Below are 56,890 nucleotides of genomic sequence, written 5' to 3'. Positions count from 1 at the left end.
CGCCTGACGGGCCGGCGCAGATTGGTAGAGCGCTTGCTCCAGCTCATAATCGATGACCTGCGTATTCAGCCTGAAAATATCGTAAAACGGCACCGACAGCTGCTCCGACTGGGCGGCAATCAATTCTCCCGGCTCCTCGGCAATCAACTGGTCCCGCAACGACAGCACCATATATTTGCCGACCTTGTCGCGAAGCAGCAGCGTCAAATGCTGGTTTTTGAAAAACTCGTTCGGCGACAGCGGTTGAGCCAGCTGGTACTCGTAAATATAATCTTCGCCTTCGGGCGTAAAACGTCTGGCCGTTTGCAAAAGGCCTACCGCCTCCAGCTTCGACGTCTGCTCGACAAAAAACTTTCTGCCCCGCTCGCCAGGCTCAAGCTCGAGCGAAAGAAACAGCCTGCGCTGCTGCTCCAGCTCCGAATATCCGGATTTCTCACTGGCCAGCTGCTGGTATAATGTCGTATAAACGCCTACGGCAAAAGCGCCGATCATCGGCTGATAAATGTTGGTGAGCATCCGGTAATCCATTCCGCTAAGCGCGAAATCGCGATAGACGCAAAACCTGTGATGCTCGGTAAAGTGATGCATATTCGTCATTCGCATAATGCACAGACTCCATCCGCTCCAAAGTTTGTCCCTCCATTCTAACATATAAACGGACGGCGTTGGCAATGAAACTTCTGTATGTCTTTCAATACGTAAAAACGGCGCCTCCCGTCAGGGGGCGCCGGTATTTGGTCTTGCACCGGTTGAAAGTTTTTATAAACGCGCACTATAATTGGGCGCTTAAGCCAAAGAGCCGGCCACTTTTTTCACCGCTTTTGCAATGTCGGACATCGCTCGTTCGTCCGCAAGCAGTATATTTTGATGCAGCCAGACGACTTCCTTCTCGCAAAGGCGCTCGCACACCGGACAATCGTTGATGCGCGTTTCGCCCGTCCATTGGCGAATTTTCTCGACAACCGCTTTGTTGGTGTTCAGCGGAATATACCCCGAGCTCGCCGGAATGCCTTCCGCTTGCAGCCTCTTAAGGAACTCGGCCTTCCCGCCCTTCGCCGTAAGCGCCGAATCAAGCTTGAACATGTAAAGATGCCATGCATGCCGAGTGATGCGGGGATCGCGCTTCAGCAATTGAATGCCGCCGATTTCCCCCAGCTGCTCGTTCAATAGCTTGGCGTTGCGCTCGCGCAGCTGCATTTGCTCTTCTACGCGCGTCATTTGCGCAAGCAGTATGGCAGCCTGGAACTCCGTCATCCGCAGGTTCAGGCCGAATCTTTCGTGCTGATACCAGCCGCCTTCCGGAATACGGCCGACGTTGCAGAACGACCATGCTTGTTCCCACAGGTCTCTGTCATTCGTCAAAATAACGCCGCCTTCGCCGGCGTTCACATTTTTGCTCGACTGAAAGCTGAATGTGCCCAAATCGCCGATCGCGCCCACGCCGCGACCTTCCCACTGTGCGCCGACCGCCTGCGCCGAATCCTCGATCAGCTTCAGGTTGTGCTTGCCGGCAATCGCCTTCAGCCTTGTCAGATCCGCCGGCGCTCCGCCGATATGAACGGCTATGATCGCTTTCGTGCGAGGCGTTATCGCCTGCTCGACCTTCTCCGGATCAAGAAGCAGCGTATCTTCCTCCACATCCACGAATACCGGAATGACACCGTAGAGCAAAGCGGCGGTCGCCGTCGCAATGAACGTATACGGCGGAATGATCACCTCATCGCCCTGCTGCACGCCTGCCGCCTGCAAAGCGGCTGTAATCGCGATCGTACCGTTAACGACCGGTACGGCATAAGAAGCGTCCTGCAGCTTCATGAACGCTTTTTCGAACTCGGGCAGCTTAGCTGCATACGCATCGTTCGTCACGGCGCCGGCGCCGCCCCATTTCCCCGAACGAACCGCTTCAATAAGCAGCCGCTCCTCCAGTTCGTCAAAAATCGGCCATGCCGGAAACGGTTCTGTACGCACCGGCGCGCCACCATCGATCGCTAGCTTTTCCATATCCTATATTCCCCTCTCGTTCTCGCTCTTTTCCGAAACGCGCGCCTCTTTCGGCGCGCATGTTGCTCAGTCCCACGCCGGCGTTATACGGGCCATAAGAACGCGTTTGACTGGAAGCTGCTTTCCTAGCCATTATCCTAAACGGAATAAGTGCGGAAGACATGCCAAAATAGAAATGGCATCGGCCATTTTTTAGCATGTTCGCCCAAAAGGTACTGCACGAGTATGAAATACGATTGTATAATAGCAGTAACCATTAACTCGTTTATGCGTTGGGAGGACAGGTCGTGACGATATATCCCGAATATCAGGATTTGCTTACCGCGCTCGATATTAAGAAGGATCAGCTTCCTTTTTACATCGGGATTCATACGATCGAAAAGACGGCGCTGCATCATCACGACTTCGTAGAGCTGTCCTATATATTCGAAGGATCCGGCTTCGAAACGATCAACGGGCGCAGCTACGCGCTGCGGCCGGGCACCGTTTCGTTTCTGCAAACCCATCATATGCACCGGATCGAGTGCGAGCCGGGCAAGACGTTACGCAAGTTTTGCTGTATGTTCGACATCAATATGCTGATCGGATCGCCTTTCGACCACGAATGGTATCGGCCTCTGTTCCGCTCGGGCTCCGAGCTGCAGCCGATCTTCATGTTGTCGGAAGCGGACGCGCGGCGGATGAGCGCCATATGCGAAGATTTACTGACGGAATATGAAAGCGAGGCCAGATTGGGCCGGAACAGCCTGTTATGCGCTAAGCTTGTCGAAGCGCTGCTGTTGTTTGTCAGGAACGGTATAGCCGAGCGCGAGCAAGACGCTAGCGTTAGGAGCGGAACGGAGCCGAACGCGGCCATTTGGCCGATTCTCCAGCACGTGCATACGCACTACACCGGCAAGCTGACACTGGACGACCTGTCCAAAAAATTTCGCCTTAGCGTGCCGCATATAAGCCGCTCGTTTAAAGAGCATATCGGCAAAAGCTTCCTCGATTACGTGCATGAGCTGCGCGTCGAAAGCGCCGCCAGCCTGCTCATCTCGACCGATATGAGCATTACGGACGTAGCCGTCGAAGCCGGCTTCGAATCGTTTCGGACGTTCTCGCGCGTCTTCCGCGAATCAAAGGGAATGACGCCGAGCGAATACCGGACGGCAGCTAAAAATCGAGCCGCTGCGGTTCACTCTTGACACGCGAACAAATGTACGCTATATTATTTACAAATATACAGTTGCGACTGCGGAAGCACCGTTAAGTCAAAGCGTAATTCGCTTTGCTTATCGGTGCTTTTTTGTGTGCATTCGCATCTGACAGGAGGAATGAATGATGGTTACGCTTCGCCACTTATTCGTATTTGTTCTTGCGCTTCTGCTCGCTGCGATTGTCCCGGTTGCAGCATGGGCAGCCACTTACGAGCTCTCTCCGACGATGAAAACCTCCTTCGACAAAATGGCTGCCGACGACGGCAAGCTTAGAGGAAAGCTGACAGAGCAATACGGCGAAATCATTGCGCTGCAGCAGAAAGATATTGATATGGAGGCGGCTATTAAGTCGCTTCACTACCGGAATGAAGAAGCCGAGACGATCATCCGCAAGCAGATCAAATTAATCGATGCGGACAAGCTGGACAAATTGAAGAAAGACGTCGAGCAAACGAAAGCGCGCTATAAGCCGCTGCTTGACTCCTATACGGCCGTCAATAAACAGGTCGCCGCCGCCCGCTCGCTTAAGAACAAAGACTTAAGCGCCATATTCCGCATGCAAGCGGAAAGCATGAAGATAGCGGTTCAGTTGGCGAAGCTGGATATGAAAGGAAAAGAAGCTGCACTCAAAAAAGCGAAGGATGCAGCCTCCTCCGCCCAGAAGAAAATATCCGCCATGCTCGAGGACATCCGTCCGCACGAGACGAAAATAAAAGCGGAGAAAAGCGCTGCGAGCAATGTGAAGAAAAGCGTCGCTTCCGGCTGGAAGTCGTTCACACCTCTCGTTAAAGCCGGATCCGCCAAGCCCGCATCGGATTCGCTGGCTAATCTGGTATCCCAATTCCGGCAAATCGTCAGCCATAAGCAAAATATTTTGAACCTCGAAGGTAAAATCGAAGGCATTCTGACGAAAGCGAAGTCGCAGCTTCCCTCTTCTTGACGGTATGCCATAACAAGCTAAAACCGCCAGAGCTTTGCCCTGACGGTTAAGAATCCTTACGATTATTGAATTCGTTTCGGCTCTTCCTTCTCGTCTTCCTCGACATCCACGATGCCTTTGGTCGAATTTCGGAATTCGCGAAGCGTATCGCCGAACGCCCGCCCCAGCTGCGGCAGCTTGGCCGGACCGAACACGACGAGCGCAATGAGCAGAATAATGACCAGCCCGGAAACGCCAATATTGTTGAACATGTTTCATCCTCCTTTCCGTTAGTGCTTCTCCCGGAGGTTTGGAACGGGAGGCTTAGGTCGGGAAAGCAACGTATGTCTGTCAGCCGCTTTCCCGCTCCTTTGCAGCTATGAAACAGCCTGCCGGAATGCGATTTTTCGGGCGTACCATCCGGATGCGAGCACGCTGAACTCGAATAAAACGATAAGCGGAATCGTCACGGAGAGATGCGAGACGAAATCCGGCGGCGATATGCAGGAGCCGATGACCGCCAGCGCCACATAAGCATATTTTCGCGTTTGACGCAGACGCTGCGGGGTAAGCAGGCCGAGTCTCGTCAAAAACAAAGCGGCAACAGGCATCTCGAAAGCCAGCCCTAGCGGCAGCATCAAATTGAACAAAAAGGAAAAGTATCGGTCGATCCCGTAAGTTTCCACCGCTCCGATGCTTTGATTCATCGTCGTCATGAACCGGATCATCATCGGAAATACGACATAGTAGCTGAACGATATGCCGGCCACGAACAATAGAAACGATGCCGGAACATAAACCAGCGCCCCCTTCGCTTCCGCTTCGGTCAAACCCGGCCTTACGAAAGCCCATACTTGATACAAAATGACCGGCAGCGTAAACAGCAGCGCGAATAAAAAGGCGCAGCGCATATAGACGAACAAACCGTCCGTAAACGCGAATACGTTCCATTCGACCGGATTAGCCAGCGGACGCGACTTCAAATAGCGCAAAATATCGGGAGCCGCGTAAAATCCGAGTATAAGCGCGATCATAAACGCGCCGCCGGCTACGATCAGCCTCTTTCGCAGTTCGGTCAAATGGACGATCACATCGTCCTGAATGTTCATACCAACGATCCCGGCTGCTTCAAATATTTGGCGATGCCTTCCGCCGCGCGGTAAGAGAGCGCCGTCATCGTTCCCGTCGGATTATAGCCGCTATTATGCGGGAAAGCCGATGCGCCTACGACGAATACGTTTTCCGCATCCCACATTTGCAGGAAAGAATTAACCGCGGATGTTTTCGGATCGGCTCCCATTACGACGCCGCCGGTATTATGCGTCGATTGGTAGGGCACGATGTTGTAATTGGTCATCGCTGCGCTCGTTTCCATTTTCGTCGGATTCATTTCTTTCATGATCGCCGCCGTTTTCGTCGCCAGAAACTTGACCATCTCGCGATCCTGATCCTCGAAATCGTATGTAATCCGGATAAGCGGAATTCCGTTTACATCCTTGTACTCCGGATCGAGGTCCATATAGTGGTGGCGCCACGGCATGTTGCTGCCTTGCGCGCCGACCGAAAGCACGCGGTTCCAATACTTGACCGAAGCTTGCTTGAATTCCTTCCCCCAGCTAGGCGTCCCTTGCGGAGTAGGATTCACCGCAATCGGCCGCGTACCGGTTTGCGTATAGCTGATATTCGCGCCGTGAATGAAATTCAGATCCTTGTGGTCGAAATTGTCCGCATTGAAATCGTCGAGACAGCTGCCGAGCGCGCCGGCACCCATGAACGAATTGAATTCCTTATCATCAAAGTAACCTACGGTGCTGCCCCCGAGAATCTGGTAAGCGTAATTTCGTCCGATGACCCCGTTTCCATCCGCGGGATTATACGGCTTGCCCAGCTTGGATGTCAGCAGCAGCCTCACGTTGTTGAATACGTAAGACGCCAATACGACGACGTCGGCGGGCTGCTCGAACTCTTCTCCCGTCATCGTGTTGATATAAACGACACCGCTCGCTTTTTGGCCGTCGTGCAGAACCTTGGTTACGTTCGAGAATGTCCGCAGTTCGAAATTGCCCGTCTTCTCGGCAACCGGCAGCACCGTAACGACAGGATCCGCTTTCGCCCCGTACTCGCAGCCGAAGCGTTCGCAGAAGGAGCAGTACTGACATGCCGCCCGAGATATGCCATCCGGGTTCGTATAATTATCCGACAGATTCGCGGAAGGCATCATATAGGGGTGATAACCCAGCTTCTTGGCCGCCTCTTCGAACATCTTTATCCCCGGAGTCTTCTTCATCGGAGGCGTCGGGAACGGGCTGGACCGTTTGCCGACCATCGGATTCTGCTCAGGCTCCCCGGAAATGCCGGCCATTTTTTCAAATTTGTCGAAATACGGCTCGAGCTCATCGTAAGTGATGCCCCAGTCCTGAATGATCATGCCGTCCGGAATTTTAGTTTTTCCGTAGCGTTCGACCGTCTTTGAGTAAATTTCAAAATCGTAGGGCTGAAAGCGAAACAGCTGACCGTTCCAGTGAACGCCCGCCCCGCCGAGACCGTCTCCGAGCAGGAAGGAACCGTACGTGCGCATAGGCAGGGCCCGAGCTTTCTCGGTATTGCGGAAGGTGACCGTCTCGCGCGAAAGATCCTGCATCAGCTCGTAACGCTGCGCATATCTCAGTTCGTCGTGGACCATGAAGTAGTCTTCGGTTTTGCGGCCCTTCCCGCGTTCCAAGCCGACAACCTTGACGCCCGCTTTCGTAAGCTCGGCGGCCATGATGCCGCCTGCCCACCCCACGCCGACAATGACAACCGGTACTTTGGGTAATTTCGTAGCCACGCTCATGTCTCCTTAATGGTTCATATGGTTATGCAAGCTTGACGGCTCTATACGGAACGGTGCGTCTTGTTCGATAACGTTGTAGTAGCTCATTTGGTCGCCGGGGTAATTTTTCATTTTCCAGCCCATCATATTTTGATTTCCGCCATATAGAGGATCGGCATAGACGCCTTCGATTGTCAGCGAGCGGAACATGCTGAAGAACACCTTGGAGGACAAGCCGTACGATTGCACCTCTTCCCCCTTTTCGAGGACCTTCAGTACTTCATCCTGTTCGGCTTCGCCAAGCTCCTCGAACGATTTCGAGTATTTTTTCTGGCTGTATTCTTTCATCGCCATTAACCCGTTCGTAATCAATTCATGGCGTTTGAAGCTTGATTGATAGCCTTGCGTCGCTTCCGCCTTATAGAAGGGGCCGATCATATAGTCTCTTGCATTCATTCCCCAAGGACCTGCAAGCTGATGATCGATATAAAAGGCGACGCCGAGCTCCTTGGCGCCCGGACCGATATCGTCCTTCGGAAAAATCCGCTCCGCCGCCGCGTCGGCCAAACGAAACTGCTCCTGTGAAAAAAACATAAGCGCCTGGTTATAATTGACGCTTGGCTTCTCATTTTGTGCCGGCGTTTCGGGTTTTGCCTCTTCCTTCTTCTTAAAACCTCCCGTCAGGGCTGTTCCGACGACGCCGCCTACGACGAGTCCGCCGATCGCTAAGCTCGAATTACGCAAAAAATTACGTCTGGAGTCGTCTCTCGGTTGATTGGAATGCTCTTCCGCCATGCTGAAACCTCCATTTTCCTTCTGAATATGGTAAAGGTATCCGTAGTATGAGCAGCAAAATGCTTTTTATTCCACTTTCAGGTTCCCGAATCACAAGAATAAACCAAAAAAGACAAATTCCTCGCCGGCCTGCCGGTTCGAATTTGTCTCTTTGCTCGTTTTAATGCAGGCGCCCCTCGTCCCTGTCCGGCAGCAACGCTCCGGCGTCATTTTCGTTATCGAAGCATACCGCTGCAAATTCAGCACTGTCGTCTTCCCGTACCTTTTCTTTCAATTCTTCAAAGGGCTGCTCATTGGCAAGCTTGTCCGTAATCCAACACTGGATCAACCCGTTCATCCGCGAGGCTGCTTTCGTTGGAATTTGATGCGGCGTCCCCTTCATATAGAGCAGCGTGCTTCTTGGCAGTCCGCGATGGATGATTTCCGCATAACGGCGAAAACGCCGGTCATCTTCTCCGTAAAGCAGCAGCATCGGGTGACGGATTTCATGCAAGCGGGACGTGCAGGAGTATCGCATACTATAGCGGAAATACTGCATGGCATTGACCATATGATCCTGAACGGCGTAATTATACATATTGGCGAAACTAGCCGACCGGTCCGCATTGCCGCGCGCAATTACCCACGAGAGCAGCTTTTTGGCGTCCCATGCCGCAAGCTTCGTTCCCATATAGATACGGCTTTTCAACTGCCAATCGCTAACCTCCGACATCGTGCTGATCAAAATTCCGCCGTAAAACCGGCTGGGATAGCGGAGCATGGCTTCGAGCGCGACCGAGCCTCCCGACGAATAACCGGCGATAAAAGCCTTTTCCACCCCAAGCTCGTCCAGAAGCCGGACCGTATCCTCCGCGATTAGCGGGTATGTGATCGGCGCCTCGGACGGCGCGCTTTTGCCGTGTCCGCGAATATCGAACAGAATGACCTTGAACATGTCCGGCAATTGCTCCTTCTGGTAGGCGAATACCGATTGGCCGAGCAGCGGCGGATGGATAAATACGATCGGAATGCCCGATCCTTTAACATGAACGTGCAGCCGGGTTCCGTTAACGTCTATGATCGACATGTTGGCCCCTCCTTTATCGCGTATCCCCTTCCTGTTAGATTTACCTCTTCCCTGACCGCCCATACCGAACGCGCAAATCCACCGAGTCCGGAAAATGCTGTATCGCGCTCTCTATACATGATTAATGAGAAACCCTTGTTAGGAAAGCCAGTATCGCGCAAGCCTCTTTGATGAAACAAAAAAGAGCCTTCCCGAATCCGGTGAAAGCCCTTAGCGTTTTTAAAACATTTTGAACCCTTTAACCCGCAGCATCCGTATCGTATGCCCGCTAGTGATCGCGCCCCCAAGCCCTGCTATAAGCGGCAAAATGTCGGCAACCGTATACCCTTTCAAGTTCGCCCAGAACGTTTCCCCGCCCCATGACCAGTACACGAGGAAAATAACGAATGCGATATATGCGTAGATCGGGAACCAGGTCGTTTTCATCAGCATGTTGATAATAAAGCCAAGCCCGAAAAACATCGTAAATGCCAAAAAGATCAGCACGACCAATTGCAACAGATCGATAATCACGAACGTACACTCCTTCCTACAGTTATGGTACAAAGCAAGCGGACAAAAGTCAATGCAAGCGGTTGTGTAACTTTTGTGACAAATGCCCTCAGCGTTTGCTCTGGCCGCTCGCTATCAGCTACAATATAAAGCAGCATCCGTCATTCCTAGCGATTGGCGGTAAACGAAAGGGTGTTTCCGATGAGCGAAGCGGTTCAAACGTTAGAGGGCTGGTATTGTCTGCATGATTTCCGTACGATTAACTGGGCCTCCTGGAAATATATCTCCGAGGAAGAGCGCCGTCAAGCGCTGGACGAGCTGCAAACGATGTTTGCGGAGTGGCGGCAGGTAGGCGAGAAAAAGCAAGGCAGCACGGTAACCTACACGATCGTTGGTCAAAAAGCGGATATCGCATTCATGCATTTGCGCGAAACGCTTGAGGAGCTGAACGAACTCGAGACGGCCTTCAACAAATCGCTGTTCGCACAACATACGATTCCTGCATATTCGTACGTTTCGGTCGTTGAGCTTAGCAGCTATATGGCCAAGCCCGGAACGAATCCGATGGAGGATCCGGAAATATTGGCGCGTCTTAAGCCGGCGCTTCCGCAAACGAAGCATATTTGCTTCTACCCGATGAACAAGCGCCGTGAGGGGAACGACAACTGGTACATGCTCAGCATGGAAGAGCGCCGCGGATTTATGCGCAGCCACGGAATGATAGGCCGCAGCTATGCGGGCCGCGTCAAACAAATCATTACCGGCTCGGTAGGGTTAGACGATTGGGAATGGGGCGTTACGCTGTTCGGCGACGATCCGCTTACATTCAAAAAGCTCGTATATGAAATGCGTTTCGACGAAGCAAGCGCAAGGTTTGGCGAGTTCGGCGATTTCTATGTCGGCAACCTCCTCCAAGAGGACAAGCTTCCTGGCTTGCTCAGCATATAAAAAGGAAGAGCGGTTCCCCATCGGGAGCCGCTCTTTATTTGCTTAATCCTCGTCATCCTCATCGACGTGATTCTGTTCTTTGCTTCGCAAATATTCCTCGGTGTCCCGATCCCTCTGCCGTCCCTTTTCCTTCAACCGTTCGATAGCCGGTAAAATAAGCGTGTCGATTTCTTTCTGAACCGTATAAACGAGATCGTAACGATTTTGGGATTCCAGAAAATGGCCGACCTCCATAAGCGCGTTATACCGGTCCAACTCATCGCGCGTTAATAGTCCGCGCACCTGAACGCTGCAGTGCCGCACAAGCTTTCCTCCTGTCGTTCGAAAAGTGGATATCGTCTTATTTCAAAAAATGCCCGGGCGTTCACCCGGGCATTCTCATGTCATACAATATGTTAGAAGCGTCCTTTTTTCAGAACGAGTGGGATGCCGCCGATCGTATATAAGTAACGCATATCGACGAGCTTCTTCATCAAAGCAGCGCTGCCGCCTTTAATTTTGCGGGAGCCGACGATGCCGATCGCCTCTCCCTTGCCGAGGGATGCGACAACGCCTTTGTTCGAAAATTTGAATTCCTTGAGCGGCGCATTGCGGATCGAGGCGACTAAGTTATTGGCGCAAACTTCGCCTTGCTGAGTTGCGATTTGGGCGGTCGGCGGATATGGTCTGCCTTCCGGATTCATCACGATCGAGCAGTCTCCGACGATGTAAATATTGTCGTGGCCTGGCGCGCGCAAATGCTCGTCGACCTTGATCCGGCCCCGCATCGTTTCGAAACCCGCTTCCTCCAGCATGTGATTGCCGCGTATACCGCCGGTCCAAACGACGGTAGACGATTTGATCACTTCGCCTGTAGCAAGCACGACGCCGTCCGGCGTACATTCTTTGATGGCAGTTGCGATCTTGAACGTTACGCCTTTATCAGCGAGAACCTTCATGCCGTACTCCACAAGCTCCGGATCAAAGCCCGGGAGGGCGCTGGGAGCCGCCTCGATGTTATATATTTTGACCAGTCCGGGATCGACGTCGAATTCTTTGCAAAGCTCGGGAATGCGGTCCGCAAGCTCGCCGACGAATTCGATGCCCGTAAAGCCGGCGCCTCCGACGATGAAAGTCAGGTAGTCCGTACGGGAAGGCTCGCGCTTAAACTTGGCGAATTGATACTCTATATGTTCGCGGATGAGACGAACGCTGTTAATGCTTCGAATATTCATGGCGTATTCCCGTAAACCGGGTATGCCGAACGTTTCCGGCTCCCCGCCGAGTCCGACAACCAAATAGTCGTAGGAAAGCGTGCTTTCTTCAAGTACGACTTTACGCTCTTGAGGTTTAATTTGAAGTACGGTGCCTTTAACAAAATCGATTTTGAATTCGTCGATCAGCTTCGAGATGTCTACGCGTGCGTTCTCCGGGTTGTCTGTTCCAGCAGCTGGCATATGCAAATGCGTCGTAATGTAGTGGTAATCATGCTTGTTTACCAAAGTTACATCCGCTTCATTGTAATTTAATTCCTTTTGCAGACGAATTGCGGTTACAATACCGCCATATCCGGCTCCCAGAATAACAATTCTAGGTATACGGCTCATCTCTTATCCCATCCGATTCTGTATTATTTTTTTGTACGGTTCCTTATTGTGAAATTTTACACAATGGCCTTCAAAAAAAGATGGACATTGCGTCTTTAGTATCTGCCATGCGCTGATCGTTTATGAAACGGCATGGTTCGACAAAAAGATTTCATGCTAAGGCTACCTATTCTTTATGAAATGATATAAAAATTCATGTCAAATAGCAAGACGTATTTTTGGCTAAAAACCGAATATTATCGCACAATAAAGGTAGATAACGTATGATAACCCCCGAATGCTTACGATATTGTTCACAAATGTTGGTTTTGCTGTCTTGTGATCATCAAAATTTCAATTTTATGCAAGGATAAACGGCTTCGCCGTCCTGAACGCTTTCGAAGAAAGCGGCTTCGTAAGCATAAGCTAAGCACAGGCGCGTTTACCGGGAAATCGAACAATCAGCGGAGGATTTACTTTCTGCCCTGAAATAACGATATTTCATTCATCAGTGGTGCCGCGCAGCGGCATGGAAGTTCTGAGATTTCTAGAATAAACGCCATTCCGCCTCTTGATGTCCTGTGTTTACTTTTGAAATGTAAGCCATTGAAAGGTGTAACATATTATTCTTATATGTTTGAAAAAACGGCTTTCATCCGGGCAAAATTGCGCTTATAATTGATAACGATTGTCATTACGAACCGGAGGTGTCTTATCAGGTGTCAGAACAGCAGCAGCAAGAATTCGTAGACGTAATCATCATTGGGGGCGGTCCCGCTGGAATGTTTGCCGCTTTCTATGGCGGAATGCGCCAAGCGAGCGTGAAAATAATCGAAAGCATGCCCCAGCTGGGCGGGCAGCTTGCCGCGCTTTATCCTGAAAAATTCATTTACGACGTAGCCGGCTTCCCCAAGGTACGGGCGCAAGAATTGGTGGATAGCTTAAGCGAGCAAATGAAGCATTTCCCCATCGAGACTTGTCTTGAAGAGAAAGTCGTACAGGTGCTCAAGAAGGAAGAACGCCACTTCATCGTCACGACGGATAAAGGGGTTCACCATTCCCGCGCCATCATTATTACGGCAGGCGTCGGCGCCTTCGAGCCGCGGCGGCTGGAGCTTCCGGAAGCCGCTCGATTCGAGAAGAAAAACCTGCATTACTTCGTCAATGACTTAAACGCTTTCCGCGGCCAGAAGGTGCTGATCAGCGGGGGCGGAGACTCCGCCGTCGACTGGGCGCTCATGCTCGAACCGATCGCGGAAGAGGTCACGCTCATTCATCGCCGCGATAAGTTCCGCGCGCACGAACACAGTGTAGAGAATCTGATGAAATCGAAGGTGAAGGTTGTCACTCCTAAAGAAATTACGGAGCTTCACGGAGCGGACCGCATCGAGAAAGCAACGCTCAAAGACTGCAAATCGGGCGAAGAAACCATCCATGACGTCGATGCGGTAATCGTAAACTTCGGCTTCGTTTCTTCCCTCGGTCCGATTGCGGAGTGGGGACTTGAAATCGATAACGGCTCCATCATCGTCGACTCCCGTATGGAAACGAGCATTCCCGGCGTATTTGCCGCAGGCGATATAACGACATACCCCGGAAAACTTAAACTGATTGCCGTCGGCTTCGGCGAAGCTCCTACCGCCATCAACAACGCGAAAGTTTACATCGATCCGAACGCCAAGCTTTCTCCTGGACACAGCAGCAATATGAAGTTTTAAATTCCCCCCTTACTCACAACAAAGTCAGAATAATCGGCTGTACAGACGAATAACGTAACCGGCCCCTATTGATTAAGGAATAAACTAATACGCAACAAGGGTATTCTATTCCCAAACGATAACCTGGGAGGAATACCCTTGTCTTATTATTGTCCGGTATGCAATGGGCTGCAGAACGCCGCCGTCCGATGTCCGAAATGTGCGGGGCCGGCCGAGGATTGCGGACGATTCAACGATTTTCTAGGACCTTATGCGCCTTATCGCGCGATTGACGACATGAACTTGAGCAATGGCTTCTACGACAGGGCCAACCATGTTTGCGTGCATGTTATGCACTGTTTGGCATGCGAGCATCAATTTCAAACCTTTATTCACGAATGGTCGCAAGCATGACGCTCCCCAAACCTTTACTGAGCTTGCGGGTAGTAAGGAACATGCAGGTTTCTTCTTCTGATTTCCTTGAGCAGTAGGTTGATGAAATCCTGATCCAGCTTCAAATCCACCGCCCGTAAGTACGAGTCCATAAGCAGTTCGTTGCTGAGCAATTTCATCCCAATCACCCTTTACATCATTTTACAAATTATCATAGCATGTCCCAAAAAAGAGAACAAGCGTTCGAATTATCCACATCTCCTTGTGTATATCCTGTGTACAGACTGTGTACAATCGTCAAATTTCGCTTGTTTTCGCGTGTTGATTATGTGGGTAAGGTTATTCACAAAGGTCTTTTTACGGAATTGATGTCGAAAAATATTTTCGGATTTCTCCGATTTATTCCTGTTCTTCCTCCTCGGAAACCTCCCATTCGATCCGAATCTGCGAATTTGCCCAGCTGCTTACGTTCACTTGTATCGCAGCTTCGATTTCTTCCTCCGTTAACCCTTCCAGTTTATATTCATCGATCTCAATGACCCCGTTAATTTGCGCTTCTTCTCCAACCTTCAACGTCACGTTTACCTTCAAAAGTCTCACCCTTCTCCAGCTTATTTTCACGCCTCCTTATCCACAACACATTTTTCATAGCCGTGGATAGAATGGGGATAGTCCTGCGAAATTGCCTCTATATCAACTGTTAACATTGTTCACAAGCTTATACACAGCCATGGGGATAACGACGCTAACGGCAGGGCGGCTGCTGTTAGGTGCGCGATTATAAAGGTCTCTTTTCTTCACAGAGAAGGTCGGATGAATCCGAGCAACGTCGAATAACCCCGCATTAAAACGCACGTATTCCGCTTTCCGAAAAGTCCCGAAAAAAAACAACAGCCTCTCCCCTAACGGATTTCGCAAGGAAATCGTCGGGAAGAGGCTGATTCCTGATGGAGGATCGGTCGGTTATAAAGTTACTCGTCGCATTTCTCCGGCGTGCCTTCGTAGCCTGCAGGCTTAAACGAAGATCCGCAGCCGCAGGAAGCTACCGCGTTAGGATTATTAATCGTAAAGCCCCCGCCCATGCCGGAGTCCTTGTAGTCGATCTCCACGCCGTACAAATATTTGGCGCTTTCCTCGTCAACGACGATTCTGAGACCGTTCTGCTCAAGCCATTTATCGTCAGCCTTCTCTTCGTCGTCAAAGCCCATTCCGTATGAAAAACCGCTGCATCCGCCCGCTTTGACTCCCACTCGCAAGAACAAGTTCGGCGTCTCTTCGGCGGCCAGCATTTCTTTAAGTTTCTCGGCAGCTGTTTCGCTGATTGTAATCATAAAATATCTCCCTCCTCATGCTTCCACGGTTCGAAGGATTGATTCGGACCTCTGCTTCAAGTATACCCCTAAAAAGGCGAGCTAACAAGAGGAGCTGGACGCAGGAAAAAGGTTCAAACCTCGTAACATTGCATGCCGAAACAAGGCCTTCCGAAAAACAAAAGAGGCTTCTGTCGGCATATCGTTTTACTAGCGTATTTTGCGCCAGAAACGGAAGCCGCCTCCGGCAGCTCCTCTCCCTCATAAAGGGAAAGAGATTCTGATGCGCAAGCAAAAATAAGCACCGTCTCTAGACGGGCTTATATTTATGTAGGTTCTATTGTTGGTGTCTGCGGCGTTTCTCCAAAGCATAATGCTGGATCAAGAGCTCGTCCAATTGCTGGCTGCACTTCATAACTTCCGGATGAAGCAGGCCATGCGAGCCTCCAAGCGTATTCATACGCTGCCGCACTTGTTCGATTTCGCTGCTGATATCTTCGGTGTGATTGAGCACCATCATCGTTTTCACCGCATTCTCACCTTTATGTCAAACTACATTTTCCGGTATCTTGCTGAACATCCGTTTATCGTCCGCGTAACCTGATTTCATTCTCAGACTAAGGGAATTTATTAACGACAACACCAAGCACCGTGAGATAGTATACCTTATTTTCAAGAAAATAGGAAACACTATTTCAGCAAAAACAGCCAAATATCGCGTTACATTTTGTATCATTACATTTTCACAAATTTGTCGAACTTTACACAGTCCGCTGTCACACTTTTGTCACCTGTATTGCCCCTGCCGGATTGGAGGTTTATAATGTGGGAAGCAAGGATAAACGGCTACGTCTCCCTTTAAGGATATATAGGTTTAACGGGAAGTCGAACAATCAGCTGAGGAGATGCTTTGAAGAAACCGGTACGCCTTGGTTTCATAAAGCTCGTTTTATAAACAACTGGAGGGATGAATATGAATATAGCTATTCGCACGCCGGACAAGCAAATGGCCGAAATTGCCGAGAAAGTGAAAAACGGCGTAAGGCTGACCAAGCAGGACGGCTTATTTTTGTATGAATCCGACGACCTGCTGACGATCGGACAATTGGCGAACGAAGCAAATCTTCGCAAGAACGGCAATAAGGTTTATTTTATCGAGAACATGAGCTTGTATTTCACCAACGTTTGCGAAGCGCACTGCGCCTTCTGCAACTTCCGTAAGGATCAAGGCGACGAGGGCGCCTATACCCTTAGCGGCGATGAAATGGTCGAATACGTCTCCAAGCACTATCATCCTGGCGTGCGCGAATTTCACATCGTTGGCGGGCATAACCAGCATGTGCCTTTCCAATATTATGTCGACTCGATCAAGGCGCTCAAGAAAAGCTTCCCGTCCGTTACGATCAAAGCCTACACGGCTGCCGAAATCGAATTTTACTCCCGCCTGAGCGGCCTTTCGATCCGCGAGGTGCTCCAAACGCTTATCGATGCCGGACTCGAATCGTTAACCGGGGGCGGCGCAGAAATTTTATCCGACCGGTACCGCGACAAAATGCATGTCGACAAAGCCTCGGCATCGCAATATTTGGAGGTGCACCGGACGGCGCACGAGCTCGGGCTTCGCACGCATACGACGATGCTGTACGGCTCGCCGGTCGAAACGCTCGAGGAGCGGATTCAGCATATGATGTATTTGCGCGAGCTGCAGGACGAAACGAACGGCTTCCTCGTGTTCATCCCGCTGGCGCTTCAGCCGATCAATCCGAACGCCGGAATCAAGCGCAGAAACTCCGCCTTCGACGATCTGAAGACGATCGCGATCAGCCGGCTTATGCTGGACAATTTCCAGCACATCAAAGCTTACTTTATTAATATCGGTACGCAGCTTACGCAAATAGCGCTCACTTTCGGCGCGTCCGATGCGCACGGCACGATTATTAAGGAGCGAATCAGCCATGCGGCCGGCGCATTGACCCCTGCCGGTTTGACCCGTGACGAGCTCATCTGGCTGATCAAGGGCGCAGGCCGCATTCCGGTCGAACGCGATACGTTCTACAACGAAGTAAAAGTTTACGAGTAATTGAGGCATACTAAAGACATGAAATTTTAGATACCAGTGAGGTTCGAGAACATGGACTGGATTCTTGCATTGTTCATGGTTTGGGGGTCGCTGAACGCAGCCGCCGATGAACAAGCCCGTCTGGATGCCATACAGCGTGAAGCGGTCGCGTCAGCCGAGGCCGCTTTGTTTCAGGAGCAGGCGGAAGCCGTCCTGAAGGAAGAGGTTGCGCTTTTGCCGAATGCGACATATCCCGGCGACGCCGTACTTATCCGCTCCAAAACAAAGGGCGAATTCGTCTGGCAAAACAAGACGATTTCCCTGCAGCCATACGCGAACGGCTTCTACGCCATGCTGCCGGTTGCGATCGACGCGAAGCCCGGAACGTATACGATCTTAGGCCAAACGCTGAAGATTAAGGCGAAAACCTTCGATGTCGATCGTCTGACGGTAACGAAAGAGCAGGAGCAAATGCGTCAGGATACGCAGCGAATCGCGAAGGATCAGGCGAAAATCGATTTGGCCAGAAGCAAGTCGGAGCCGACGTTTCTTTACAAAGAGCCCTTCGTCATCCCGGTTAAAGGCCGTCTGACGACCCCGTACGGCTACACCCGTTACGTGAACGGCAAGTTTAGCGGCACGCATGCCGCGCTCGATCTGGCGGCGCCTACAGGCACGCCGATCAAAGCGGCGAACGCCGGCAAAGTCGTCCTTGCGGACGAGCTGTATTTAACCGGCAATTCGATATATATCGATCACGGCATGAATTTATTTTCGCAGTACGCGCATTTATCCAAGCTGCTTGTGAAAACCGGCGACGAAGTCAAGGCCGGCGACATAATCGGCGAAGTAGGCTCTACGGGCTTCTCGACCGGACCTCATTTGCATTTTACGTTCTGGGTCGGGAACAATCCGGTCAACCCGAACTTGTTTTTCGATACGGTACCGTTCCGCTGGAAAGGGGAATGACCGCTCCCGGCGAACGGATATAAATAGCTGTAAATATAAGTACAGAGAGGGTTTCGCGCACCATGAAAAAGCTTGTCATTCTCGGCGGTGGGTACGGGGGTCTTACCATCGCGCATTCACTTCTTGAAAAGGATACCCCGGACGACATTTCGATCACGCTGGTCGACAGGATGCCTTACCAAGGCCTCAAAACCGAATATTATGCCCTTGCCGCCGGTACCGTTTCGGATATCGCCGTTCGCGTTTCTTTTCCTTCCGACCCGCGAATCGCATTGAAGTACGGAGAAGTAACCGAAGTCAGCTTGGAGCAAAAAGAGGTTAATTTCGAAAATGGGGAGACCTTGGCATACGACTGGCTGATTATCGCGCTCGGTTGCGTCGATAAATACCATAACATTCCCGGGGCCGAAGCTTATTCCAACAGTATTCAAACGTTATCCGACACCCGCATTACGTATCAACGCATTAACGATGTAGCGCCCTACGGACAAGTTTCCATTATCGGCGGCGGGCTGAGCGGCGTCGAAATCGCTGCGGAGCTGCGCGAAAGCCGTCCGGATCTGAACATTCGCACGTTGGACCGCGGACCGAGCGTATTGTCGGCATTCCCTGCCAAAGCCCAAAAGTACGTTCGCGAATGGTTCCAGGAGCATGATATCGAAATGATTACGCAAGCGGGAATTACGCATCTCGAGAAAGGCGTAATCTACAACCGAGGAGACGAAGTCTTGTCGGATGTAGTCGTCTGGACCGCAGGCATTCAGCCGAGTCCGATCGTACAGAAGCTGAACGTCGAGAAGGATCCGCAAGGACGCGTCATCCTTGACGCCTATCACCAAATTCCGACAAATCCGGGCGTGTTCGTGGTCGGTGACTGCGCAAGTCTCCCCTTCTCGCCAAGCGCGCAGGCTGCGGAGGGACAAGGCAAGCAGGTAGCGGAAGTGCTGAAGGCGATTTGGAAAGGAGAAACCCCCAAGCTCGGATTAATTAAGCTTAAAGGGGTTCTTGGCTCGCTCGGAAAAAAATGCGGTTTCGGCTTAATGGGGAAATCGACGGTTATGACAGGAAAAGTGCCTCGTGCGATCAAAAGCGGCGTACTCTGGATGTCGAAAAATCATTTCGGCTGAATATCATTCTCCAAGGAGATCGAACATCGCTTCGATCTCTTTGACTTTCGCCAATATTTGTTCATAAAGCTCATCGGCTGTGGCCGCCGCGACGGTTTCTCCGTTTACAAGCGCATACGGAAATAAATAGCATTCTCCGCAGTTGCCGAGACAGCCGTATTCGATGACATCGTAATCGGGATTGGCTTCGAGCTTTTTCATAACCTCTTCGGTTCCGTGGTGCATATTGTTAACGCAAAATTCGATAATCGGTCTCATGATTCCACCTCTTGCATTGTGTAAGGCCTTCCCGGCTTATATGCATTGCCTTTGAACGATCTATGACGGCCATTTTAATTTCGCCGGTTATGTACTATAATAAAGGAAGAAGGGAGATGAAACAAATGAGTGAACAAACACAAAGCACGATGTATGATGAAGTACTCGAGGTTCTAGATAAATTGCGTCCGTTCTTGCAGCGCGACGGCGGCGACGTTGAGCTTGTCGACGTAGAAGACGGTATCGTCAAGCTGAAGCTGGTTGGCGCTTGCGGCAGCTGCCCGAGCTCCACGATCACGCTGAAAGCCGGCATCGAACGCGCATTGCTGGAAGAAGTCGAAGGCGTTCAAGAGGTCATGCAAGTATTTTAAGCCTGTCGTAAACCTTCAATTCCGTTGCATGACGGAACTGGAGGTTTATTTTTATATAAGAGAAAAGCTGAGACGCCGACACGGCGCTCAGCTTTTTTTGTTCGTGCTTTGAATCGTTCGGATCGGATCGAGCCCGCCCGAAATATCCATAATATTGCCGGTGATGAAATCGGATTGCGGCAAACAGAGAAATGCGATCACGCGCGCGATGTCCTCCCCCGTTCCAGGGCGGCCGCGCGGCGACTCTTCGTCCGTTATATGCTCGACGTCGCGAATATGCTTTTCTTTGTTCGCTCCGCGAATATCCCCCGGGCAAATCATATTTACAGTCACCCCGTTGCCCGCTTCCTCTACGGCTAACGTTTTGGTAAACGAAACGAGACCTACCTTGGCCGCGGCATAAACCGCGCGATGCGGCCACGCCCGGGCTTCTGCAGCATGTCCGAAGCCGAAATGGATGACTCGTCCCCAGTGCTTGCGGCGCATATACGGCAGAACAAGATGATCCAGCTCAATAACGCCGAGCAGGTTACCGCGCATCAAATAATCGATTTCCTCCGGCTTATAATCGGCGAACAACCGCCGTTCCCGTATGAACGGGCCTGCGTTATTGATCAAAATATCGATGCCGCCGAGGCGCTGCTCCGTTTCCGCCACCAGCTTCCGCATATCCTCTGAACGCGAGACGTCCCCTTGAACGGTTATGCATCGCGCCCCCTTCCGCTCGATGGCTTCCCGAAGCTCCTCCGCTTCGTCGCGGCTATGTACATAGTTGACGACGATATCGCAGCCCTGCTCGGCCAGCGTAAGCGCCGTCATTTTGCCAAGGCCTTTGGCGCTTCCCGTAATAAGCGCAACTTTGCGTTCCATGCCAAACCCCCAGTACGACCGACAGCTTTGTCAGCATATTCGTTTGCTCTTCAGAAAAGTAAAAGTGAGAAGCAGCGTCCGGCAAACCATTTCGTAACATGACGACAAATCGTTCATATTCGCTTTGATGTTCTCAACAGGCGTAAGCCCGTCGTCATCGGAGCTGCCCGCGTTTTTGACATCGTCCGCCATTTCGGCGTTGAGCGAATGAATTTCCATATTTCGTTGGGAACGAAGCTTGCTGAGCGCTTCTTGATGATTGTTTTTCAGCTGATACAGCCTCGTTTCAAGCTCGGGAAGCGTTTTTTTGTCGTGCATTTGGCGCAGAACGGTGAAATAGGAGAAACGCGATTTGACGCGTTCCGTTTTGAGGTCCAACACCTGGTTCATAATATGACCCAGCTTGTCCAAAATCGAGAAAACGCGGATAAATGCATTTTTATAGAAGTACACATGCCTCCGGTAATGATCCCATTCCGAAGCGTTCATTTCCTCCAGATTTCGCTTGCCGCCGATAGCGGCGCCCGATTGCTCGCAGGCGTATTTGCTTTGCTCAAGCTCGTCCAGCGCCCTCTCGAAGCCGTGGATGTGCAGTTCAAGCCTGTCCAGCGAGTAAGGCCGGCTCGTACGCCCCTGATCCTTCTGCTTGCGGATAAAAGCACGGTAAGCTTCGATCGCTTGCATCGTTTCGAGCAGCAGTCCTTCGTCGATCCTTTTCTTCTGGGAAAACATGCTTCTTAGCATTAGCTTCATCCCCTTTGCTGATGATCGGGCGTTGATGAACGGGAGACCGGTATCGCAGCACGTTTCTGATATCTGTCCTTCTGTACGATGTACATCGCCGCCAGAACCCCTGTCCCTCCGATGATCTGATACGCGGAGAGCGATTCGCTGAGCAGCACGTACCCCGAGATTGCGGCCATTACAGGCAGCAGGAAGCCGTATACCGATGCTTTCACCGGACCAAGCTTTCCGAGACTCCAATTATGCGCATAAAAACCGAGCACAGTCCCGAATAAAGCCGTATACGCAAGACTGATCCAACCGGTTCCGGACATCGAGGCCAGCATATCCCCATCCACCTGCATAACGACTGCAGGCAGCAGCGCGACAGCCCCTGCCGTCATTTCTATGGCGACAAGCAACGGCAGCGGGTATTTCTTCACCAAGCGGTTCATACCGATCAAATAAACGGCTCCCAGCACGCTGCGCAGCAAAAGAAGGACGTCGCCGCGCATCGTTTCGGCGGTAAAACGAAGGCCTTCGCTGCCGCCGGCTACGACGACGGCCACGCAGGCTACGGCCAGCGGCAAGCCGATCAGCAGCCGCGGAGTGAGCCTGATTTCGCGCAGCCATAAAGCGAACAGCACGGTAATGACCGGCATAAAACCGCGGCCGAGCACCGCCCCGTTAGCCGCATTCGAATACTGCAGCGCATACGAGAACATTGCTTCCAGTCCGACTGCGGAAAGCACGCCAAGTCCGATAGCGAGCCACAGGTCGCCGCGTTCCATTTTATACGAAACGGACTCCCCGGACAGCCGGCCCTGATTTGCGCGCTTCCTGTAATACAAAGCGTAACCCCAAAGAATCGGTAATATGCTTGCATACCGCAAACCGTTAAAAACCAGCGGATCCCATTCGCGTCCGCCGACCTTCATGGAGATGATATTGATTCCCCAAAGCATGAACGAAGCGACAAGTGCCGCATGAGGTAGCGCAGAATGCTGCTTGTTGTGGGTCATCGCTTATAACCCCGCAAATCTTCGGACCGGCGGCGGGCAACGAGTCTGAACATCTCTTCCTGTGGGATAACTTTCTCCCGGTATACCCGCTTCATTCCGGCGTCGACGGCAAGAGGCGTCGGATAGCCGGCGTGACGGCGGCTGGTGTCCCTTCTCGCATTCAACATATCCGATACCGGATTGCCGCCATTATGGATTTGCCAGTGCATGCCGGTTCTCTCTCCTTATTCGATAAAAGGGGTGGATGTATCGCTCTTTATATTCGCTTTCTGCAGGCCGAATTCCTTGTGACAGGATAAACGGCTTCACTGTCCTACAAAGCCGACAAGCGGGCGCCGCGAAGGGGCGGTTATGCCGCCCGCTTCGTTGTACCCGCTGGAAGAACGATAAAGCCCAAATAACTCAAAATGGAGAACAAGCAAGAAATAATAACCGTATGCAGCAAGCTCGCAAGCAGGTACCAATCGGAACCGAAGGCGAGGGTAACGAATGCTCCGCTGAACACCTGCAGCGTCACTAAATATAACGACCATTTCCCGGAAAGCTTGATCCGTTTCGGCAAATCGCTTTTGGCCGACGCGCGGGCCAATAAAGCGATGACGAGGAATAAGAGAATAGCCCCGACACGATGCATGAATACGATTCCCGTCGCGCCGGACAGCTCGGGGATCACTTCCCCGTTGCATAGCGGCCAGCCCGTGCAGCCCCCGGACGATTCCGTATGCCGGATATATGCGCCCAGATAAACGACGAAATAACAATAGATGAGCGTAAACCACACCAGCTTGCGAAAACCTTTGGTCACGGCTACGTTGCCGGGGTTCCAGACCGAAGGACCCGGACGAACGGCGGAAGGGTTCGCTTTCTCCGCACCGAACTCTTCACGGATTGCAAAATACAGCAGCACCGTAAATGCGAACGCCAGCAGCGATATGCCGAAATGCAGCGCCATAACCATCGAGGATTGCGGCCACATAACCGCCATCGCGCCAAGCGCCGCCTGCACGATCGTAAAGAACAGAACGCCCGAAGCGTGAATTTTGGCATCCATCCGTTTGCTTCGCCGCAAGACGACAATAAATGCCGCGAGTACGATTAAGCCTACGATTCCAGTCACAAACCGGTGGCTGTATTCAATCATCGAATCGATCGTATATGCGGGTACGAATTTGCCGTTGCATAAAGGCCAATCGTCTCCGCATCCCCGCCCCGACTCGGTTTTGGTAACCAATGCGCCCATCAGCAGAACAAGAAACATCCCTACCGAGTTCGCCAAGCACAATCTCTGTATAAACTTGTTGTTCAAGCCCAAGCACCTTCTTTGCTGGTTCGAAGTTAAACGGCCGGTCTCTTAAACCGTGATGTCAGACAGGCAGCTTCATGTCTCATTATAGCGATATTTGCGGGGCGATTCCATTCGCAATTGTGACAATGCTTTGAAATACCCGGAAGCCCGGCCGCATCCTTTGACGCGGCGTCTGCCGATGTCGAATAATCAGCGAAGAATATGCGTTCCGGGACATTGAAAAAACGCGCCCGAAAGGACGCGTTACGGTTGAACGCCCGTCTGTTAGTCAGCGTGCGCTCTGCATGAGTTCCAACAATCCGCGCCGAATGTGCGGCGGCAGTTATCCGATAGCGCCTGCGACCTCAACGGAACGATCGAGGAACTGCTCGATTTCATCACGCGTTTTGCGAAGCTTGCTGACAAAGCGGATAAGCTCTTTCCCTTCGCGAAAAGCGATAAAGCTCGGGATGCCTAAAATATTCAATTGCTCGCATAAATCGGGGAAATCGTCGCGGTCGATTTGAATGAAGGTCAGCCTGTCCGCGTACGCTTGCTCGACATCCGGCATGAACGGATCGATAAAATGGCAATCTTTGCACCAGGTCGTTTTGAAAATGGCGATAGTCGGTTTGGCATTGGCGATATGTTCGTTAAACTCCTGCTCCGTTTTTACTTGGATCATGACGCTGCCTCCTGCACTCGAATTGATTTTCCTCTTTATAGCATGCGGATAAGCGAAAGTCAATCCGCCGCCGGGAGACGTGATTCTACCAAATCCGTCCCGTTTCTAGCAATGGAACGTTTCTCTATTTCGTATCTTCTAATCTCCTGCCTTTTTTTGTGCCGCTAAACTACTAACCAAGCATCGTTCAATCCTCAGCCATAGTATGGAGCATATCAAATGAAAGGGGGATTTTGGATGTCGAGTCCTAGATTTGATGAATTGTCCGACGGCCTCGTATACGAAAGCTGCTGGGACTGCTGTGGCAACTGGGAACGTGAGGGCACAGACGACATAGACTGCAGCAAATCGGAGAAATCGAACAAATCGGATAAATCCTGCCGTTCGGGTCGATCTGACCGTTCCCACCGCTCCCACCGCTCCGGTCGTTCCGGTCGTTCTGGTCGCTCCGGTCGTTCTGGTCGCTCCGGTCGTTCCGGTCGCTCCGGTCGTTCCGGTCGTTCTCACCGTTCACATCGCTCCGGCCGCTCGGGTTCGGGTCGTTCAGGCTCCGGACGTACAGGCCGTTCGGGCTCGGGACGCTCAGGCTCAGGCCGTACAGGGCATTCGGGCTCGGGACGTACAGGTCATTCCGGACGCACCGGACATTCCGGTCGCTCGGGACGCTCCTGTTCCGGCCGTACAGGGCGTTCGGGCTCGGGACGTACAGGTCATTCCGGCCGCACCGGACATTCCGGTCGCTCGGGACGCTCCTGTTCCGGCCGTACAGGGCGTTCGGGCTCGGGACGTACAGGTCATTCCGGCCGCACCGGACATTCCGGTCGCTCGGGACGCTCCTGTTCCGACCGTACAGGTCGTTCGGGCCGTTCCGGGTCCGGACGCTCGCGCCGCTCCGGTTCCGGTCGTTCGGGTTCGGGTCGCAGCTAACCCTTTTCAATTAAATAGGCGAAAAACCTATCGGTTTCCGACTGATAGGTTTTTCCACGACTATTTCCGGAGGCTGGTGCCGCGCTATGAGCTTACCTGTCCGACGTGTCGTCATCTCCGATTCGCAGTGGAAAAGGCTGCAGGAGGACGTATGGAGCGATAATTTCGTGAAAGCCACTTTGATTACCGGGTCCGGCCGACGCGAGGCGATCCGCATTCGGTATCGGGGAAATCATACGCGTAAATACAATAAGAAATCGTATGAAATCGCCCAAGGCTACAAAACGCTCCACCTCAATTCGGAATACGACGATCCATCGATGATTCGTAACGCGCTGTCTTTTACCTTTTTGCGTTGGATCGGGCTCAGTTGTCCGGCTGTCAGGCATATCAGGCTAGAGCTGAACGGACAGGATCTGGGCGTTTATCTGGAAATCGAAGGCGTCAACCGGCGTTTTTTCAACCGCAGAGGAATTCCTTTTTCCCTGCTCGTTTATGCGGTTAGCGACGATGCGAACTTCGGGCTGAACGGCTACGACTCCTCCCGGCGCAAATCGTCGTTGTTCAACGGCTATGAGCATATTATCGGAACGACAACCGAACGCAAGCGGCTTGTCGAATTCATTCGTAATATTAACACGCTGCGCGGACAGCAGCTTGTTAAATATTTAGCCGCCCAGCTTGATGTCGACAATTATTTGAGATGGCTGGCAGGCGCCGTTTTCACAAGCAATTATGACGGTTTCGAGCAAAACTACGCACTCTACAAACATAAAACGAAGCTGAAATACAGAATGCTCCCCTGGGATTATGAAGGAACCTGGGGCCGCAACTGTTACGGCAGAAAAACCGCCAGCGACATGGTGAAAGCTACGGGCTATAACGAGCTTACCCGGATCCTGCTCTCCATCAAACCCTTTCGCGAGAAGTACAAGCAAATTTTGCAGGAAACTTTGCAATCCGCATTTACCGCCTCCAAAATCATGCCCGAAGTATATCGGATGCATCAGGCGATCGCGCCTTACATTCGTGAAGATAAAATGCGAAATTGGTCTTATTCCGTTTTTGAAGACGAACCGGATGTCATCGAAACGTATATTAAAGAAAGAAGATCTTTTCTCAAACAGGCGCTGCAATCCATGTAAGGGGGACGACGATTACAAGATCTTGCATTCGCCTAAAACATGTCGCCGTGCAAAACGGCGATTTTTATTTCATATGTATTTACATATTTTTTCAATTGTGATATCATATAAATATCAAAACAATACTATCATGTGGGAGGTCACAAGATGAACGAGAAAAAAGCTTTAGCCGTCAACGGCTACTTCGCCACCCTGATTCTGGTTATTCTGCTTGCAGGCGGCATATTTCTTCTTGTGCAGGAGCAATTCGTAACCGGCATCATTGCAGAGGCGATCGTGTTGGTGATCATGGCGAGCCTAACGGTCGTACAGCCTAATCAGGCGGTTGCCATTACATTCTTCGGCGACTATAAAGGAACGATCCGCAAAAGCGGACTTTGGCTGACCGTCCCTTTCTCCATTCGTAAAACGGTTTCGCTTCGCGTACGCAACTTCAACAGCGCCAAGCTGAAAGTAAACGATGTCGAAGGCAATCCGATCGAAATCGCCGCGGTCGTCGTATTTAAAGTGGTGGATTCGGCCAAAGCGCTGTTTGACGTCGACAATTACGAGCAATTCGTGGAAATACAAAGCGAAACCGCTCTGCGCCATGTTGCCAGTAAATATCCTTATGACAATTTCGCGGGAGAAGCTTATTCGCTTCGCGGAAATTCCGATGAAGTAGCTGCCGAGCTGAGCCAGGAGCTGCAAACGCGTCTTGCGGTAGCCGGTGTGGAGGTCGTCGAAGCGCGTCTGACCCATCTCGCTTATTCGACGGAGATCGCCAGCGCCATGCTTCAGCGGCAGCAAGCGGCGGCGATATTGTCAGCACGGCAAAAAATCGTGGAAGGCGCTGTCGGCATGGTACAGATGGCGATCGGCCAATTGCAGGAGCAAGGCATCGTGGAGCTGGACGAGGAGCGCAAGGCAGCAATGATCAACAATCTGATGGTGGCGATCGTATCCGACCGTTCCGCCAGCCCCGTCATAAACACCGGGACGCTTTACTAGAGGAAGCGGTGCGTCATGGCTCCTAAAAAAAGCTTTCCGCTCCGCATCGACCCTCAAATATACGAAGCCTTGGAACGCTGGTCGCAGGACGAGTTCCGCAGCGTCAACGCTCATATCGAGTTTTTGCTCCGCGAAACGCTGCGCCGCGCAGGACGATTGCCCGGAGCGGCTCCTCCTCCTCCGGAGGGGTCCGATTCAGACGACAGCTAGCCGGCTTTATTCAGCAAAGCAAAAAGGACAGTTTCATCCGGCCGCCGCTTGGCGGTCCGGAGAAGCTGTCCTTTTTTGACGGTTGTTTTTACCCCCGCAGCCGGATTTTCCTTATTCCTGCTCGATATAGGGCCTCGCTTTAATATTGCCGATGATCGTTCCGCTAATTAAACCGACCACGACGCCGGGAATAATACCGGTCGCAGGGTTCTCGAAGAAAAATCCTGCAGCCGAACCGATCGCTATCCCGATGGCCAGCAAAATACCCAAATACTTATTTCGAATCCGAATATGCTTCGGAATGACATCTTCTCTTCGCACGCTCATGCCTCCCCGTTCGCTATCAAATCCTATTATAGCATAACGGATCGCATGTTACTCCGTTCGCTTCGAGCATCCCGTCATAGCTGTCCGCTCGCCGTTTGACGGGCGCGCTTGGCTTCCCGGCCGAAATAAGACAATGCGTAAACGAGCAGAAACAATACGAGGAACCCTGCAGACAACCGATACATCATGGCGTAGCTCGTTTGCGTCGCCACGATCCCAAGCGTCAAGGAGCCGATAGCGATGCCAAGGTCGGTGGAGTTGTAAAACATCCCGGTAGCCGCGCCGCGTCTTTCCGGTCTAACTCGCTTTACCGTCCAAGCCTGCAGAGAAGGCTGCAAAACACCGTAGCCGATGCCGTAGCAAACTGCGGCTGCAATCATAACGGCAGTCGAAGCGGAATAAGAAAGGAGGACAAGCCCTCCGATAACGAAAAGCGCCCCTGCCGGCATAACGGCTGCCGGACCGCTGCGGTCGAACAATTTTCCCGAGAAAGGACGTACCAGCATAACCGCAAGCGCGTTAAAAAGGAAAAACCAGCCGACGTTCGCAATATGCGTTTCTTTGCCGAACATCGTCAGAAAGCTGATCAAGCCGCCGTACGTTACCGTAAAAAACAAATTCAAAAAACACGGCAGCAAAACCTCTTTGTCTATGAGCTTGTTCCGCCCCTTTGCGTCAGCGGCGCCGTCTGTAGTATCGCCCCTCTCTTCGGCGCGGTGAATGATCGCCTTCGCCCGCTGCAAAGCCGCAGCCTCGCCTCCGAAGGAACGCAGCGACAGCGATAGCGGGATTACGATGGCGACAAGCAGCGTCGAAATCAAGATCAGCCAATCGAAGCCGAAGCTTTGATACACGGCAAGTCCGATAACAGGAGCGAGCGACATCGATAAGCCGCTTGAAAGACCGAAATACCCCATTCCTTCGCCGATCCGCTTCTGCGGGATAATATCCGATGCCAGCGTTCCGACCGCTGTGCTCGTCAAGCCGAAGCCGATGCCGTACAGGATCCGGACCGCCATAATCAGCGCGATCGCTCCAGCCCAATAATAGCTCGCAGTCGCCGCCAAATAGACGATGAGACCGATCATCAGCATCCTTGTTTTGCCGAGACGCAATATCGCATTACCGGCGTAGAAACGCGTCACGATCGCCACAAGCGCAAAAATGCTGATGACCCAGCTGACCGTCACGCTGCTTGCGTCATATTCGGCTGCAATGAACGCGGGTAAAACGGTCGTGATCATTTGCAAGTTCAAAAATAAAAATAAATTCGATAAAGTCACGGTTATAAACGGCTTCGTCCATAACCGGGGCATTGCCTCTGGCTGCTTTTCCATGCTGCACCTCAACTCGTTTAATTTCATCCGGCCCGCCATACACCGCTTCAGGCTTTATGGCGCTCCGCGTTCTCGATCATCTTATACAGCGTTTCGCGGAACAACTCGATCTGCTTCTCCGGAATCCCTTCCGTCACATCGGCTAACGCCTGATGAAAATGAGGCAGCAGCTCGCCCACCACGCCCTTGCCTTTCTCAGTCATATAAATAAGAAACGACCTGCGGTCTTCCGCGTTGGCCGTTTTGCGAATCAAGTCTTTGCGCTCCAGGCAGTCGAGAATCCGTGTAACGGTCGGCTGATCTTTCAAGCTGCGGTTCGCCAGCTCCTTCTGGCTGATGCCTTCCTGCTCGGAAAGGCGCGATAACACGCTCCACTGCTCGGTCGTTATATCGAACGGCTTAAAACGTGTTGCCAGTACATGGCCGATTTTCCGGTAAGTCAAGCTAAACAGCTGCCCTACCGTTTCCTTGGCAAGATCGAATGTCATAGGTTCCGCTCCTCCAAATATACTTGTCATAACAATTATATGTGCGACAAATAAAAAAAACAACCTTTTCGGTTGTAAATTTATACCACAGTCGTCGCAGCATAAAGCATACCCGGCTTCGCCATCCTTTGGGACGCGCGCTTTTAGCCTTTGAAATATAAGCGCTTGATAGGTGAAACCTTATATGAAAAAAACGGACAGAGCAGCTTACGCTCTATCCGTTTCATATATACCCGGCTGCAAGTTATGCTAACACGCCGTTAGTCCTTCTTGATCGTCACTTGACGGGTATCGTTGTTCCAAGCCGTCGTAGCGTCGAACAATCTTGCAAGCCACGCACCCGGTACGTAAGTCGATCCTTCGACAATCTCAGGCGCGACTTCAGGGCTTTGCTGCTCGTTCAGCGTTTGACCGTTTACTTGAACCGATTTGCTGTCGATCGTCAATACGACCTTCTTGCCCGTCATGATATCCGTAATCGTTACTTCACGCGTATCGTTGTTCCACTCCACATCCGCATCCAGCCTTTCGGTTACGAAGCGGACAGGGACCATCGTGTTGCCTTCTTTGATGAAAGGATTGAGCGTATCCGGAACATGCTTTCCGTCATCCGACATCTGCAGGACGATTTCTTTCTTTAATACTTGCAAATCTTTCACAAGCAAGCCGTATAGCTTCGAATCCTCTCCGAGCGTTTTGATGAAATGCGCCATTTTCGTATCTTCCGTTTGCTCCAGAGCGCCCTTGGATACGTCGATAACGTCGGCAGTCACCGGTTTATTGAGGTTCCATTTGTCCATGGTGCCCGTTACCTTCAGTCCTGTAAAACCGTCTTTCTCCAATTCCGGCAAGCTCATCGAAAGCTCGAAATTCGCTTTCCGCTGATACAGGTCGCTGTCTAGGAACAGATCCGACTTCAACGAGAACTTATCGTTCACAAATCCTGTTTCCGCTAGTTTCGTGTCGATGTTCGCTTGCAGATCTTGAAGCATAGGTTTAATAAATTCGACGGCAATTCCGCTGAAGTCAAATCCGCCTTGCGCGCTGCTCTGATTCATGACCATTTTTACGAGCTCGCGAAGTCCTGCTTCGTCTTCAAGAATATTGCCGATAAACTGCTTGATAAGTCCCGCTACTTCCTTGCCTTTAACTTCAAAATGCACCTTGTTCAGACTCACCGCTTCGTTATTGATCGTTTCGGTAGCCTTCTCCACGTTGATTACGGATGGCTCGGGCAAGCTTTTGGCGATGAACGGCATAAGCTTCGAGATCATGACCGACGGATTGCTTCCAAGCGAATCGAGCGGAAGCTCAACCGGAAGCAGCTTGTCAAGCGGAAGCGCTTCTTTCAAATTAAGCACATAAGGCTTGCTTGCACCGTCGAACAGGACGGTCAGCTTATCTTTTCCAACCGTCAGGGACAAAGGAATCGTTACGCCACCGGATAACGCGATTTCCCCTTTTGCCGAAAGCAGCTCCGGAGATTCCGTTTTGATTTCCTTCAGATTGATAGTCACTTTCTTGAGCAATTCTATGTACTTGAGCACTGCCGTATTATCGCTGTCCGGCTTGCCGTTTCCGAGAAGCTCCAGCGTAACGGAAGCGGAGCCTTCCGACGATTTTACGTCAGCACCCGATACTAGCGCCTTCGTAATATCAACGCCGCCTACGGTTTGACAGCCCGCAAGCGCAAGCAGCAGGAAGCTGAGCATGGCGCAAAGCATTCCCATTTTCTTGATTTTCATTCCGATCTCTCCCCAAGTCCCAATTTGGGCAACGACTGATTTGCGACTGCCGAAGACAGCCGCTTTCATACTCGATCGTAACCGCATGACTAATTATACGCGCCAAACGCCCATAGGTTTCTTTTTCCGTCAAAAAGGAAACGATAATTTCGTAAGTCTACAATCCGTCCGATAGAACGGCTCTGCTGTCCTTGAAAATATCCGGAATGATTTCAATAAAGTTGGGGGGTGGGAAGCCGATGCCGAAAGCTGTGCAAACCGACGGGTTCTTCAAGCTTGCAGGTCAGTTCGCGGCTAATGGTTGGAAGCTTCTTCAAGGGAAGCTGCGTGGATATGCGCGCTCGGCTGCCCTGCTCCGCGATTCGCAGCCGCTTCAAATACGCCCCTCCGTTTCGCGAATGCTGCGCGGCCGTCTAGGGGTTATGCTGGATCATACGGCATGTGCGAACGGCAAAGACGGGAGAACGGCGCCGAACGGACCGATCGGCAGTCGTTTCGACGAGGGAACGGAAACGCTCCCGTCGCCGACATATGACGACCGTAAACTGATCGAGACGATCCGTGCGGAAACCGAGCGATGCAACCGCAACAACATAACGCGAACGGAAGCGTATTGGCGTATATACAGCGAACATCCGGAGCTGCATTGGGCGTTCCTCGCCCACATGGTATCCCGCAACGGCGGGTGGGCTATGACCGATCTGCGCGGCGAGCTGTTGGCAAGGATGATTACGCCTGCACAAAGCGAGCGGATGTTCCAATTTTTGGAGCGTGCGAATGCGCTTATTTTCGGCGACGCATATCCGCAGCTCCTGCTTTACGCCGAAGCCAAAAAGCGCGGTACCGGCCTTACCCGGCTGCTGCCGCACTTCCATGTTTCCGCATTTATGACTCCGTTATGGGAGCAATTTCTAAAGGATAGGGATCCGGTACCGCTGACAATCGGACTGATCGTCAATGAGCAGAACTATATCGAAGGACGCGTCGTTCAAAATAAGACATTCCGCGAGGAGCTGCTGAACACGGCCGCATTCCACGCTTATGCATGGCTTCAGCTGACGCAAGTGCTTCTCCCCTACGCTCCGGTCACGGAACCTGCCGCTATGGATACAGGGCGGCATCGCGTATCGGCGGGGAACGGCGGCCGGACGAAGCCGCTGCCAAGGCTTGCCGGGCTCATTCTCGAAAGCTTCGCCAGCCTGGAGGAACGTATCGGCGTCGGCAAAAAGCTTTACGCTTTGCTGTACGGCGTGCCTGCCGTGTTCAAAGGGGTTTTGGCGTTTGCCGAAGCAACGCCTCACACGGGCTCTCGAACCGATTATTGGCCGCATCTGTTTACGGGAACCCGGCACGATTCGTCCAAGCCATACGTTACGAAGCTGAAAGGAAATGCGCTGCTGCCGGGAGAGGAACCGTTTTACAGCCCGAAGCTGACCGAGGCGTGGCCGGATCAAAAAATCGAGGAGCCGCAGCGATACGACTGGTTTTGCGATAAATCGGGACTCGCCTGGTTCGAATCGGTTCGCCCGCCCTTTCCGCTCGATATGACGAACGAGGCTTTCTTCGGCTTGGAAAAGCTGGAGGTCGCCGTTCTCGCGGCGGAGATGTTGGAATGAAAAAGAAGCATTCCAATCCACAGCCAAGGTGGAACGGAATGCTTCTTTGTAAAGGGATTATCCCGAATCCCTTATAAACATGTCACCTTGCGCTTAACCGCACGGCCTTCCGATCGCGCCTTCCGATCATTCTACCAGCCTCGGCGCAACGCATACTATCATCTGCGGACTAACCGCTGCACTTTGCCGATCAGCTTGCGAACCGGGGCCGGGAAGGTTTCGACATCTCCCTTCGTAACGACGCGTGTCGCCATAAGCAGGACCGGATACAGCACGCCGACTATCGCACATACCACGATCGCTTGCAGCAATGCGTCAAGCTTCATGACGCCGAACGGCTGCAGCCATTCTTGGCTGAAGTAAGCCGCTCCCCCTCCCGCTGCAGCGATGATCACGATCGTTACGATCATACCCGGCCAACGGGCGCCCACAACCGAGAAATGCACTTCTCTGCGCAAGTAAGCGATATTTAACATCGACGCCGTAATGAAGCAGAGACCCGTCGCGATGACGAAGCCATATATGCCGAACCACTCGGCGAGAATGACGGATCCGATTATTTTCACGGCGATTCCGGCGAGCACGAAACCGACGAGCGGCTTCATCCTTCCCATCCCCATCAAAATGGCTCCGGACGTCATCATCAAGATCTGGAATAACGTCCCGGCCGTAAGCAGCGCGGTCATTTCCCAGCCCTCATAGGAAGTGAACAACAGCCCGTTGATCGGCGCTGCAGCCAAGCAAATCACAAAAATAACCGGCAGTCCCGTTAATACGGCCAGACGAAGCGCAAGCGAAGCCTTCCGTCCTACCTCCGCCATATCCCGGCTTGCATGCGCCGACGAAATGACCGGCACCAGCGATTGGCTGATCGCCGTGGCAAAGATGACCGGGATACCCGCGAGAGATTGCGCCTGGTAAGCCAGCCAGCTATACTGCTTGGTGGCGAGCTCCAGCCCGACATGCGACTCGACCAAACGAATGGCGAACGAATCGATGAAGTACACGATGGCGACAGCCGACGAAAAAATGACGATCGGAATCGACAAGCGCAGCAACGAAGCATAAATGGCTTTGGTCGACATCGCCGGCTTGGCCGCTCTTCTCACGCTTTCCGAAGCGGCCGCCGTTTCGCGGAAAGCGGCTTTGTCGCTGCGGCGCAGTCTGCGCATGTAGATCATCATGACGGCAAGCGCGCCGACCGCGCCCATCACGCCGCCGAACGAAGCCCCGCCGGCAATCCAGTCCTCGCCCGATCCCAGCCCCAGGAAAATCGCTGCCAGCAATACCGAAGTGCCTACGCGGGCAAACTGTTCCACGATTTGCGAAATACCGCCCGCCATCATCATCTGACGTCCTTGGAAGTAGCCGCGCATCATCGCGATGATCGGGAACAGCAGCAGCGCCGGCGCGATCGCGCGAATCGCCACCGCCGATCCGGGCACCTTCACGTAGTCGGCAAAATACGGCGCCGCAATAAAAAGCGGTACCGTAATGACGAGACCGGCAACGACCGCAAACTTGAGCGACGCCCGGTAAATAAGCTCGGCTTCCTCGCGCCTGCCGAGCGCGATTTTTTCCGAAACGAGCTTGCTCAGCGCGCTCGGAATACCTGCCGTCGCTAACGGCAGCAGCATCAAATACACATTGTTCGCCTGGGCGAACATCGCTGCCCCCGCAGTGCCCAGCAAGTAGGCGAGCGGCACCCGCTGCGCGATGCCGAGCACCCTTGCTACAAGCGCGGCCAATGATAAAATCAGCGTTCCTTTAAGCAATGAATCCTTTGCCAAAACCGTACCTTCTCCCTATGAAAGTGCGTGTTCACGCCGCTACAGCACCCAAATGAAAAATAAGACGATCATAATCAACTGGAGCACAAGCTTGACGATCGTGCTCGAAAACAGCCCGACGATCGAACCCCAGCCGACCTTCAGCGATTTCTCCGCATCCGAGCCTGCGATCAGCTCCCCGAGAAAAGCGCCGAGGAACGGCCCCAGAATCAGTCCCGCAACAGGGATGACGAACGGACCGGCAATGATGCCGATCGTACTGCCGATGACGGAAGCCCGCGAGCCGCCGTATTTTTTGACGCCCCATGCGCCGACCGCATAGTCCGCAATCGTAATGACGGCGACGATCGTCACTTGAATGAACCAGAACCAGAAGCCGAATGGTTCGAAGCCGAGAAACAGCCCATAGACGACAAATCCCAATAGGATCGCCACCGCCCCGGGTAAAATCGGCAGGATGGCGCCCACCATGCCGACGACAAACAAAACAATCGTAATGATCCAGCCAAGTATGGCCAATTCATGATCCCCCTCGATCGCAAAGCGGGAAAGCCTTGACAGAAGGCGCGCGCCGCCTGCATATGAAAGATCGAATCTGTTCCCTTACATTTTCTTACGACTTACACGCGTTCGCCGAAAATATGCTCGCGGATCACCCTTGCGACCGCACTTTCATTGTTCGTTACGGTGACCAGCTTAGCCGCCTTTTTCAGCTCTTCCTGCGCATTGCCCATAGCGATGCCGAGTCCGGCGGCGCGGATCATCGCCATATCGTTCAAGCTGTCGCCCATTGCGATAACCTGCGACATGTCCAGCCCAAGCAGCTTGCACACTTCGTTCAGACCGCTTGCTTTGCTGATTCCTTTGGGATTCAGCTCCAGGTTGCTCGGATGCGAATTTGTAATTTCAAGCACATCCCAGCTTTCCAGCGTCTTGCGGATGGAAGCCAGCTTGTCGGCCTCCTCCGTGTAGAAGCCGAACTTCAGCCATTCGATGCCGGTTATGTCTTCGGTCCATTTTTCCTTGTTGAACACGCCTTCCACCGCATACGCCCAAAACCACGTATCGTATTCGACGGCAAGCTCGTGCATGCTGCGAATCAGTTGGACGTCCATTAGCACGCGCTTCAAGAGGACATGCGGCTCCTTCCATACATCGCTTCCGTTGACCGCGACGATCGGCGACCTCAGCTTGAGCTCTTCCGCGTACGGAAGCGCGCTTTGCACGCCGCGCCCGGTCGAGAACATAACCGTAACGCCTTCATCCAGCGCAGCGTGAATCCATTTGGCATTTTCCTCGGAAATTTTCGAATGCTCGTCTAGCAGCGTACCGTCCATATCAAGCGCAAGCAATTTGTATGTACTCACAAGAAAACCCCTCTCCGGTGTCAAATGTCGTCTTTGAAAAGAAACGGCCGGCGCCCGTTTACAGCGGACCGCCGGTCGTTCGAATGCCGCCCGCGAAGCCTGCCGCCTCGGCAAGCCCAATCTCTATACCGCAGCGAACGTTCTTGCCGGCTGCTCCTGCATATAAGTCGCGTGCCATAATGCGAACACGTACAACACCCACAAGCGGCGGGAATAATCACCTTGTCCGTTCCGGTGCTGCGAAGCCATCCTTTCGATCGCATCCATCTTAATATAGCTGTCGATGCCGCTCGCCTTGATTTGCTCAAGCAGCACCTGTCCTTGGGAGCCCTTCAGCCAATCGCGCATCGGAACGGGAAATCCGAGCTTCGGCCGGTTCAGAATAAAGTCGGGAATGATCCCTTCCATCGCCTTGCGGAACACGTATTTCGTCGTTCCTTCGGCCAGACGGTACTGAACCGGAATCTTGCGGGCAATCTCGAACAACTCCTTGTCCAGGAAAGGCACGCGAAGCTCCAGCGAATGGGCCATCGTCATCTTGTCCGCTTTCATCAAAATATCGCCGGGCAACCACAAGTTCATATCGATATCCTGCATCCGCGACACCGGATCGAGATGCCGCGTCCGCGAATAAAATGCCGCTGCGATTTGCTGCGGATCCCGGTAGCCTCTCAGCTGCTCCGCGCTCATCCGTACGAGCTCCGCCTTCATATCCTCACTGAACACTTTCGCGTTGCCGAGAAACCGCTCCTCGAGCGGCGTCGTGCCGCGCAGCACGTAGTTGCGGCCCGTTACGCCAGCCGGCAGCAGCTTCGTCAGGCTGTGCAGCAGCCGTTTGAGCGGCATCGGCAGCCACGACAGCGGGCGCAGCGCCTGCGGCTCGCGGTAAATGCGGTAGCCGCCGAACAATTCGTCGGCGCCTTCGCCGGACAGAACGACCGTTACATGCTCGCTCGCCAGCTGCGCAACATGGTAAAGCGCAATCGCCGAAGGGTCCGCCACCGGCTCGTCCTGATGCCAAATCGCTTTCGGCACGGCGTCGAAAAAGTCGCGCTGCGTAATCACCTTCTCGTAATGCTCCGTCCCAATAGCGGCAGCCGTCTCGCGGGCGATTACCGTCTCATTGTTCGTGCCGTCAAAGCCTACAGAGAACGTGCGCAGCGATTCAAGCCGCTTGATATGCGCAGCGATCGCCGTCGAGTCGATTCCGCTCGATAGAAAACAGCCCCGTTCCACGTCGCTCACCAGATGGTGCTTGACGGAATCCGTCAAACCCGCGCGGATTTCCTCCACATAATCGGCGAATGGGCGCTGGACCGGCTCGAACATCGGATCCCAATATTTACGGATCGACATGTTGCCGTCCGACTTAATCGTTACGCTGTGGGCGGGCGGAAGCTTCGCGATGCCGCGGAACATCGTAGCCGGCTCCGGCACGTATTGGAATGTCAAGTAGTTTAGCATGCTTTCCGTATCGACTTGCCGGCTGATGCCTTCCGCCTGCAGGATGCTTTTGATTTCCGATCCGAATACGAACCGTTCTCCGTCCCGGTAATAATAAAAAGGCTTAATGCCGAAATGGTCGCGAGCCCCGAACAGCTGCCGCTTGTTCCGGTCCCAAATGACGAAGCCGAACATCCCGCGCATATGGTTGACGCAAGCCTCGCCGTACTCCTCATATAGATGAACGATTACTTCCGTATCGCTATGCGTTCTGAAAATATGCCCTTTCTCCTGCAGCATGCTTCTCAGCGCTTTGTAATTGTATATTTCTCCGTTGAATACGATCCATACCGTCTCGTCTTCATTGCAAAGCGGCTGATGGCCTTCGGCCAAATCGATGATCGAAAGCCTGCGGAAGCCGAGGCCGATCCCGGGATCGGTATAAAAGCCGGCATCGTTCGGCCCCCGATGAAAGATGATGTCTGTCATTTGTTTAAGCTCGGACTCGGAAGGCGTTCTTCCGTCCCTGTACATAATTCCTGCAATCCCGCACATAATGCACAAAATCCTTTCTTTACCGCGGCGATCCGCCGTTCTTATCGAATGCAAACAAACGCGCGCCGCGTCCTGTCGGTAACACTATTTCGTAAGTATACCACACCTTTCCTATGAACAAAAAAAATTTCAGACACGATTACCGGGAGTCCGCACAATCGGCGGGATACGCAAAAAAGTCCGCATCAGGCCGCAGCAACCTTGCTCCGCACCAAAATCGCATGTAAATGAAGCAAAAATAACAATTGTGCATACAGCCGTAAAAAGCTACTGTAATGTATAACGGCAGCCTGTCTTATAGGGAAGCAAACAAAAGCGCTCTACCGCCACGATTCGGGACGAGCGGCCAAAAGCATGAACACAAATCGGGGATGAAGCCGGGCATACCGTTTCACGAAGAAAAATCGGGGAGGCATTCCAATGATAAAAGGGTTGACCTTAGCGGGAGTAGGCAGCATCGGCTCGCTGGAAGATTTCGTCGTAAAGTCTGGGGCAAACGGATTTCAAGCAATCGATACAAGCGGCGGCGCATTGCGGAAGCTGATCGAGGAGCGCGGCGAAGCTGGCGCAAAGTCGTTCCTGAGCGAGAACGGGATACGAATCGGATCGATCGGATTGTCCGTCGAATGGCGCCAGTCCGAAGAAAAGTTTCTTGAAACCCTGACCGGGCTTGCGAGCGATGCGGAAGCTGCAGCCAAATTGGGCTGCAGCTCGTGCTGTACATACATTTTACCTTCAACCGACTTTAAAGCCGCGCACCATATGACAATCACTACCAGAAGGCTTCGCACCTGCGCCCAGATTCTCGGCGCTTACGGGATTCGCCTCGGCCTGGAATTCGTCGGTCCTCATCATTTGCGGACGGCTTGGAAGCATCCGTTCATTTGGACGATGCAGGAAACGCTGGACTGGATCGCGGCCATCGGCGAACCTAACGTCGGCCTGCTGCTGGACGCCTACCACTGGTATACGTCGAACGGGACCGTCGAGGAGCTGCTTGCGCTCAAGCCGGAGCAGATCGTTCACGTGCATATTAATGACGCCAAGCCGGTACCGGTCGAGGAAGCGCTTGACAACGACCGCTTGTATCCCGGAGAAGGCGTAATCGATCTCGCCGCTTTCTTGAAGGCGGTCAGCCGGATCGGCTACAAAGGCGTCGTCGCTCAAGAAATTTTAACACCACAAGCGCCTTCCCAAAGCAGCGAAGAGCTGCTTAAGCGTTCCGCCGACGCTTTCATCAAGGTGTACGCCGCCGCAGGTCTGGAGTAAGCCGGCAGCCCGACTTCTTGATTTATAGGCAAAAACCTCCAATCCATTAAAAGTGGATGGAGGTTTTTTTTCGTGCCGGATTAACCGGCCGCAGCCGCTTCCGCAAGCGCGCTGCGGCGCTGGCGTCTTTTCTTCCAGACGACGCCGTGGCTTGGCGAGAACAGAAATGCGAGTGCAAAGAGTACGCCGGCAACGGTAATCATGCAGCCCGCGATCGAAGCGTCAAGGATTACCGCCGCATAATAACCGGCAGTCGAGCAAATAACGCCGATCGCCATGCTGTAAGCGATCATTCTGCCGAGCTTATCCGTCAGCAGGTATGCGGTCGCCGCAGGGACGACAAGCATGCCTACGACAAGGATAGCGCCGACGCTTTCGAACGATGCGACAGTCGTTATCGATACGAGCCCCATCAGCAAGTAATGGAACAAAATAACCGGTATGCCGAGCGCCGCCGCAAGCGCCGGATCGAATGCGCAAAGCTTAAATTGCTTGTAAAACATCCCGATCAGGCACAAGATGAGCATTAATGTAAGCCCCAGCGCCCATACGGCTTTCGGCCCGACGTTCACGCCGCCGATTTCCAGCGTATCCCAGCCTACATAGGCGATCTCCCCGTACAAAACGCAGTCGAGATCGAGATCCACCTGTCTTGCGAATAAACTGATAAGCACGATGCCGACGGCGAACAAGGACGTAAACACGACGCCGATCGAAGCATCGGACTGCACGCCGCTTTGATGCAGCGTCTGGATGAGGAAGACGGTAACGAGACCGAGAATCGCGGCGCCGAACAGCATCAAGAGCGAATCGCGGGAACCGCTGAGCAAAAATACGATGACGATGCCCGGCAGTACGGAATGGCTGATCGCATCGCCGATCATCGCCATCCGTCTTAAGATAAGGAAGCAGCCCAGAATGCTGCAGGAGCAAGCGACAAGCGCGCCGGTCAGCAAAATCCAAAAGTCGTTCATAGCGCGCCCCCCTCGCTTGCCGTCATCGGCTTTCCTTCGGACCTAATCGCTTTCTTCGCCCTTGCCCGAAGCAGCGCTTTGGCTACCAGCCCCCGCCGCGGCGCGAACAATACCGAAATGCCGAACCATAAAGTAGCCGCAAGCACGCATAGCGGTCCCGTCGGCAAATTGTCGCCAAGCGTACTGATCCATGTTCCGACAAAACCGCTGAGCGCGCCGAACAAACCGGCCAGCGTCACCATGACGCCGAGCTTCTCCGTCCAGTAACGCGCCGATACGGCCGGCGTAATAAGCAGCGCCGCCATCAGGACGACGCCGACGGCTTGAATGCCGACGACGACGGTCACGACGATTAGCAGCATAAGCAGCTGATCGAGCAGCGCAACCGGAAAGCCCATCCCCCGCGCGAATCCGGAGTCGAAGGCGAGCAGCTTGAATTCTTTAAAGAACAAAGCGCACAGGAAAACGAGCACGAACGAAATGACAGCCATCGTCGTCACGTCGGAAGCGATCATCGTAGCGGCCTGCCCGAACAAAAATTTATCCAGCCCGCTCTGATTGCCCGTTTCGCTATGCTGAATTTGCGTCAGCAGCACGATGCCGATCCCGAAAAATACCGAAAGCACGATCGCCAGCGCCGTATCAGCCTTGATCCGCGAATGGCGCGTTACCGCTCCAATGCCCAGCGTCGCCAAGATGCCGGACACCATTGCGCCGATCAGAAACAAAACGATCGATTTCGAGCCGGTAAGCATGAACGCAATACAAATGCCGGGAAGCGCCGCATGAGCGAGCGCATCTCCCATCAGCGCCTGCTTGCGCAGGTAGGCGAAGCTGCCGAGCACACCGCTGCTTAAGCCAAGCAGCACGCAGCCCATGATGATCCACCGCGTATTCGGATCGGCAAACAGTTCCCTCAAGCTTTCCATTGCTGTCACCTCGCTCCTATCCCCGTCTCGTGATCGTTTCTTTCCAGTATCGCGAGACGCCCTCCGTACGTGCGCTGCAAATTCGCAGCTGTAAAAACATCGGCGGTCGGTCCCGCCTGGATCAGCTCGACGTTGAGCAGCACGACCCAGTCGAAATATTCCTTAACGGTGGCCAAATCGTGATGAACGACAAGCACCGTCTTCCCTTGCGCCTTGAGCTCGTTCAGGAGCGCGATAATCGCCTTCTCAGTTGCGGCGTCAACGCCGACGAACGGTTCATCCATAAAATAAAGCTGCGCATCCTGCGCCAGCGCCCTTGCGAGGAATACCCGCTGCTGCTGGCCGCCTGACAGCTGGCTGATTTGCCTGTCCGCATAATCCGCCATCCCTACCTTGGCTAGGCATTCCATGGCGATCCGGCGCTCGTTGGCGCCGGGTCTACGGAACCAGCCAAGATGACCGTATCTTCCCATCATAACTACGTCCAGCGCGTTCGTCGGAAAATCCCAATCGACCGATTCCCGCTGCGGCACGTAGCCGATCAGCTTACGCTGCTCCGCATACGGCCGTCCGTAAATGGCTACTTCGCCGGAAAGCCGCGGCACAAGCCCGAGCGCCGCCTTGATCAAGGTGGATTTGCCGGCGCCGTTCGGACCGATTATGCCGATGAGCTTTCCTTCCGGCACCTCGAGGGCAATGTCGCGCAGCACCGGTTTTTTCTGGTAGGCAACCGATAAACCCGATATGCGAAGCGGTGCGTTTTTCATCGTTCTTCCTCCTTCGTATCCGGCTTTATTTCAAAGCCTTGACGATCGTGTCCACGTTATGGCGTACCATGCCGATATAGGTGCCCTCCGGCGTTCCTTCTTTCCCCATCGCATCCGAGAACAGCTCTCCGCCGATCGTTACGGTATGGCCTTTTTTCTTGGCGCCTTCGATTACCGCATTAATCGCCTTCGGCGATACGCTCGATTCTACGAAAACCGCTTTGATCTTGTTATCCACCAAATAATCGCGCAGTTCGTTCGTGTCCTTCGTTCCCGCCTCGGAAGCGGTGCTGATGCCCTGCAATCCCATTACTTTAAGCACATAGGCGTCTCCAAAATATCCGAACGCATCATGCGCGGTGACAAGCACCCGGCTTTTTTCCGGAATCGTCGCGATTTGCGTCTTCGCATATTCGTGAAGCTCTTCCAGCTTCTTCAGATAAGCGGCCGTGTTGGCGCGATACTTTTCGGCGTTTGCTCCGTCAAACTCGATCAAAGCGTCGCGGACCGTTTCGGTCGCATTCATCCAGTGGCGGACATCGAACCAAATATGCGGGTCATGGCCGGCCGTTCCGTCATTGGCATTGCGCAGCTTATTTTCCGGGATGTTTTTGGATACGGCGATCGTCGGCTTGTTTTTGGCCATTTTCTCGAAAATATCCACCATCTTGCCTTCCAAATGAAGGCCGTTATAGAAGATGATGTCCGCTTGGTCAAGCTTCTTGATATCGCCCTGCGATGCCTTATAGTAATGCGGGTCGACGCCGCTCTTCATCAATCCGACAACTTCGACGCCGTCGCCGCCGACTTCCTTGACGATGTCCGCGATCATGCCGATCGTAGTCGTTACCTTCACTTTGCCCTGCTGACCGCTGAACGCAGGCTCCGCGCTACCGCAAGCCGCGAGCGCCGCAGTCAAGCTAAGAAAAATAATGCCGATCAAAAAACGTTTTACCGATGAGTGCCACTTTCGCTTCATTCGTCCTTCTCTCCTCGTCCTCGTTTTTGCCCTTAAGACCTTTTGTTTTATTAATCAAATATTGTTTCTCTCATGACTATATGTTTATTATATTCAATTAAGTTTACCCAATGCAACATTTATTTCAAAAAAAAGTTCGCAGCCTTGTCGGAAGACTGCGAAACTTGTATGAATCAGCGCGCTGCCTGCTTTCGGAGGCACGGTCGCCATTCGTCTATTATTTGCCTGCAGGCTTGTCGTACAGCCCGATAGCCTGATCGTACGCATCGAAAATATGCCTTGCGATCGGCGCCGCTCCCCATGAGCCGAAGCCGCCTTCCGGAACGACGACCGCTACAGCCAGCTTCGGCTTGTCCGCCGGCGCGTAAGCGATAAAGACCGCGTTGTCGAGCGTTTGACCGGCAACCTGCTGCTGCGATGTTCCTGTTTTCCGAATGACCGAGTAACCGACTCCGTCAAAGCCTTGAATCCCTACGTCCTTCATGCCGTTCTGCAGAACGTTCCAATAAGCATCCGGAATGTTCTCCTGGTTCAGCAGTTCGGGTTCGAACTTGCTCACGATCTCGCCTTCATACGTCGTAATTCTATCTACGAATTGAGGCTTGTACCGTTTGCCGCGATTCGCCAGCATGGATGTGTACTGCGCCAGCTGCAGCGTCGTATAACGGGCCTGCTGCCCGAATGAAGCGTAGATAAGCGCCGACTGCGTACTCTCCTTGACCGCCGAGTTGAAGTAGTAAATATCCCCGTCGTATTCGCCCGGCAGACCGCTGCCCGTCTTGACCCCGAGGCCGAATTTTTTCATGTAGCTGTCCCAAAGCATGATCGCATTGCCGTTGTCCGCTTCCGGATTTTTCTTGTCGAACGGCGGATACTTCGTACTCTTGTACAGCCGGTCGCCGATCATCTCGGCCATAAACGTGTTGGAAGATTTCTCGAGCGCTCTTGCCGGCGTAAGCACCCCGTAATTCGCTTTGTCCGAATTGCTGACAGGCGTTTTGTAGCCTTCGCGGCCGAAATAAAATGTCGTCGGATCGTTATATTTTTCATTCACGCCGATTAGGCCTTCATTCAATCCGAGCAGAACGGTTAACGGCTTGATCGTCGAGCCAAGCGGCACGAGCGAGGTCGGATGCTTGCCGCGCTCTTTGTTGTCGCGAATGTCCGGCAGCCGCTCCATGATCGTCCCGTTCGTGTACCGGTACTGGATTTCCTCGAGCTTTGCCGTGCTGATGCCGCCCGTCCAGTCGTTCGGATCGTAGTCCGGATAGTTCGCCATCGCGATTACGCGGCCCGTATTGACCTCCATCGCCACCGCGTAGCCGCCAACCGCATTTTTGCCCATTGCCGGATAACGCTTGGCTCTCGCTTCAGCGGATTTCATATACTCCAGCTGATTTTTGATCCCGTCTTCCGCCGCTTGCTGGACGCTTTTCTCGATGGTCAGATACAGGTTATGCCCTTTCTCAGGCGGCGTAATCTCGACCTGTCCGATAATTTGCGCCTGCGCGTTGACCGGGTAGCTCTTGGATCCGTTCTTGCCGCGAAGCTCGTCCTGATACAAAAATTCAAGTCCGTCGAAGCCGACATACTCGTCGTTCAAATATTCGCTTTGCTTATCCTTGTAGACGTTCAAATATGACGCCTTCTGGTTGCGTGCAACGTTATAAGGGCGCATATAGCCGACCAGTTGGACGGCAATTCTGTCCTCATCGTAAATACGCGTGCTTTCCTCGGTAATTTCAAGCCCCTTGAGCTCGTCGCGGTGCTCGGCGAAATACGCAAGCTCCGTCGGCGACAGCCGCGATTTGATGCGCCGGGGCAGGAAGGTGTAGCTCGGCTCCTTCGCTTTGTTGCCGTCGATGTCGATGCCGACGTCCATATTTTTGATAATGTCCGCGGCAGGCAGTATAACGTCCCCGTTGTTCAGATCGGTAAAAATTTGCTCCAGCTTTTTGGCCAGTTCGATTTTATCGCTGTTCTTCTGACCCGGCTCCATTCTGTAAAAAAGCGATTGCGCGGATATCGTCGATGCGATCGGCGCCTCATTGAAATCGTAAATATTGCCGCGAATCGGCGATATCGTAATCGTCCGCTTCGTGCTCTGATTTTCCAGCTCGCTTAGCTCCTGCCCCTCGACGAACTGCAGGATGGCAAGCCGGATAATCAACACGGAAAACACCACAAAGGTGGCGAAAAAAAACATGTTGATACGCACCGAAAAATGATTCCTTTTATGCTTATCCTGCCTTTGCGCCTCGCCCAGGCCTTCCGAATGCTTCATCTTGCTTCCCTCTCCTGATTGCTTCCGGCCTGGCAATCGGCAAGCGGTCTATTGCAGCTCCGCAAGCGAATGAATGCCCTCGCCGGTATGATAGTCGTAACGTTTGATTTTGACTGCGTCGATGCCCGCTTGCTGCGGAGCCCAAATATCGTTCTGGTCGTGGTCGCCGACATACAACACGTCCTGCGGCGGCAATCCCGCTTCCGCCAAAGCCAGGCGAAAGATGTCCGGGTTCGGCTTTTCAAGCCCCACCTCCGTGGAAACGATAACGGGATCGAAATAATGGAGAATGCCTTTATGCTCAAGAATGCCTTTGAGCGTCGGCGCAAAATTGGAGATGATGCCGAGCCGCAGCCCCATGCCGCTCAAGCGCTCCAGGTTGCTTTTCACATCGTCGAACAACTGGTATTGCTCCGGCTGCGTAAACTTGTCGTAAAGCCCGTGGCAGCAGCGGTGTATCTCGTCCTCGTCCAATTCCTGCTGCGCGCCGAGCCGATCGAGAATGTAGCTGTACAGCTTCATCCAGAAAGCGCGGTCCGATTCGGGCGTGCAAACCTCGTCCGGATTAAGCTGCTTTCCATAATAGAAAAGGCGGAACGCCTCCGTAAACAAATCTCCGATTTCCTCTTCCCCGCGGTGCAGCTTTCGGCTCGCCAAAAATTGCTGCATAATGACACGCGCCGCCGGAATGGTCATTAACGTGTCGCCCACGTCGAAAAATACGGCTTTATATGCGCTTAACTTGTTATGCATAGAGCACCTCCCGAAATAGCCGGCATGCTGCCGGAAAATAGCGGTAACCAAATGTATGTTGGAGAGGCTATGTTTCATGATAGCATATTTTGCTTCCCGATACGAATCGATGCAAGGATAAACCGCCATACAAGGATAAACGGCTTTGCCGTCGTTCAAGGACAGTCGCGTTTACCGGAAATCCAACAATCAGCGGAGGATATACTTTCTGAGATTTTGAAAAAACCGCCTTGCGGCGGCCCTGTTGTTCGATATGCGTTTGTTCGTTGGCGAGGCAAGGGGTATAGGCTTTAAGCCACTGATAGACTGTCAAGTACGACTCTGTGACTACCTCGTTATTTAACTAAACAATCTTTTTTTGTTGAACTTTGACATTTACCGTTCCTCTAACCGGCATTCATACTCGCTTGCCCCTCCTCGCTCGTCGCTTCTTGCATGCGCAGTCCGATTTTGCCCACTTGGAATCGAGTACGGCCTCCTTTCCCCGCCTGTAGTCCGAAAACGCCTGCTTGCAGCGGGTATTTTAATCGGCACACCGGTAAATCCGTTCTCCAAGCCGGCAAAATCTGACTCCAGCGTAGGGCAAGCTTCGATTCCTTGCTCCATGTGGGCTATTTCGGACTACAGCTTATAGAGGAGCCTTAATTGCAGCGTAGACATAAACGCTTTCGAAGAAAGCGATTTCGTAAGCATAAACTTGGACGTGCGCGTTTACCGTTGAACGATAAGAACTTGATAGGCGAAACATATAAAGTCTTTTATTCAAAAAAAACGCGCCTGTACAGCCAGGCGCGTTCCTCATTAGGCGTCGCGTATATGCGTCGCGTCGAAATTCGGCGGGTTGAACCAATTGCCCCCGCTCGATACCCAAGTGGAATCAAGCGGCAGCCATTCCGCCCGGTCGGCAACATAAACCTCGTTCCAAGCATGCGGGCCGTAGCCGCCTTTGCCGTCGTAGCCGAGTCCTGTCACGACCTTCACGTCAAGCCCGACGGAGCGCGCCATAACGGCATACAGCCTGGAGTAGTCGATGCATACGCCTTTGCGCGTAGCGAACGTATCCTCCGGCGACTGCTCCTTCCAGACCCTTTTTTGCTCGTACAGATTAACCTTGTCCCAATCATATTGAACGCGCGTGCCGATCCATTGGTACAGCGCCTTCGCTTTCTCTTCGTCAGACTTGGACTTGGCCGTGACCTCTTTCGCCGCTAACGCGATATCGTCCGGTATGCGCGCGTCAATCACTTCATATTTGCGCTGCAAAATATTTTGAAATTCATGCTCGACCGCTTTCGTGAACACCGGCAGCTGCTTCGTAATCAAATCGCCGGTGAACGGCTCGATGACCTCCTTCGCCCCCTTCTGGTAAAGCGAAGACTGCTGGATATAGCCGGTAAACGTTGCGTGAGGGAACAATGCCGTGTACATGAACAGCACCGCGACAGCCATAAGCGCCCGTCCGGCGCCGGTTATGGCGCCGATCGCGCCGCCGAAAACGCTGCTCGTCCAAGTGATCCGACCTTCAGGACGGGGACTCGGGTCGGCGTATTTGCCCGCGCGATACAGAATCGTATCGATGACGGCATGAAGCACCGTTTTGAGCACGGCGTAGCCGACCAGCAGCAGGACGCCCGAGCGCATCAAGGAGAAATCGCGGAGCGCCGTTACGATCGTGTAATACATTTGACGCAGCCAGCTGATTTTTTCGTTCGGGATCACGATATTGCGAGACGTCAGCCAATCTCCGAATGCGGGAGACAGCGCGACGGCAAGCTTCCAAGCCAGCACTAGACTGAGGATCGTGACGGCGCCTTCCTGCAGGAGCAGGAAGAGATGCTTGGCCGAGCCCGTCGTTCCGCGCGCCGCCCCTTGTACGACGGATATCGCGATGATGGCTACCAGCAGCACGGTTAATAGATTCAAACTGCTTAGCAATTGTAGAGCCTCGTTCACCCTGCATCTCCCCCTCTCTGACGGCTGCCTGCCTCTGAAAATACGGCAAATGCGGCTCGAACATGCCGAACCGCATTCCGAACGTCCCTATCGTACGCTTCCATGGAACAATGATAGCCGGTTACTTCTTAGGAACGTCCTCCCGACATAAAACGGACATGCCGGACAATCGGCTTATTTCTGCTTCGCTTGATCGATAACCTTTTGCAGCGCTTCGTCGATTTTCAAGTTAAACGTCTGGCCCATAAACGTAATTTTCGCATCGTTCGAGCCGGGCGTCGCATCGATTCGGATGCTTTTGGTCGAGACGGTATACGAGCCGTCGTCGTTCTTCTTATAGGTCGCATCCTTCGCTTCGTTCGTAACGGCCTTCAGCGCCTGATCTTTGATTTCGTTCGTTACCGCGGTGCCGATCGTGTCGGTCACCTCTAACAGCTTATCCTTGTAAGTCGCTCCGTAAACGATGACAACCGCAAGAATCGCCAAAACGAGCACCCATTTAATGACGGTTTTGACAAGCTTCACGATCAGGAACAGAACGACCACGGCGATGACGACGACGAGCCAGCGGTCCTGCAAAAAAGCGGTTAATTGATCCATTCGTTCGACCCCTTCCTCTTTTCTATATGATACTATAGGTAATTGTCATTCTTCATCCCTTTTTTTGCGAAGCTCCTTAAGCTTGCGCTGTATGTCTTCGCTGCGATCCGAGCGGTTGCGGCGAAACGTCCGGCGCAAACGCAAGTAAACGTAAACTGCGGCAAGCGCCAGCACGACGACCGTCAGCATATCCACTCGTATCCCCCCTTCCTGCCGCGTTTCGGGCCGCTAAAATAATAACCGTACTACAAGCCTGACAAGCTGCGTACAAGTAAGAGAAGCAGGGTCTCGGGCTCGGCTGTCCCGAATCGCCCAATACTAGCGGGTGGTGGCAAAATGAAAACGGCAGTATGGCTTTATTTATTCATGTTTGTCGCGTTTTTCGATCTGCATGCGCAATATCCAATGCTGTCTCCGTTCGCTTTGTCGATCGGCGCGGCGCCTTCGTTCATCGGACTGATCATGGGCGTTTATTCGCTCACCCATCTGCCCGGCAATCTGCTTGCAGGCGTCGGGGTCGACCGTTACGGCAGCAAATATTTCATCGTCGGAAGCTTGCTTACCGCGGGTATCGTTCTCGTCCTGCAATCGCAGGTTACCGACCCATGGCAGCTGCTGTGGGTTCGCTCGATCAGCGGCTTCGTGCTCGCCTTTTTGTCGCCCGCATGTTTGGCCATGCTGGCGAAGATCGCCAAGAACCATGTCCAGCAGGGCAAGCTGATGGCCGGCAACGGGTTCGTACATACGCTCGCTTCCGTCGGATCGCCAGCAGCCGGCGCTTTTCTGGTGGCGAAGCTCGGCTTCACGACTTCCTTCCTCGTTCTCGGCTGGGGATTGATCGCTACCGGCATTCTCGCCATATTCGGCGTCCGCGAAACGAAAGAAATGCGGCGTATGCATATCCCTCAAGCTAACGACGCCCATGGGCACGGCGCTTCGCTTTCCATTAAAGGAACCGCACAGACGGAACCGGCAAAAGACGGTAAAATTCCGTGGCTGTTTTTCGGCATACCGCTTGCTTTGTCCTGTTCGCAGGGCATTCTTTTCTTCGAGCTTCCGCTCATGAAAGCCGCCATGGATTCGATCGTCACGTCCGGCCTGCTTTTCTCCATGGTCAGTCTGGGGGCGCTTGCGACGCTCAGCCTGCTTTTTCTGAACCGCATCGCGCCGCTGCCCCGGGTCGTTGCCGGCAGCTTGTCGCTTGCGCTCGTTTTTTTCGGGATGGCCGTCGATTGGCCGTTTCCGCTTGTCGTTTCGCTGTTTATGATCGGCATGGCCAAAGGCGTCATCTACCCGGCAATCGCGACGCTGCTCGCCGGCCATACCTCGCGCACCCGTTACGGACGCGTTTTCTCGCTGCTATCGATCTCCTATTCGATCGGCGCGTTCTTCGGACCGACCGTTGCCGGACAACTTCGCGACGCATGGTCGCCGTATTTTATCGCATTCGTCGTACTGATGCTTGGATTGTCGCTGCTTCCGCTCGACCGGTTTCGGATACTCGGCTCGCCGACCGCCAACTGACGGCTCCGTTCGGGTGACAAACTGCGGATACGCCGAAAGTTCGATGACAACAGGAGCGAAACCCGTTCACCATTGTCCGCACACGCCCTAGTAGGTTGACCACATCAAATTCAGGATACAGACGCAACTGCTGTTTAACTGTGAGCTATTTACGAAAAGCCGCGAAGCTAACCTTAGATCAAACGCGGTCAAAACTACTAGGCTTGCCGGGGACTCTCACTTACTCTGCGTCATCGCCTTGCCCTCCCCGGCAGTGTATGCGGCTTCGGCCATCGCGCATTCCGGACACCGTTTCCGCATGCGGCCGACCGAGCTCCGTCATGCAGCGAAGCTCCGCACAATGGAGAGCTTCGCGGAATGCTGATAGTTGCCCGGAAGGCGTTACCGCTTCGCTTTCTCCTTCGCGAACAGCGCCCAGTCCTCCGCCGTAAAATTGCCCATATGCCAGAGGGCCACTCCTTTTAATCCATAGAACCGCGCCAATTCTAGCTTTGCTTCAATGCTTTTCGTATTCTCATACCACAGCTCGTTGCTGCCGCTATCCGTTGTGTAAGTCGCATGATGCACGAAAAACGGAAGCTGGAATTGCTGCAGGACGCCGTCCATCTTCAGCCTGTTCTCGACTAGCTCGGTGGAAGGCGAAGCCTTCTTGACCTTGCCCTGCGCATCCGTGATCCACTGATTCGCCTGCTTCGAAATGCCAAGCAGCAGCTTCTCCTTAGGTATGCTCCGCAGCGCCTCGTCCAGGCTCTCCCTTACCAGAGGCAGCGGCGCCGAAGGAAGGCCTGTTTCCGCATGCGTGAAGTCATATGCCATCAGCACCGCTTCATCCGCCAGTGCGCCGATCGCCTGCAAATCATATCCCTTGTAATAAAAAATCGGCGGGATTGCAACCGAAAGCGGCTTGCCTCCGATCGCCCCTTTGACACTGCGCAGGAAGGCGGTATACGGCTCTTTATCCGTTTCCGAAAGCAGCCCTTCGAAATCGATGCTCACGCCGCTCATCGGCAGTATCGCAAGCTGCGCCTTCAACGACTCCAAGAAAGACTTTTGCGCGCCGGCATCCTGTAAAAATCGGCTGAGCTTGCCCTCCGCGTTATCGCTGAATACCATCAGCTTGCCCTTCAGGCCGTTCTGGTTCGCCGAATCGGCGACGATACCCCAGTCCTCCGGCAGCTTGTATGTGCCTGCGCCCATTTCGAGCTTGGCGCTGCCTGCGCCCATATAATCGAGACTCGACCATCCGTATGTAATGCCGGACAAGTTTTTCATCTGATCGATATTGCGGTAAGAACTTATGGCGTAGAAGCCGCTAATCTCGAGAACGTTGCTCTCGACCTTCTCCCCGATCGTCCTGCGGATGATCGCCGCCGCCTCCTTGCGGCTTAACGCCGCTTCGGGATGAAGCATATTCCGGTCGTCGCCGTTCATGATTCCGCGGTATGACGCGTAATAGGCATATGGACGATATTCGGGATCGAGCTTCTCGGCATCCAGAAAACCGCGCGCAGCCTCCACAACCTTCCATTTGCTTTCCAGCCAAACGCTGCGCTCCTGCTCGTCTACCGAGTCCAGCAAATAGCGTCCTATCAGCACAGCCACTTCCGCCCGCTTGATTTTCTCCTCCGGCAAGAAGCTGCCGCCGTTCAGCAGAAAAGAAATATATCCTTTAGCCGCCGCATCCCGGATTACCGGATACGACCAGCGGTCTTCCTTCACATCGGCAAAAGCGGCCCCGCCGGCTAACGCACCTGCGCCTGTCTGTCCGGGGAGCGATGTCATGAGCATTTTGACGAACTGCTCGCGGGTAACGGAATCGTCGGGGCGAAAGGAACCGTCCTCATAACCGGATAAAATATCGTACGCCGTCAGCATATATACGTCCTCCTCGGACCAATCGCCCGCCGTTACGTCGCGAAACGGCTTTAGCTGCGATTCGTACGCTTGAGCGCCGGAGGCCGCCGCCATCAACAGAACGGCGCTCAGCGCCAACGTTCGTTTCCAAGTCTTTTTCATGGATGTCTCTCTCCTTCTCCGAATCTATCAATCTATCAATATACGAAATGAGAGATTCGAAGTCAAATCGAAACGAGCAAGATAGACGCCTGCCGGCTTCTTTTCAGACGAACGCTTTTACCGGGACATGAAACAATCAGCGGAGGATATACGCGAGGTTTGACAGCCGATGTGTGACCAAGCACCGAGCACCGAGCACCGAACGCCGGGAGTCGCGCTCGGTTCGGAAAAGTCTGCCATTTGCAAAAAACGGCACCCTCGCGGATGCCATAATAATTTAATATAAAAATCTCGACAATGAGATTTTGCCGCGGAGACCCGCTCGTTTTCTGCCGCCTTCAAAGAAGGCAATCGGGCTGTTGGCCACCTCGAATGCGATCCGGTTACTACCGCTTTTCAAGCTGTTCGTCACATTCCAAGCAAACGGCTCGCACAATCGCGTACCCTGCTCCACTCCATTAATAAACAGCCGCGCCACATCGTTCACTTCCGCCGCTTGAAGCCATATGGAGCCGTTTCCGTCTGCCGCCCTCAACCACTCCTCCTGAAGCGTTACGTCTTTGATGTATGTCATCGTGCCTGCATAATGCGGAAATCCGAGATCGTCCCAGCTGTCAAGCTCGGATATCCTTCCTGTCCGCTGCCCATAAGCGAGCTGTCCGGGAGGAAAGCCGGCATAAGGAAACGTTACTTCAAACTCGCCATACAACCGGAACGGCTCCTTTAGCCGGCCGCCGCTCGAAAAGCGAACCTCGACGATGTTCGTTTGCCTGCCGATTCCTTTGTGCAAAAACGGCGTAATATCCATCTCAAAATTGTTAACGTCGTATCGCCGTACCTTTCGAGCCGGTTGAACAGGCTTTCCGTTGACTACGATTCGGCAGTCCCCTTCCCAGGCAGACAGCTCATAAACCAAATGCGTCGGTCCCGGGGTGCCGCGGGAATAAAACCTGCAGTAGCCGTAGCCCTCCTTTTCAAAGACAGGACCGGGATTTTCAATCATATTCACAGCCGGAGCCGCCGTTATTCCCTCTTCTTCCTGCGGAACCGTTTCCCGGAAGTGCCAATGAGAAAGAATCAGCACATTGTCCGCTTCCGGCTTCAGCTGCCAATCGCGCGTTAAATCGATCGTCGAATCGAGCTCGTCAGGCACTGAATGAAGAGCAGTACCGAGCGGATTTGAACCAACCGAACTCCAGTGCCCGGCAGCGACGAGCAGCTCCAATCGATCCGGATGCACATCGACGAGTATCGAGCCGTTTGGCGGCAGCTTACATGTAAGCACAACATCGGCTGTACCGCATTCATCGCAGGACGGATGCTTCAGTTGCGTCCACTGTGTTTCGTCCAGCGCATTCGTAACCATCATTCGCCGGGTAGAGCCTACTGCACGCGCATGCACATACACCTTTGCCGGTTCCATAAGCGCAGTTCCATCAGGCAGACAGCTCCACAATGTAATGTCTCTGGCAAGCGCTTTATGTAATTCAGCGGCAACTTGCCCGGCAGGTACGACTTTTGACCAAAACACGTCATGACAATCTGCCAAACGCATAGCTTCGTTAAACCTGCTCTCGCCTTCCGACGCGACGATCGTCGGCTGCTCTCCCACGCGCCAAACGGCAATGCCTTGACGAGTCAAAGCTGCGCAAAAACGGGCGGCCCCGCTTTCCATAACGTCGCAATACGGCAGCAGAAGCACATCGTAGTTGTTGCTTACTCCTTGCAGCCTGCCATCCTTTACGCTCATCTCCAGCAGCGTCTGTTCATCAACAAGATCGAAATCCCACTGATTGCTGAGCAGTTCGTGCAGCAAAGCGCCTAGCTTGCGGCGTTGCTCGTCAGCTTCGTCGAAACGGTCGGGAACAAGCGCGCTGAACGCAGCTTGCGGATAATAAACGAGCAGCCGGCAGCGGGGCTCTCCTTCCTTCAACAAAGCGGACATGCGCAATATATAATCTGAGAACTCTCCGAAGTAAGGCCAATGACTGGACTGATAAAAATAGGACGGCGGCGCTTCCTTTTTACGAAGACCGTCGATAGAGTAAAATTGTCCGTGAACGACCACTTCCGTCACGCCCAAAACGAACAGCCAATCCGCCATTTTGATCATCGATTTAAAATCGGTTTCCCAGCCATTCGCGCCAAAAGCTTCAACAAGCGACTCGCGTTTCCCCGTATGACGTGCCGCTGAGCTGGCCATCTTCGGCCCCAGATGCAGAAGCGGATATTCCGCGCTGCCGATTTGTCCCGCGATAAGATCCGTCCCCGGAAGATGGAAGCCCTTCAACAAAGAAAGCAGATGAGGCGTCCATTTCGTCTGACCGACAGGGTCTTCCTCAGGGCTAATATGGCCGGTCATAACAAGACGATTCGCCTCGCACCACTTGACGACCGGTTCGATAAACGACGACTTCAGGAGCTTGCTTAGCGCAAGCCTATAATCATAGCGGACTTGTGCCGTACCATCGTCGATCGTGAGAAAGAGATCAGGAAGCCTTTCCTCAAGCTCATACCCGAACTTCCCATGAAAATACGGGCTCAGAACGGGCGACCATGCCACATCGTGAATAACTTTAAATTCATCCGTAAATATCCCCGGGATAACTCCCCCGAATAAATGCTTGTAACGCTTCGCATATTTTTCATGGGTAAGCGCTATGAAATGGCGAGTCGCATCCGGATTCATCAAATCCGTATACGCCCCCCAGCAGCCTGCCGTCATCTCCCGTTCGACAAAAGCGCATACCGTCCAATCCCCTTCTGGAAGCTCGCAATCAACGCGATAGTGAGGGCGTATCGTACCCGAGCGCCAATGCGGATTGCCCGAATCCTCATACGGCGGATAGTAAATGCCATGATGCACGATGCCCGGCGTCCATTCGCTGCGCATCAGGCCGGTATGTTCGGTCAAATCGAGCCATTCCCTGCTTAGTCCGTTACGCGTATGGCGGATGGCCACCGTCTTCAAGAACCGTCCCGGGGCGAAATCGAGCTTCACTCTTCCGCCCTGGACTTCAAACCGTTCCATCGTCAAATATCGCGCTTTAAACTCCGGCTTGTCGAAGAAAACCTGTCCGCCGGCCGCACCGCTCGGAAACGGCTCCTCGTCGTAAAGCCACGCTTGCAGGCCGATCCGTCCGCAATGCTCCAAAATAACGCTAACTTTCGCAAACCATAATTCAGTAGCATACGGCACATTGAGCCCATCCCGCGGATGAATGAAAATACCCGTGAACCGCTTAGCTTTCATTTCGTCAAGCTGCCATCGCAGCTCGTCGTCTTCAAGATCATGATTCAAAAACCAAAAGGACAGCATGTTTTCTCCCCATTTTCCATATGTAATTTTCCGAGAAAATTGTAATTTGGCATTGCAGCAAGAGCATAGACAGCACGGCCATCTTCCCTTACAGTAAAACCATGCACGTTCGGAGGGCGGGCTTTGTTGTTGGAAATCATAAAGTCTTCTTTTTGTCCCAAAACAACTTACATGAAGAGGTGCAGAATGAATCCACGTGTGTATTTCAACAATACGGATATTTATTTCGATTCCGAAGTCGACATTTATGTGAACCGATTTCATGAAAACTTCGATTCGTTTATGCACACGCACGACTTCCTGGAAATCAACTATATTGCCGAAGGATCGGGTTTTCATTACATCAATGAGGAAGTGCTGCCCGTCGTCAGCGGAGATATATTTATTATTCCGGTAGGAACGGCCCATGTGTATCGTCCGGCATCGACTCATAGCAGCTCATCGCTTATCGTATACAATTGCGTCTTTCCCGCCGATCAATTGTTGACCTGGTGTCAAGCGATTCCTCACCCGTTTGACGGGAATCGTATGTTTGCTCAATCCGCTCAAGATTATTACCGCTATCATGACAGCCAGCACGAAGCAAAAACGGTTTTTGAACAGCTGCATAAAGAATTCCTTCAGCATCGGCTAGGGTACAGAACGCTGCTGATCATGCGGGTAATCGAACTGCTCATCCTCCTGTACCGCTTCGAGAATGACTCTTATGCGCAAGAGCTGCCTCCTGCCGCCCATCGCTTGGATGCCGTCTTTACTTACGTTAAAAAAAATTATCACCTGCCCTTAACGCTGGAACAAATGGCCGCCATGGTCTATTTGAGTCCCAGTCATTTTCATCGATTATTCAAAAAAACGACAAGCCAAACGTTCATCGAATATGTCCAAAATTTGCGCATGGAGGAAAGCTGCAAGCTGCTGCGGACTACTGCCTTAACCATCCAGGACATTGCCAGCAACGTCGGTTACAGCGATATGCAGTTTTTTCTCCGTTTATTTAAAAAAAAGATGGGGGTTACC

56 protein-coding genes and 2 pseudogenes (2 of these 58 only partly in view) are annotated in these 56,890 nt (G+C 52.9%); 16 read left to right on the top strand and 42 right to left on the bottom strand.

Features of this window, described 5'->3' with window-relative positions; translation table 11 throughout:
* Positions 1–603 carry the start of a replication initiation and membrane attachment family protein gene (locus DQG23_RS15460; protein WP_113031761.1) on the bottom strand. 927 nt of this gene lie to the left of the window's left edge, so the window shows 603 of its 1,530 coding nt (coding positions 1–603); the start codon lies at positions 601–603; its stop codon lies off the left edge, out of view.
* A gap of 183 nt (positions 604–786) precedes the next feature.
* The gene (locus tag DQG23_RS15455; protein WP_113031760.1) at positions 787–2,001 is read right to left on the bottom strand and encodes a DegT/DnrJ/EryC1/StrS family aminotransferase; all 1,215 of its coding nucleotides are present in this window, start codon (positions 1,999–2,001) and stop codon (positions 787–789) included.
* Positions 2,002–2,288: 287 nt separating this feature from the next.
* On the opposite strand from DQG23_RS15455, the gene DQG23_RS15450 reads away from it, so the two are divergent.
* Both DQG23_RS15450 and DQG23_RS15445 read left to right on the top strand, forming a co-directional pair.
* A complete protein-coding gene (locus DQG23_RS15450) occupies positions 2,289–3,188 on the top strand; it encodes an AraC family transcriptional regulator (RefSeq protein ID WP_158560543.1) in 900 nt (299 codons plus the stop codon).
* Positions 3,189–3,321: 133 nt separating this feature from the next.
* Positions 3,322–4,140 carry a hypothetical protein gene (locus DQG23_RS15445; protein ID WP_146762315.1) on the top strand — a complete coding sequence of 273 codons (819 nt, stop codon included), beginning with the start codon at positions 3,322–3,324 and terminating at the stop codon, positions 4,138–4,140.
* A 62-nt stretch (positions 4,141–4,202) separates the two neighbouring features.
* Here DQG23_RS15445 and DQG23_RS15440 read toward each other — a convergent pair whose 3' ends face one another.
* The 6 genes from DQG23_RS15440 to DQG23_RS15415 form a co-directional block, all read right to left on the bottom strand.
* A complete protein-coding gene (locus DQG23_RS15440; protein ID WP_113031757.1) occupies positions 4,203–4,391 on the bottom strand; it encodes a twin-arginine translocase TatA/TatE family subunit in 189 nt (62 codons plus the stop codon).
* A gap of 105 nt (positions 4,392–4,496) precedes the next feature.
* Positions 4,497–5,228, bottom strand: coding sequence for a twin-arginine translocase subunit TatC (gene tatC, locus DQG23_RS15435; protein ID WP_113031756.1), 732 nt, complete (start codon positions 5,226–5,228; stop codon positions 4,497–4,499).
* On the bottom strand, positions 5,225–6,946 hold the full coding sequence (locus DQG23_RS15430; protein WP_113031755.1) for a GMC family oxidoreductase: 1,722 nt from the start codon (positions 6,944–6,946) through the stop codon (positions 5,225–5,227). The genes tatC and DQG23_RS15430 overlap by 4 nt, the downstream gene beginning before the upstream one ends.
* Before the next feature lie 12 nt (positions 6,947–6,958).
* Positions 6,959–7,726, bottom strand: coding sequence for a gluconate 2-dehydrogenase subunit 3 family protein (locus DQG23_RS15425; protein WP_113031754.1), 768 nt, complete (start codon positions 7,724–7,726; stop codon positions 6,959–6,961).
* A gap of 160 nt (positions 7,727–7,886) precedes the next feature.
* Positions 7,887–8,792, bottom strand: a complete 906-nt coding sequence (locus tag DQG23_RS15420) for an alpha/beta fold hydrolase (RefSeq protein ID WP_158560542.1) — start codon at positions 8,790–8,792, stop codon at positions 7,887–7,889.
* Positions 8,793–9,011: 219 nt separating this feature from the next.
* Positions 9,012–9,293, bottom strand: coding sequence for a YuiB family protein (locus tag DQG23_RS15415; protein WP_113031918.1), 282 nt, complete (start codon positions 9,291–9,293; stop codon positions 9,012–9,014).
* 192 nt (positions 9,294–9,485) lie between these two features.
* Between DQG23_RS15415 and hemQ the strand changes: the two genes are divergently transcribed.
* Positions 9,486–10,232: a hydrogen peroxide-dependent heme synthase gene (gene hemQ, locus DQG23_RS15410; protein WP_113031752.1), complete on the top strand. Its 747-nt coding sequence runs from the start codon at positions 9,486–9,488 to the stop codon at positions 10,230–10,232.
* 42 nt (positions 10,233–10,274) lie between these two features.
* Here hemQ and DQG23_RS15405 read toward each other — a convergent pair whose 3' ends face one another.
* Both DQG23_RS15405 and DQG23_RS15400 read right to left on the bottom strand, forming a co-directional pair.
* Positions 10,275–10,535 carry a hypothetical protein gene (locus DQG23_RS15405; RefSeq protein ID WP_113031751.1) on the bottom strand — a complete coding sequence of 87 codons (261 nt, stop codon included), beginning with the start codon at positions 10,533–10,535 and terminating at the stop codon, positions 10,275–10,277.
* Positions 10,536–10,627: 92 nt separating this feature from the next.
* Positions 10,628–11,818 (bottom strand): NAD(P)/FAD-dependent oxidoreductase, encoded by a 1,191-nt coding sequence (locus DQG23_RS15400; protein ID WP_113031750.1) that lies wholly within the window; start codon positions 11,816–11,818, stop codon positions 10,628–10,630.
* 698 nt (positions 11,819–12,516) lie between these two features.
* Between DQG23_RS15400 and DQG23_RS15395 the strand changes: the two genes are divergently transcribed.
* Together DQG23_RS15395 and DQG23_RS15390 are read left to right on the top strand one after the other, a co-directional pair.
* Positions 12,517–13,515: an NAD(P)/FAD-dependent oxidoreductase gene (locus DQG23_RS15395; RefSeq protein WP_113031749.1), complete on the top strand. Its 999-nt coding sequence runs from the start codon at positions 12,517–12,519 to the stop codon at positions 13,513–13,515.
* Positions 13,516–13,653: 138 nt separating this feature from the next.
* Complete coding sequence (locus DQG23_RS15390; RefSeq protein ID WP_113031748.1) at positions 13,654–13,908, top strand: hypothetical protein; 255 nt, start codon at positions 13,654–13,656, stop codon at positions 13,906–13,908.
* Positions 13,909–13,922: 14 nt separating this feature from the next.
* On the opposite strand, the gene sda is transcribed toward DQG23_RS15390, so the two are convergent.
* The 5 genes and pseudogenes from sda to DQG23_RS15365 all read right to left on the bottom strand — a co-directional run.
* Positions 13,923–14,066: a sporulation histidine kinase inhibitor Sda gene (gene sda / locus DQG23_RS15385; RefSeq protein ID WP_113031747.1), complete on the bottom strand. Its 144-nt coding sequence runs from the start codon at positions 14,064–14,066 to the stop codon at positions 13,923–13,925.
* A gap of 220 nt (positions 14,067–14,286) precedes the next feature.
* The gene (locus DQG23_RS15380) at positions 14,287–14,478 is read right to left on the bottom strand and encodes a hypothetical protein (protein WP_113031746.1); all 192 of its coding nucleotides are present in this window, start codon (positions 14,476–14,478) and stop codon (positions 14,287–14,289) included.
* Positions 14,479–14,858: 380 nt separating this feature from the next.
* Positions 14,859–15,218 (bottom strand): iron-sulfur cluster insertion protein ErpA, encoded by a 360-nt coding sequence (gene erpA / locus DQG23_RS15370; RefSeq protein ID WP_113031744.1) that lies wholly within the window; start codon positions 15,216–15,218, stop codon positions 14,859–14,861.
* Between the two features lie 305 nt (positions 15,219–15,523).
* Positions 15,524–15,631 (bottom strand): annotated as a pseudogene (locus tag DQG23_RS43765) (hypothetical protein); the annotation flags it as partial.
* A pseudogene (locus tag DQG23_RS15365) lies at positions 15,586–15,714 on the bottom strand (aspartyl-phosphate phosphatase Spo0E family protein); the annotation flags it as partial. The pseudogenes DQG23_RS43765 and DQG23_RS15365, both read right to left, overlap by 46 nt.
* A 456-nt stretch (positions 15,715–16,170) precedes the next feature.
* Between DQG23_RS15365 and mqnE the strand changes: the two are divergent.
* The 3 genes from mqnE (at position 16,171) to DQG23_RS15350 (ending at position 19,352) form a co-directional block, all read left to right on the top strand.
* The gene (mqnE, locus tag DQG23_RS15360) at positions 16,171–17,277 is read left to right on the top strand and encodes an aminofutalosine synthase MqnE (protein ID WP_113031743.1); all 1,107 of its coding nucleotides are present in this window, start codon (positions 16,171–16,173) and stop codon (positions 17,275–17,277) included.
* 51 nt (positions 17,278–17,328) lie between these two features.
* Positions 17,329–18,225 carry a M23 family metallopeptidase gene (locus DQG23_RS15355; protein ID WP_113031742.1) on the top strand — a complete coding sequence of 299 codons (897 nt, stop codon included), beginning with the start codon at positions 17,329–17,331 and terminating at the stop codon, positions 18,223–18,225.
* Between the two features lie 62 nt (positions 18,226–18,287).
* A complete protein-coding gene (locus DQG23_RS15350; RefSeq protein WP_113031741.1) occupies positions 18,288–19,352 on the top strand; it encodes an NAD(P)/FAD-dependent oxidoreductase in 1,065 nt (354 codons plus the stop codon).
* A 3-nt stretch (positions 19,353–19,355) separates the two neighbouring features.
* Here the strand turns inward: DQG23_RS15350 and DQG23_RS15345 are convergent, their stop codons facing one another.
* Entirely contained in the window at positions 19,356–19,610 is a 255-nt protein-coding gene (locus DQG23_RS15345) for a YuzB family protein (protein WP_113031740.1), read from the bottom strand.
* Positions 19,611–19,735: 125 nt separating this feature from the next.
* On the opposite strand from DQG23_RS15345, the gene DQG23_RS15340 reads away from it, so the two are divergent.
* A complete protein-coding gene (locus DQG23_RS15340; RefSeq protein WP_113031916.1) occupies positions 19,736–19,981 on the top strand; it encodes a NifU family protein in 246 nt (81 codons plus the stop codon).
* A gap of 87 nt (positions 19,982–20,068) precedes the next feature.
* Here the strand turns inward: DQG23_RS15340 and DQG23_RS15335 are convergent, their stop codons facing one another.
* From DQG23_RS15335 to DQG23_RS15310, 6 genes are all read right to left on the bottom strand, one after another.
* On the bottom strand, positions 20,069–20,851 hold the full coding sequence (locus DQG23_RS15335) for an SDR family oxidoreductase (protein ID WP_113031739.1): 783 nt from the start codon (positions 20,849–20,851) through the stop codon (positions 20,069–20,071).
* A 30-nt stretch (positions 20,852–20,881) separates the two neighbouring features.
* Positions 20,882–21,595, bottom strand: coding sequence for a Cthe_2314 family HEPN domain-containing protein (locus DQG23_RS15330; protein ID WP_113031738.1), 714 nt, complete (start codon positions 21,593–21,595; stop codon positions 20,882–20,884).
* 5 nt (positions 21,596–21,600) lie between these two features.
* Positions 21,601–22,596: a DMT family transporter gene (locus DQG23_RS15325; RefSeq protein WP_113031737.1), complete on the bottom strand. Its 996-nt coding sequence runs from the start codon at positions 22,594–22,596 to the stop codon at positions 21,601–21,603.
* The gene (locus tag DQG23_RS15320; RefSeq protein ID WP_113031736.1) at positions 22,593–22,805 is read right to left on the bottom strand and encodes a hypothetical protein; all 213 of its coding nucleotides are present in this window, start codon (positions 22,803–22,805) and stop codon (positions 22,593–22,595) included. Before DQG23_RS15320 ends, DQG23_RS15325 begins: the two co-directional genes overlap by 4 nt.
* A gap of 140 nt (positions 22,806–22,945) precedes the next feature.
* Positions 22,946–23,854: a COX15/CtaA family protein gene (locus tag DQG23_RS15315; RefSeq protein ID WP_420330234.1), complete on the bottom strand. Its 909-nt coding sequence runs from the start codon at positions 23,852–23,854 to the stop codon at positions 22,946–22,948.
* Positions 23,855–24,224: 370 nt separating this feature from the next.
* Positions 24,225–24,566 carry a thioredoxin family protein gene (locus tag DQG23_RS15310; RefSeq protein WP_113031734.1) on the bottom strand — a complete coding sequence of 114 codons (342 nt, stop codon included), beginning with the start codon at positions 24,564–24,566 and terminating at the stop codon, positions 24,225–24,227.
* A gap of 1,013 nt (positions 24,567–25,579) precedes the next feature.
* On the opposite strand from DQG23_RS15310, the gene DQG23_RS15295 reads away from it, so the two are divergent.
* The 3 genes from DQG23_RS15295 to DQG23_RS15285 all read left to right on the top strand — a co-directional run bounded on the left by DQG23_RS15295 (position 25,580) and on the right by DQG23_RS15285 (position 27,838).
* Complete coding sequence (locus DQG23_RS15295) at positions 25,580–26,638, top strand: CotH kinase family protein (protein ID WP_113031733.1); 1,059 nt, start codon at positions 25,580–25,582, stop codon at positions 26,636–26,638.
* Positions 26,639–26,785: 147 nt separating this feature from the next.
* Entirely contained in the window at positions 26,786–27,628 is an 843-nt protein-coding gene (locus tag DQG23_RS15290) for an SPFH domain-containing protein (protein WP_113031732.1), read from the top strand.
* A gap of 15 nt (positions 27,629–27,643) precedes the next feature.
* A complete protein-coding gene (locus DQG23_RS15285; RefSeq protein WP_113031731.1) occupies positions 27,644–27,838 on the top strand; it encodes a type II toxin-antitoxin system antitoxin in 195 nt (64 codons plus the stop codon).
* A 111-nt stretch (positions 27,839–27,949) separates the two neighbouring features.
* Here DQG23_RS15285 and DQG23_RS15280 read toward each other — a convergent pair whose 3' ends face one another.
* The 4 genes from DQG23_RS15280 to DQG23_RS15265 all read right to left on the bottom strand — a co-directional run bounded on the left by DQG23_RS15280 (position 27,950) and on the right by DQG23_RS15265 (position 31,735).
* Positions 27,950–28,159 (bottom strand): septum formation initiator, encoded by a 210-nt coding sequence (locus DQG23_RS15280; RefSeq protein ID WP_238177898.1) that lies wholly within the window; start codon positions 28,157–28,159, stop codon positions 27,950–27,952.
* Between the two features lie 80 nt (positions 28,160–28,239).
* Complete coding sequence (locus DQG23_RS15275; protein WP_113031730.1) at positions 28,240–29,502, bottom strand: MFS transporter; 1,263 nt, start codon at positions 29,500–29,502, stop codon at positions 28,240–28,242.
* Positions 29,503–29,549: 47 nt separating this feature from the next.
* Entirely contained in the window at positions 29,550–29,990 is a 441-nt protein-coding gene (locus tag DQG23_RS15270; protein WP_158560541.1) for a MarR family winged helix-turn-helix transcriptional regulator, read from the bottom strand.
* 260 nt (positions 29,991–30,250) lie between these two features.
* Positions 30,251–31,735: a copper amine oxidase N-terminal domain-containing protein gene (locus DQG23_RS15265; protein ID WP_158560539.1), complete on the bottom strand. Its 1,485-nt coding sequence runs from the start codon at positions 31,733–31,735 to the stop codon at positions 30,251–30,253.
* A gap of 239 nt (positions 31,736–31,974) precedes the next feature.
* On the opposite strand from DQG23_RS15265, the gene DQG23_RS15260 reads away from it, so the two are divergent.
* Positions 31,975–33,351, top strand: a complete 1,377-nt coding sequence (locus DQG23_RS15260; protein WP_158560537.1) for a DUF2515 family protein — start codon at positions 31,975–31,977, stop codon at positions 33,349–33,351.
* Positions 33,352–33,509: 158 nt separating this feature from the next.
* Here the strand turns inward: DQG23_RS15260 and DQG23_RS15255 are convergent, their stop codons facing one another.
* The 4 genes from DQG23_RS15255 to asnB form a co-directional block, all read right to left on the bottom strand.
* On the bottom strand, positions 33,510–35,141 hold the full coding sequence (locus DQG23_RS15255) for a putative polysaccharide biosynthesis protein (RefSeq protein ID WP_113031726.1): 1,632 nt from the start codon (positions 35,139–35,141) through the stop codon (positions 33,510–33,512).
* Positions 35,142–35,180: 39 nt separating this feature from the next.
* On the bottom strand, positions 35,181–35,660 hold the full coding sequence (locus DQG23_RS15250; RefSeq protein WP_113031725.1) for a DUF456 domain-containing protein: 480 nt from the start codon (positions 35,658–35,660) through the stop codon (positions 35,181–35,183).
* 101 nt (positions 35,661–35,761) lie between these two features.
* Positions 35,762–36,508 (bottom strand): Cof-type HAD-IIB family hydrolase, encoded by a 747-nt coding sequence (locus tag DQG23_RS15245; protein ID WP_113031724.1) that lies wholly within the window; start codon positions 36,506–36,508, stop codon positions 35,762–35,764.
* Between the two features lie 123 nt (positions 36,509–36,631).
* Positions 36,632–38,506: an asparagine synthase (glutamine-hydrolyzing) gene (asnB, locus tag DQG23_RS15240; RefSeq protein WP_113031723.1), complete on the bottom strand. Its 1,875-nt coding sequence runs from the start codon at positions 38,504–38,506 to the stop codon at positions 36,632–36,634.
* Positions 38,507–38,926: 420 nt separating this feature from the next.
* Here asnB and DQG23_RS15235 point away from each other — a divergent pair, with 420 nt between their 5' ends.
* On the top strand, positions 38,927–39,775 hold the full coding sequence (locus tag DQG23_RS15235) for a sugar phosphate isomerase/epimerase family protein (protein WP_113031722.1): 849 nt from the start codon (positions 38,927–38,929) through the stop codon (positions 39,773–39,775).
* Positions 39,776–39,855: 80 nt separating this feature from the next.
* Here DQG23_RS15235 and DQG23_RS15230 read toward each other — a convergent pair whose 3' ends face one another.
* From DQG23_RS15230 to DQG23_RS42135, 10 genes are all read right to left on the bottom strand, one after another.
* The gene (locus tag DQG23_RS15230) at positions 39,856–40,749 is read right to left on the bottom strand and encodes a metal ABC transporter permease (protein ID WP_113031721.1); all 894 of its coding nucleotides are present in this window, start codon (positions 40,747–40,749) and stop codon (positions 39,856–39,858) included.
* Positions 40,746–41,678 (bottom strand): metal ABC transporter permease, encoded by a 933-nt coding sequence (locus DQG23_RS15225; RefSeq protein ID WP_113031720.1) that lies wholly within the window; start codon positions 41,676–41,678, stop codon positions 40,746–40,748. The genes DQG23_RS15230 and DQG23_RS15225 overlap by 4 nt, the downstream gene beginning before the upstream one ends.
* Before the next feature lie 5 nt (positions 41,679–41,683).
* Complete coding sequence (locus DQG23_RS15220) at positions 41,684–42,445, bottom strand: metal ABC transporter ATP-binding protein (RefSeq protein WP_113031719.1); 762 nt, start codon at positions 42,443–42,445, stop codon at positions 41,684–41,686.
* 25 nt (positions 42,446–42,470) lie between these two features.
* Positions 42,471–43,424 carry a metal ABC transporter solute-binding protein, Zn/Mn family gene (locus DQG23_RS15215; RefSeq protein WP_113031718.1) on the bottom strand — a complete coding sequence of 318 codons (954 nt, stop codon included), beginning with the start codon at positions 43,422–43,424 and terminating at the stop codon, positions 42,471–42,473.
* 217 nt (positions 43,425–43,641) lie between these two features.
* Positions 43,642–45,708 carry a peptidoglycan D,D-transpeptidase FtsI family protein gene (locus DQG23_RS15210; RefSeq protein ID WP_113031717.1) on the bottom strand — a complete coding sequence of 689 codons (2,067 nt, stop codon included), beginning with the start codon at positions 45,706–45,708 and terminating at the stop codon, positions 43,642–43,644.
* A gap of 48 nt (positions 45,709–45,756) precedes the next feature.
* Positions 45,757–46,461: an HAD-IA family hydrolase gene (locus DQG23_RS15205; protein ID WP_192894595.1), complete on the bottom strand. Its 705-nt coding sequence runs from the start codon at positions 46,459–46,461 to the stop codon at positions 45,757–45,759.
* Positions 46,462–46,847: 386 nt separating this feature from the next.
* Entirely contained in the window at positions 46,848–47,024 is a 177-nt protein-coding gene (locus DQG23_RS42140) for a hypothetical protein (protein ID WP_158560535.1), read from the bottom strand.
* Positions 47,025–47,262: 238 nt separating this feature from the next.
* Positions 47,263–48,414, bottom strand: coding sequence for a transglutaminase domain-containing protein (locus DQG23_RS15200; RefSeq protein ID WP_113031716.1), 1,152 nt, complete (start codon positions 48,412–48,414; stop codon positions 47,263–47,265).
* A gap of 174 nt (positions 48,415–48,588) precedes the next feature.
* Complete coding sequence (locus DQG23_RS15195) at positions 48,589–49,014, bottom strand: hypothetical protein (protein ID WP_113031715.1); 426 nt, start codon at positions 49,012–49,014, stop codon at positions 48,589–48,591.
* 45 nt (positions 49,015–49,059) lie between these two features.
* A complete protein-coding gene (locus tag DQG23_RS42135; RefSeq protein WP_158560533.1) occupies positions 49,060–49,209 on the bottom strand; it encodes a hypothetical protein in 150 nt (49 codons plus the stop codon).
* Between the two features lie 141 nt (positions 49,210–49,350).
* Here DQG23_RS42135 and DQG23_RS15190 point away from each other — a divergent pair, with 141 nt between their 5' ends.
* On the top strand, positions 49,351–50,538 hold the full coding sequence (locus tag DQG23_RS15190; protein ID WP_113031714.1) for an MFS transporter: 1,188 nt from the start codon (positions 49,351–49,353) through the stop codon (positions 50,536–50,538).
* 381 nt (positions 50,539–50,919) lie between these two features.
* Here DQG23_RS15190 and DQG23_RS15185 read toward each other — a convergent pair whose 3' ends face one another.
* Together DQG23_RS15185 and DQG23_RS15180 are read right to left on the bottom strand one after the other, a co-directional pair.
* Complete coding sequence (locus tag DQG23_RS15185) at positions 50,920–52,554, bottom strand: S-layer homology domain-containing protein (RefSeq protein ID WP_113031713.1); 1,635 nt, start codon at positions 52,552–52,554, stop codon at positions 50,920–50,922.
* Positions 52,555–52,831: 277 nt separating this feature from the next.
* A complete protein-coding gene (locus tag DQG23_RS15180) occupies positions 52,832–55,873 on the bottom strand; it encodes a glycosyl hydrolase (RefSeq protein ID WP_158560531.1) in 3,042 nt (1,013 codons plus the stop codon).
* 186 nt (positions 55,874–56,059) lie between these two features.
* Here DQG23_RS15180 and DQG23_RS15175 point away from each other — a divergent pair, with 186 nt between their 5' ends.
* Positions 56,060–56,890 carry the 5' portion of an AraC family transcriptional regulator gene (locus tag DQG23_RS15175; RefSeq protein ID WP_158560530.1) on the top strand. The gene runs 27 nt beyond the window's last position, so 831 of the gene's 858 nt are visible here — the first part of the coding sequence; its start codon is at positions 56,060–56,062; its stop codon lies beyond the right edge, outside the window.

Origin of the sequence: Paenibacillus contaminans (genome assembly GCF_003285015.1) — a bacterium.
Lineage (GTDB): Bacteria > Bacillota > Bacilli > Paenibacillales > NBRC-103111 > Paenibacillus_V > Paenibacillus_V contaminans.
The sequence above is the reverse complement of the archived record's forward strand: the minus strand, read 5'-3'. Positions and strand labels throughout refer to the sequence as shown.

What these genes read in the sequence shown, in the direction of transcription:
- mqnE (WP_113031743.1), top strand. Translation starts at nt 16,171, where the DNA reads ATGAATATAGCTATTCGCACGCCGGACAAGCAAATGGCCGAAATTGCC.
- DQG23_RS15180 (WP_158560531.1), bottom strand. Translation starts at nt 55,873, where the DNA reads ATGCTGTCCTTTTGGTTTTTGAATCATGATCTTGAAGACGACGAGCTG.
- DQG23_RS15440 (WP_113031757.1), bottom strand. Translation starts at nt 4,391, where the DNA reads ATGTTCAACAATATTGGCGTTTCCGGGCTGGTCATTATTCTGCTCATT.
- DQG23_RS15350 (WP_113031741.1), top strand. Translation starts at nt 18,288, where the DNA reads ATGAAAAAGCTTGTCATTCTCGGCGGTGGGTACGGGGGTCTTACCATC.
- DQG23_RS15315 (WP_420330234.1), bottom strand. Translation starts at nt 23,854, where the DNA reads ATGTTTCTTGTTCTGCTGATGGGCGCATTGGTTACCAAAACCGAGTCG.
- DQG23_RS15260 (WP_158560537.1), top strand. Translation starts at nt 31,975, where the DNA reads ATGCCGAAAGCTGTGCAAACCGACGGGTTCTTCAAGCTTGCAGGTCAG.
- DQG23_RS15185 (WP_113031713.1), bottom strand. Translation starts at nt 52,554, where the DNA reads ATGAAAAAGACTTGGAAACGAACGTTGGCGCTGAGCGCCGTTCTGTTG.
- DQG23_RS15420 (WP_158560542.1), bottom strand. Translation starts at nt 8,792, where the DNA reads ATGTCGATCATAGACGTTAACGGAACCCGGCTGCACGTTCATGTTAAA.
- DQG23_RS15205 (WP_192894595.1), bottom strand. Translation starts at nt 46,461, where the DNA reads ATGCATAACAAGTTAAGCGCATATAAAGCCGTATTTTTCGACGTGGGC.
- DQG23_RS15295 (WP_113031733.1), top strand. Translation starts at nt 25,580, where the DNA reads ATGAGCTTACCTGTCCGACGTGTCGTCATCTCCGATTCGCAGTGGAAA.
- DQG23_RS15310 (WP_113031734.1), bottom strand. Translation starts at nt 24,566, where the DNA reads ATGATCCAAGTAAAAACGGAGCAGGAGTTTAACGAACATATCGCCAAT.
- DQG23_RS15275 (WP_113031730.1), bottom strand. Translation starts at nt 29,502, where the DNA reads ATGGAAAAGCAGCCAGAGGCAATGCCCCGGTTATGGACGAAGCCGTTT.
- DQG23_RS15190 (WP_113031714.1), top strand. Translation starts at nt 49,351, where the DNA reads ATGAAAACGGCAGTATGGCTTTATTTATTCATGTTTGTCGCGTTTTTC.
- DQG23_RS15270 (WP_158560541.1), bottom strand. Translation starts at nt 29,990, where the DNA reads ATGACATTCGATCTTGCCAAGGAAACGGTAGGGCAGCTGTTTAGCTTG.
- DQG23_RS15330 (WP_113031738.1), bottom strand. Translation starts at nt 21,595, where the DNA reads ATGCTAAGAAGCATGTTTTCCCAGAAGAAAAGGATCGACGAAGGACTG.
- DQG23_RS15215 (WP_113031718.1), bottom strand. Translation starts at nt 43,424, where the DNA reads ATGAAGCGAAAGTGGCACTCATCGGTAAAACGTTTTTTGATCGGCATT.
- DQG23_RS15325 (WP_113031737.1), bottom strand. Translation starts at nt 22,596, where the DNA reads ATGACCCACAACAAGCAGCATTCTGCGCTACCTCATGCGGCACTTGTC.
- DQG23_RS15340 (WP_113031916.1), top strand. Translation starts at nt 19,736, where the DNA reads ATGAGTGAACAAACACAAAGCACGATGTATGATGAAGTACTCGAGGTT.
- hemQ (WP_113031752.1), top strand. Translation starts at nt 9,486, where the DNA reads ATGAGCGAAGCGGTTCAAACGTTAGAGGGCTGGTATTGTCTGCATGAT.
- DQG23_RS15400 (WP_113031750.1), bottom strand. Translation starts at nt 11,818, where the DNA reads ATGAGCCGTATACCTAGAATTGTTATTCTGGGAGCCGGATATGGCGGT.
- sda (WP_113031747.1), bottom strand. Translation starts at nt 14,066, where the DNA reads ATGAAATTGCTCAGCAACGAACTGCTTATGGACTCGTACTTACGGGCG.
- DQG23_RS15445 (WP_146762315.1), top strand. Translation starts at nt 3,322, where the DNA reads ATGATGGTTACGCTTCGCCACTTATTCGTATTTGTTCTTGCGCTTCTG.
- DQG23_RS15335 (WP_113031739.1), bottom strand. Translation starts at nt 20,851, where the DNA reads ATGGAACGCAAAGTTGCGCTTATTACGGGAAGCGCCAAAGGCCTTGGC.
- DQG23_RS15285 (WP_113031731.1), top strand. Translation starts at nt 27,644, where the DNA reads ATGGCTCCTAAAAAAAGCTTTCCGCTCCGCATCGACCCTCAAATATAC.
- DQG23_RS15195 (WP_113031715.1), bottom strand. Translation starts at nt 49,014, where the DNA reads ATGGATCAATTAACCGCTTTTTTGCAGGACCGCTGGCTCGTCGTCGTC.
- DQG23_RS15235 (WP_113031722.1), top strand. Translation starts at nt 38,927, where the DNA reads ATGATAAAAGGGTTGACCTTAGCGGGAGTAGGCAGCATCGGCTCGCTG.
- DQG23_RS15345 (WP_113031740.1), bottom strand. Translation starts at nt 19,610, where the DNA reads ATGAGACCGATTATCGAATTTTGCGTTAACAATATGCACCACGGAACC.
- DQG23_RS15290 (WP_113031732.1), top strand. Translation starts at nt 26,786, where the DNA reads ATGAACGAGAAAAAAGCTTTAGCCGTCAACGGCTACTTCGCCACCCTG.
- DQG23_RS15220 (WP_113031719.1), bottom strand. Translation starts at nt 42,445, where the DNA reads ATGAAAAACGCACCGCTTCGCATATCGGGTTTATCGGTTGCCTACCAG.
- DQG23_RS15455 (WP_113031760.1), bottom strand. Translation starts at nt 2,001, where the DNA reads ATGGAAAAGCTAGCGATCGATGGTGGCGCGCCGGTGCGTACAGAACCG.
- asnB (WP_113031723.1), bottom strand. Translation starts at nt 38,506, where the DNA reads ATGTGCGGGATTGCAGGAATTATGTACAGGGACGGAAGAACGCCTTCC.
- DQG23_RS15225 (WP_113031720.1), bottom strand. Translation starts at nt 41,678, where the DNA reads ATGGAAAGCTTGAGGGAACTGTTTGCCGATCCGAATACGCGGTGGATC.
- erpA (WP_113031744.1), bottom strand. Translation starts at nt 15,218, where the DNA reads ATGATTACAATCAGCGAAACAGCTGCCGAGAAACTTAAAGAAATGCTG.
- DQG23_RS15355 (WP_113031742.1), top strand. Translation starts at nt 17,329, where the DNA reads ATGGACTGGATTCTTGCATTGTTCATGGTTTGGGGGTCGCTGAACGCA.
- tatC (WP_113031756.1), bottom strand. Translation starts at nt 5,228, where the DNA reads ATGAACATTCAGGACGATGTGATCGTCCATTTGACCGAACTGCGAAAG.
- DQG23_RS15210 (WP_113031717.1), bottom strand. Translation starts at nt 45,708, where the DNA reads ATGAAGCATTCGGAAGGCCTGGGCGAGGCGCAAAGGCAGGATAAGCAT.
- DQG23_RS15425 (WP_113031754.1), bottom strand. Translation starts at nt 7,726, where the DNA reads ATGGCGGAAGAGCATTCCAATCAACCGAGAGACGACTCCAGACGTAAT.
- DQG23_RS15320 (WP_113031736.1), bottom strand. Translation starts at nt 22,805, where the DNA reads ATGCACTGGCAAATCCATAATGGCGGCAATCCGGTATCGGATATGTTG.
- DQG23_RS15265 (WP_158560539.1), bottom strand. Translation starts at nt 31,735, where the DNA reads ATGAAAATCAAGAAAATGGGAATGCTTTGCGCCATGCTCAGCTTCCTG.
- DQG23_RS15230 (WP_113031721.1), bottom strand. Translation starts at nt 40,749, where the DNA reads ATGAACGACTTTTGGATTTTGCTGACCGGCGCGCTTGTCGCTTGCTCC.